The sequence below is a fragment of the Rathayibacter sp. VKM Ac-2879 genome (assembly GCF_015351245.1).
Taxonomy (GTDB): Bacteria; Actinomycetota; Actinomycetes; order Actinomycetales; family Microbacteriaceae; genus Rathayibacter.
On record NZ_JADKSO010000005.1, the window covers coordinates 171588 to 220051 of the forward strand.

Sequence of the window (48464 nt, forward strand, 5' to 3'; positions counted from 1 at the left end):
CCACGGCCTACACCGACACCGAGCTGGCGTGGCGGTCCGCCTACATCGGCTACCAGGAGCTGCTGCCCTTCACCTCGTGGTTCCAGGGCGGAGCCTGGTGGGGCACGTGGTGGTTCGGCACCCCTTCGCTGGGGATCACGATCGTGATCGCGCTCGTGCTGGCCTTCCTCGGCATCCTCGCGGCGCCCTGGACGCGTCGCCTCGACCTCTTCAGTCGTGCGTGGGTCGCCGGCTACGCCGTCTACCTCTTCGCTTTCTTCTTCCCGCAGTCGAGCACGTTCCGCCTCCTCAGCCCGATGTTCCCGCTGGCCGGAGCGCTCGCCGTCCCGCGCTCGCTGCTGTTCCGGATCGTGATGGTCGCGCTCGGGATCGCCGGCCAGGTCGTGTGGATCTCGATCTGCTGGGCCGTGGTCGGCTCCGACTGGACACCCCCGTGATCGGGCCAGAGATGCCGCGCGAATCCCGCGCGGCGGGTCAGATGTGCCTCCGCCTCGCCGCTATGCTCATCGGAATGTCTCTCCTCGCTGTAGCCGGTGAGCCGCGACGTCTTCCGTCGCACCTCGCGTGGCCTTCCCGACCACACAGATCGACGATCGATTCCGGATCTCCCGCGCTCCATGCCGGATCCGCGTCATGACCGCCGAGATGACGATGCCCGCGACCGCGGAGGCCTCCGCGCCCTCGCGATCGAGCTGGCGCCGACTCTTCCCCTGGTGGCTCCAAGTCCTCGCCGTGTTCGTGGTAACGCGAGTCGTGACGACGGCGATCATGCTGCGCCTGGCCGTGGTCCACCAGGGAGTGCCGTGGACCGGTCTGCGGGACACCTACGTCCACTTCGCGACGACCTGGGACGGTGGCTGGTACCAGACGATCGGCATGACCGGCTACCCGTCGGTGCTGCCGCTCTCACCCACCGGGCTCGTCGAGCAGAACCCGTGGGCGTTCATGCCTGTGTATCCCTTCACGGTCCGCGCGCTGATGACCGTGACGGGCCTCGACTGGGCGAACGCCGCCGTGCTCGTCGCTCTGCTGTGCAGTGCCGCAGCCTGCCTCGTGCTCTATCGCCTTTTCCGGGTGTCGCTGAGCGAAGGTCAGTCGCTCATGGCGGTCGTGTTCTTCTGCGTCGCACCCACGTCGCCCATCCTGCAGATCGGCTACGCCGAATCCGCGGCAATCCTCCTCACCGCGACGATGCTCCTCCTCCTCGTGCGGAAGCGTTGGGGCTGGGTCTTCCCCATCATCCTGGTGCTCGGTCTCCTCCGCCCCAGCGGCCTCGCGATCGCCGCCATGATGGGGTTGTACTTCCTCTTCCGGATCTGGCAGAGGGTTCGCTCCGGCGTCGCCTTCCCGCGGTCAGAGGTGATCCTCACGATCGCCCTCGGGGCGTGGGGCCTGTTCGTCGGATTCGCCTGGCTCCTCATCGCGTGGGCGGTCACGGGCTCGTTCTCGGCCTACACCGACACCGAGCTCGCGTGGAGGTCCGTGTTCATCGGCGAGCACGAGCTCGTCCCGTTCACCTCGTGGTTCGCGGGCGGGGGGTGGTGGGGCCAGCTGTGGTTCTCCTCGCCGATGGTCGGCATGGGCATCGTCGTGGTGATCGTCCTCGGGTTCCTTGCGCTGTTCTTCTCGGCGTCGGCCCGTCGGCTCGATGTCTTCAGCCGCACGTGGATCGGCGGCTACGCCATCTACCTCTTCGCCTTCTTCTACCCGCAGTCCAGCACCTTCCGCATTCTGATGCCCATGTTCCCGCTCTTCGGCGCGCTCGCGGTACCCCGGTCGCCGCTGTTCCGCGTCTTCCTGGTGGCGGCGTCGTTGATGGGTCAGGTCGTCTGGCTGCTGCTGTGCTGGGTCTTCACTCCGGGCGACTGGTCGCCGCCGTGATCGGGCCGCACCCGAGTTGGGGGCGCGCGGTTATCCGAGGCTCCGCGGATGCGCGATAATAGAGGGATACGTCACGAAAGGGGAACTCTATGGCGGCCATGAAGCCGAGGACCGGAGACGGACCGATGGAGGCTGTTAAGGAGGGGCGACTCATCGTCGTGCGTGTTCCGCTCGAAGGAGGCGGACGCCTCGTCGTCTCGGTCAACGATGCAGAGGCGAAAGAGCTGCACGACGCGCTTGCGTCGGTGGTGGCTCCGGCCTGACACCTACACGACCGAGAACGCCCGTCGCACCTGGTGCGGCGGGCGTTCCCTCGTTGAGGTCGACGTCTCGGCGGGGGCGCGGCGGGCTACGCCCGGCGCTTGTTGGCCTGCAGCAGGCCGTCGCCGATGGGCGAGAGCACGCTGACGACGGCGGGGGAGGCGCAGACCTCGGCGACCAACAGACGGAACGTCGACGCGATCTCGTCGCGCTGGGCCGGATTCGAGACCCGGCCGCGCCAGAGCGCGTGCGGGACCAACACGGTGCCGCCGGGTCGCACCAGGCGGAGGGCGTGCTCGACGTTCTCGATGACCTGGAGCGGATCGCCGTCGACGAAGACGATGTCGTAGGAGTTCTCGTTCATCCTCGGCAACACCTCCAGCGCGCGACCCGGGATGAGCCGGAGCCTGTTGGGCGAGATGCCCGCCTCGTGGAACTGCGCACGTGCATGTTGCTGATGCACCGCCTCCGAGTCGATGGAGGTGAGCATCGCCTCGGGCGCACCGTCGAGCAGCCAGAGGCCGCTCACGCCGGTGCCCGTGCCGATCTCGATGATCGACGTGGCGCGCGCCGCCGCCGCGACCAGGGCGGACTGCGCTCCGATCGAGGGGGAGACGGCGTCGATGCCCAGCTCGACCGAGAGCCGGCGGGCGGAGGCGATGGCCTCCGACTCGACGATCGCGTCCTCGGCGTACTTCCAGTTGGCATCCTTGTCGGACACGGGCGAGCTCCTCTAGTCGATGCGGTGGGCGGATCGCGCTCCCCGCACGGTCAGGCTACGGTGGCGCGAGCGTGCGGCCGGGGAGGCGCGGCGGGTTAGGGTTGTCCTCGTGTTCGGTTTGACGTTCGACAAGCTCCTCATCATCGGAGTCATCGCCGTCTTCGTGCTGGGTCCCGACCGCCTTCCCCACTACGCCGCGCAGCTGGGACAGCTCGTGCGCAAGGTGCGCGGGTTCGCGACGCAGGCGCGCGAACGCGTCAAGGACGAGATGGGCGAGGAGTTCAACGAGGTCGATTGGCGCAAGCTCGATCCGCGCCAGTACGACCCGCGGCGCATCATCCGCGACGCCCTCCTCGAAGACGACACCTCGGCTCCTACCGTGAAGCCCCCGTCGGCGGTCGCCGCCCCCGTCGTCACGGGCGGCTCGACGTCGTCGCAGGACAGCTATTACACGACCATGCAGCGCTCGGTGAGCGCGGGCATGCTCTCGAGCATCGCACCGCCCCCGATCGATTCAGAGGCCACCTGAGCCGATCGCGCTCAGTCGATCGCGAGGGGCAGCCGACGACCGGTCAGGCCCCTCGGACGATCCGAGAGCCTTCGCGCGAGGGCGATGATGGCCTGGGCCGCGGAGTCGTCTGGTGCGCCGACGACGACCGGGACACCGTCATCGCCGCCCGAGCGGAGGGCGACACTGATCGGCAAGGACGCCAGCAGGAGCACCGGCTCGCCGTCCGCGCCAAGGCGACGCGCGACTTCGGCGCCCCCTCCGCTCCCGAAGAGCTCGAGCACCGAACCGTCGGGCTGGGGCAGCCCCGCCATGTTCTCGACCACCCCCACGATCCGTTGACCGGACTGACGGGCGAGGGCGCCGCTGCGCTCGGCGACGTCGGCCGCAGCCGGCTGCGGCGTCGTCACGATCAGTACCTCCGCATGCGGGAGGAGCTGACCGATCGAGATCGCCACGTCGCCCGTGCCCGGCGGAAGATCGAGCAACAGCACGTCGAGGTCGCCGAAGTAGACGTCGGTGAGGAACTGCGAGATCGTGCGGTGCAGCATCGGTCCGCGCCACGACACGGCGGCGCCGCGCGTGTCGCCCTCGAGGAACATGCCGATCGAGATGACCTTCACGCCGTAGGCGACCGGAGGCAGCATCAGCTCGCCGACTCGGGTCGGCCCGGCGACACGTCCCTCGTGCATCAGGCCCAGGAGCCCGGGGATCGAGAATCCGTGCACGTCCGCATCGACGAGCCCCACCGCGAGGCCCTGCTGCGCGAGAGCCACCGCGAGGTTCGCCGTCACGGTCGACTTGCCCACCCCTCCCTTGCCGCTCGTCACCGCGTAGACGCGGGTGAGTGAATCAGGGCCGAACGGCATGGCGCGCTTCGAGCCGCGGAGGCGCTCGGTGAGCGCGGTGCGCTGTGCGGGGGTCATCACGCCGACGGTGATCGCGACCGAGGCGACACCGGGCACGGCGGAGGCGGCCGCGACGACGTCGCGCTCGATCGCGGACGCGGCCGGGCAGCCGACGATCGTGAGGCGGATCGCCACGTGCACCGCTCCGTCGGGATCGGCCTGGACCGACTCCACCATGTCGAGCTCGGTGATCGGGCGGCGGATCTCGGGATCGAGGACGCCGGCCAGCGCCGCGAGGACGGCGCGATCGAGGTCAGGCATCGCGGCGCTCGGCGGAGGCGGGCTCCGCCCTGTCCTTCTCGAGCTCCTCCACGAGACTGCGGAGTTCCGAGCGGATGAAGTCCTTGCTCGCCATGTCGCGGATGGCGAGCCGCAGGGCGACGACCTCGCGAGCGAGGTACTCGGTGTCGGCGAGAGTGCGCTCGGCGCGCTGACGGTCCTGTTCGATCTGCACCCGGTCGCGGTCGTCCTGGCGGTTCTGGGCGAGCAGGAGGAGGGGAGCGGCGTAAGAGGCCTGCAGCGACAGGATGAGCGTCAGCACCGTGAAGCCGAGCGCCTGCGAGTCGAAGCGCGCATCCTCCGGTCCGTAGGTGTTGAACCCGAGCCAGAACACGCAGAAGACGGTCATGCCCACGAGGAACCACGGGGTGCCCATGGCCCGGGCGAACGACTCCGTCAGGCGGCCGAAGCGGTCGCTGCTCTGGCGATTGCGGCGGGGCAGCACACGGCTGCGGAGCCCCTTGGGGTTCTCGAGCCGTTGATCCTGCTTGACGTCTCTAGCCACGTGAGCCCCTCCGTCCCCGTCGTCCCGTCTTCGCCCGGCTCGCCGGCGCCACGACCGGCACGCTACGCGTCGCCGACGTCACCGGCGCCCTCGGTTCGTCGTCGCCGTGGCTGCGCCAGTCGTCCGGGAGGAGGTAGTCGAGCACGTCGTCGATCGTCACCACCCCGACGAGCCGGTGCGACTCGTCGACCACGGGCACCGAGACGAGGTTGTAGCTCGCCAGGATCCTGGCCACCTCGGCCGCGGAGGTGTCGGGGGTGATCGGATCCATTCCCTGGTCGAGGAGGGTGCCGAGACGCTCGTGCGGCGGGTAGCGAAGCATCCGCTGGAAGTGGACCATGCCGAGGAACCGCCCCGTCGGCGGCTCGTAGGGCGGAAGTGTCACGCAGACCGCGGCTCCGAGCGCCGGAGCGAGCTCGTGACGGCGGATGAGCGCGAGCCCCTCGGCGACGGTCGCCTCCGCCGACACGATGATCGGCTCGGTCGTCATGAGGCCGCCGGCGGACTCGGGAGCGTAGCTGAGGAGCATGCGGACGTCGTCCGCCTCCTCCGGCTCCATCAGCTCGAGCAGGGCCTCGCCGCGCTCATCCGAGAGCTGCGCGATGAGATCGGCCGCGTCGTCGGGCTGCATCTGGTCGAGGACGTCGGCGGCGCGGTCGTCGTCGAGCTGGCCGAGGATCTCGACCTGTTCGCTCTCGGGCATCTCTTCGAGGACGTCGGCGAGGCGGTCGTCCGAGAGCTCGCCCGCGACCTCGAGCATCCGCTGCTGTGGCAGGTCGAGCAGTGTGCTCGCGAGGTCGGCCGGCTTGAGCTCGGACAGGCTTGCCACGTACTGCTCGGCGGATTGCGCCTCCGTCGAGACGCTCTCGCGTACTTCGCGCCAGCCGGCGAAGGCAGTCGCGCCCTTGGCGAAGGGGGAGGGGCTCGTCTTGGGCCGGCGGACGAAGAGCTGGGCGAGCTGCCACTCGCCGGGCCCGACCTCCTCGATCGCCACATCCTCGACGGTGGCGTCCCCCGATCCGTCGACGAAGCTGACGCGGCGGCCAAGCAGCTCCGCGATCACGCGCACCTCGCCTCCGCGCTGCTCGAAGCGGCGCACGTTGATGAGCCCGGTAGTGATGATCTGCCCGCTGCCGATGCTCGTGACCCTGCCGATCGAGACGAAGACGCGGCGGCGGCCGGGGATCTCGACGACCAGCCCGACGACACGGGGCGCATCGAGTCGGCGATAGACCAGAAGCACGTCCCGGACCTTGCCGACGCGATCGCCGGCCGGGTCGAAGACGCTGCATCCGGCCAAGCGCGCGACGAAGACTCTGGCGGAACTCACGGCTACCAACCTAGACCCGCGCGACTCGACGGACGCCGAGCGTTCATGGCGGGCTTTCGGGGTGCTCTCTCTCCGCGCCCAGAAGCCTCCAAGAGTGCTGTGCGAGGCTGAGAGGGTGACTCAGCAGACGCCGTTCACCGGCCGCGGGCCGGCGTTCCCCACCATCCCCCGGGGCGAGATCCTCGCCACCTTCGAGAGCTACGAGGAGGCGCAGGCTGCGGTCGACGTCCTCGCTCGCGCCGACTTCCCCGTGCGCCAGCTCGCGATCATCGGCACCGAGCTCAAGAGCGTCGAACGCGTCACCGGCAAACTGACCTGGGGTCGCGTCGCGATCGCGGGAGCCGCCTCCGGCGCGTGGCTGGGTGTGTTCCTCGGGCTATTGCTCATCATCTTCTCGCCGTCGACGAATGTCTCGTTCCTGGTGGCGGCCGTGCTGCTCGGAGCCGGGTTCGGGATGCTCTTCGGCCTCGCCTCCTACGCCGTCAACCGTCGCCGCCGCGACTTCACCTCGACGATGCAGGTCGTCGCGACGAGCTACTCCGTGCTCGTCGATCCCGAGGTGCTCAACCGGGCCCGCACGCTGCTCGACGGGCGCGGCGGAGTCGCCGAAGCGCCCGCCACCGCCTGGGCGCCGCCTCCCGCAGGCGCCGAGCCGCAGCCCGTGCGGCCCGAGGACGAGCAGCGCTGAGGCCGCGCACAGACGAGCGGGGTCGGTCGACCGCTCCGAGATCTCAGGGTGAGTTCAGGCGGACCCCACGGGCGGCAGCACGATCTCGACCACGAGTCCGTGCGGCGCACGATTCGACAGAGTGACCGTTCCGCCCGCCGAGAGCACCGTCGTGTGGACGAGCGCGAGACCCAGCCCGCTGCCCCCCGACGCGAGCGCACGCGAGTCGTCGGGGCGCGAGAAGCGGTCGAACGCCACGGGGATGAACTCCGGCGGCATGCCCGGTCCGTCGTCGGAGACGCTGAGCAGCAGCAGACCGTCCTGCTGGCCCAGCGAGGCGACCACCATCCCGCCGCCGTGTAGCGCCTGGATGGCGTTGCGGAGGAGGTTGTCGACGACGCGGCCGAGATCCTGGGCGGCGACGGCATAGAGGCGGGCGGGCTCGCGCTCGTCGATCTCGTAGTCGATCTCCACTCCCGACTGCGCTGCGAGGAGTCGGGTGCGGTCGACGGCTCCGACCAGCTCGTCGACGAGCTCGCCGAAGGGCGCGGTCGGACGGATCGTCTGGCTCTCGATGCGGGAGATGTCGAGGAGGGCGGAGGCGAGACGTACGAGGCGGTCGACGCTCTTCTGCGCGTCGAGGATCACGCGGTCGACTGCCGCGGCGTCGTCGACGCGGTGGTGCGCGATCTCGAGCTGGGCCGAGAGTGCGGCGAGGGGAGTCCGCAGCTCGTGGCTCGCATCCGACACCATCTGCTTCTCGCGCGCCAGGGAGGCCGTCTGCTTGGTCAGGAAGGCGTTGAGCGTCGTCGCCAGCTCGTCGATCTCGTCGCGTGTGCCCACCACGGGGAGCTGGTCGCCCTGGCCTGGGTCGGCGGCGATCTGGTCGGCCCGTGCCCGCATCCGGCGCACGGGGGCGAGCGCGGCGCCCGTGAGGATCCAGGAGGCGAGGCCGAAGGTCACGACGAGGAAGATCGCGGCGTAGACGAGCACGTGCGCGAAGTCGTCCAGGACGAGCTGCGACGCCGCCTGGTCGCGCGCCGACGCGATCTCCCAGGTGCCCGCGTCTGTCTCGACCGCGGTGATGCGCACGAGGTAGCTGCTGGTCCCCGTGGTGACCTTGACGTAGCGCGGTGTGGTGTCGGCGCCGGATTCGTCGAGGTCGTCGAGGACGGCGGCGCGAAGAGCCGAGGGCATCGTCGTCGCGCTGTGGTCGCCTGTCGGCGTGACGGCCAGATAGAGCTGACCCGTTGAGGAGCCCTGGGGGCGAGGCACGTTGCCCGCCGAGATGTCGCGGCGCACCTCGTCGTCGATCGACATGAGGATGGTGCGCTCGCTCCGGTCGACGATGCCGGTGACGACCTGGTAGAAGAGCAGCGCCGAGAGCGCGAACAGCACGGAGGCGACCGCGACCGTGCCGATCGTGATCCGAGCGCGGATCGAGAGCGCGTTCGTGCGTCGCCGCGTCGTACGTCCTGTTTGCGTAGCGCGCACGGCCTACTCGACCGGGCGGAGGAAGTAGCCCTTGCCGCGGACGGTGACGATGCTCACGCCCGTCTCCTCGGTCGGAAGCTTCTTGCGCAGGTAGCTGACGTACTGGTCGACGATGTTGTTGTCGACGACCTCGCCGCCTCCCCAGATCTCGGCGAGGATCCGCTGTCGGGTCACGACGGACCCGACCGGGGTGATGAGGAGCTTGAGCAGTTCGAGCTCCTTGGGGCTGACGTGGATGCGCGTGCCGTCGGCGGTGCGGCGGATGCTCGACCCGTCGACCGTGATCGTGCCCACCTCGATCGAGGTCGACATGAGGGAGGGGCTGCGTCGGAGCAGTGCCCGCAGTCGCGCGTTGAGCTCGGTGAAGGCGAAGGGCTTGGTGAGGTAGTCGTCGGCACCGGCGTCGAGGCCGAACACGCGATCCTCGACGGAGTCGCGTGCGGTCAGCAGCATGATCGGCGTCGACCGGCCGAGCTCGCGGATGCGTCGGCAGATCTCGAAGCCCGACATCGCGGGCAGCATGACGTCGACGATGGCCGCCGAGAAGTCGGAGGTGGTGAACGCCACCAGGGCATCGACGCCGTTGGTGGTCAGCTCGGCCTCGTAGCCGGCGTCTTCGAGGCCGCCCACGAGCGCTTCGCCCATGGCTGGATCGTCTTCCACGACAAGGATTTTCACGCGCTCACCCTACGGCGCGGCTCTCAGGAAAGCGGGATTTCTGAGAGCGTTTCGAGCGAGGTCGAGGGGTCTCGCACGGGCCGGAGGCGCGGCGGCACGCCCTTCAGCCCTACTCGGGTGACGTCGCGCGGTGGATCACTCGTAGTAGAGGAAGGTCTCGGCGCATCCCTGGGAGCAGAAAGGCGAGTGGCGTCGCGCGCGCCGACGTCCGCAGGCCTCGCACAGGCGTGTGCCGAGGTGGAGAAGCTGGGCGCCTCGCGGGTGAGGCATGTGTTCAGGGAGCATCGTCGATCCAGGGTGCGTGTCCGCCGTGGGTCCATCGGGGGCGAGCGAGGTGTCGGGTCTGCGCTCGGGAGGCGGATGTCGGGATACTACGTCTCCTTGACATGAAATGACACTCATTCGGGTGCCATTGACAGGACGACGCTGAGGGAGATAAGTGCCGACTGGTAGCTATTCCGTGCCACACCCCTCACGCGGCTTCTCACCTTCCTAGGGTCGATGCAGTGCTGTCGACGATCTGAGGAAGGACGGCCGATGCTCCTTCGCCTGTGGACCACGGTCACCCGACCCCGCCGCTGCGAGGCCTGCGGCCTCCCCGCGCAGAAGCGCTCCCCGTTCTGCTCCGACTCCTGCGCACGCACCAACTACCTGTACGCCTGATCGCTCGCTCGAGCGCCCCGATCCCCACCTGCTGACCCAGCGGTACCTCCCCGACGGGGGGATCCTGCCCGACCGGGTTGTGTTCCGCCCGCGCCGCCAGCAGTCATATCCTTCTGGCGACCAGCGCCGCACGAGCGACTCCGTCGCGGCGGCGCGGCTCCGCCGAGAGTGCCGGGGGTCGTCCACGACTCCCGTCGTCCTCTGCGGCCGCGACTGTCAGAGGGAGAAGCGTTTCGTGGAGGCTGTGCGCAGCGAGGTGGTCCGGCCCGCTCGGGCCGCCGACCGGTCCGAGGCCGAGAGACGCCTCCCATGACGCCGCCGCGGAGCAGATCGGCGGCGCTCGACGCCGTTCGTGTCCTGGGCCTCATCGCCGTCGTCGCCTGCCATGTCTGGTCGGCGCCGCTGTGGGCGCGTGAGCTGTTCTTCACGTGGAACGTGCCGGTGTTCTTCTTCCTGAGCGGCTACCTGTGGACCGAGCGTCGTCCCTTCCGGGTGGAGCTGGGCAAGCGCACCTCCACGCTCGCCGTGCCTCTGCTCGCGTGGTTGGCGATCCTGTTCCCGATCTGGCTCGTGCAACAGGGAATCGTCGGGGGGCTGACGCTTTCGAGCGCCTGGCGTCCCCTCGCCGGCGGCAACTACATCGGGCGGCCGTTCTCGACGTTCTGGTTCGTCTCGGCACTCTTCTTCGTCGCGCTCGCCTACCGGCTGCTGCAACGATTCCCCCTGATCGTCCATGTGGTTGTCGCTCTCGTCCTGCTCGCACTGGTCGCCGTGTCACCCGAGGCGTTCGCGCTCCTGCCGCTGGGGATCGGCACCGGGCTGGCCAGCCTCGTCTTCGTGGTCGCGGGAGTCCTCGCCCAGCGGTACCGCTCGCGGGTGAGGCGCGACGTGCTCGTCGCGGTCGTGCTGCTCGTCGTGTCGACCGTCCTGGTCGTGACGCGAGTGTCGGCTCCGCTCGACCTCAAGCGCGCCGACGCGGGCACCCCGTTCCTCAGCGCCTTCGTCGCGATCGCGATCTCGTTCGCCCTCGTGCTTCTCGCGGAGCGCTACGTTCCGCTCCTGGGCGAGCGCGTCGGACGGAGCATCGTCTTCCTGTCGAGCGGAGGACTGTTCGTCGTCTTCGCGCACCCGATCATGCTCTGGATCCTCAACAGCCGGGAGGACGGCACGTTGCTCGACTTCGCGTTCGCACTTCTCGTGCCGTGGATCGTCGCGAGCCTCGTGCGTTTCACACCACTGTCTGCCGCTCTGACCGGAGTGCCGCGAGCGACGCGCGAACCAGCCCTGGTCGGGCGCTGACCATCGGCGGTCGGAAGAAGCCCGGAAGAAGTGCCCCCAGTAGGATTCGAACCTACGCCCCTGCCTCCGGAGGGCAGTGCTCTATCCCCTGAGCTATGGGGGCCAGGAGTGCCTGACAACACTAGCACCAGGCCTGTGCGGCACTCGCGCGGGAGCGCGCGCGAGGCGTGCCACGATGGGGGCATGCTGCGCACCGTCTCCGCCTCGATGGACCTGCGTCTGACCGGGCCGACCGACATGATCTTCCTGGTCGCCGCGACCCCCACGGGGGACCGTTTCGACGACTCCTTCACAGTGCACCTCGAGGGGGAGCCGGTGCCCGTCCGGGAGTTCCCGGCACGTCACGGCGCTCGCATCCACCGCGTCGCCGGCACTGCGGGGGAGATGCGCGTCGAATACCGGGCACGGATCGAAGGACACGGGGCCCCTGACGAGCCGAGCGAGCTCGAACTCGTCGAATACCTGCGCCCGAGCCGGTACGCCGAGGCGGACATCCTCGGCGGGATCGCCCGCCGCGAGTTCGGGCGGGCGCGCGGCTTCGAGGCGCTCGCCGCGGTCGAGGAGTGGGTTCACGGCCACCTCTCGTACGTCTACGGGTCGACCGTCGGCACCGGAGGTGCGGCGCAGGTCATCGAGAGCGGCCAGGGTGTGTGCCGCGATTTCGCGCACACCGTCGCCGGACTGCTCCGCGCGCTGGACATCCCGGCGCGTGTGACCGCGGTGTATGCGCCGGGGCTCGTGCCCCCCGACTTCCACGCCGTGACGGAGGCGTGGGTCGGCGGCGCGTGGCACGTCGTCGACGCGACGCGCTTGGCTCCGCGCGGCACGATGCTGCGCATCTCCTCCGGCCGCGACACGGCCGACACCGCCTTCCTCAGCAACTACCTCAGCGACCTGCATCTGACGGCGATGAACGTCGAGACCACCGCCGACCCCATCGAGGCCGACGACCACAGTGCTCCGGTGCGTCTGGGCTGACGGCTCAGCCCGCGAGCGCGGTGAGCGCCGAGCGCATCAGGGGCTCCGGGTCGCCGGGCTCGACGAACGCGACGCTCGACGCCTCTATCCAGTACTCGCCGACGAAGGCGTCGGCGACGCCGCGGCCGTCGGCCACCCGGTAGTAGCCCTCGATCGTCGGCGGCTTGCCGTAGCTCGGGACGGCCTTACTCGTCGTGTAGAACTCGTTCTTCAGCGCCTCGATCACCGCCGGCTCGAGATGCGCCACCGCGAGCTGCACATCGGCCCCCGATGCGGTGCTCCAGCCGCAGACGGTGCCGTTGTAGCCCGCGATCTCGCGCGAGACCGCGGTCGGCTCGACCTCCGTGGACGGGGAGTACCCGGCCCACATGCCGCTCAAGACCGACGACGGCACCAGCTGCTCGCACGACAGCGGAAGAGGGGTCCCGGAGACCGCGTCGCTAGCGCTGGGAGCAGGCTCGGCGCTCGTCGCGCAAGCGGTGAGGGAAGCGACGGCCAAGGCGGCGAGAAGGAGCACGGCAGGACGACGCATGCGAGGCACCCTAGCAACGGCGCGCCGCGACCCGGCCGGTAGAATCGCTCCCCGTGACTCCCGAACAGCTCGCCGCCTCGCTGCACGCCCTCGTCCTCGACGCCGTGGAGCGACGAGGGAGCGACGCGGAGGTGGCGCTCGCCGAGGTGGTGCTCGAGCGGCCGAAGAACCGCGATCACGGCGACTGGGCCTCGAACATCGCGATGAAGCTCGCGAAGAGGCTCGGAATGAACCCGCGCGAGTTCGCGACCGAGCTCGCGACGGGGCTCGGCGCCGTCGACGGAGTCGCCTCCGTCGAGGTCGCAGGGCCCGGATTTCTCAACGTGCGCCTCGAGGCGGCCGCGGCTGGGGCGCTCGCGGGCGCGATCGTCGAGGCGGGCGACTCCTTCGGCACCGGCACCGTCTACGCCGGGGTGCGGATGAACCTCGAGTTCGTCTCGGCGAACCCCACCGGCCCCATCCACATCGGAGGCACCCGCTGGGCGGCCGTCGGTGACAGCCTCGCGCGCATCCTGATCTCGCAGGGCGCCGACGTCACCCGCGAGTACTACTTCAACGACCACGGCGCGCAGATCGACCGCTTCACCCGGAGCCTGCTCGCGGCGCACCGCGGCGAGCCCACCCCGGAGGACGGCTACGGCGGCGCCTACATCGGCGACATCGCCGAACGGGTCGCCGCCGCCTACCCCGGTGACCTCTCGGTGCTGCCCGAGGAGGAGCTCGCCGAGACCTTCCGTTCGATCGGAGTCGAGCTGATGTTCGGCGAGATCAAGCAGAGCCTCCACGAGTTCGGAGTCGACTTCGACGTCTACTTCCATGAGAACTCGCTGCACGAGTCTCGCGCCGTCGACCGGGCGATCGAACGACTGCGCGAGCTCGGCCACATCTTCGAGGCCGACGGCGCCACCTGGCTGCGCACCACCGACTTCGGCGACGACCGCGACCGCGTCATCGTCAAGAGCGACGGGGAGGCCGCCTACATCGCCGGCGATCTCGCCTACTACCTCGACAAGCGTGAGCGCGGCTTCGACCGCGCGATCATCATGCTCGGCGCCGATCACCACGGCTACATCGGCCGGATGATGGCCATGTGCGCGGCCTTCGGCGACACCCCCGGGGTCAACCTCGAGATCCTGATCGGCCAGCTCGTCAACCTGCTCCGCGACGGCGAAGCCGTGCGCATGTCGAAGCGGGCCGGCACCGTCGTGACGATGGAGGACCTCGTGGAGGCCGTGGGAGTGGACGCGGCGAGGTACTCGCTCGTGCGCTCCTCCGCCGACTCGACTCTCGACATCGACCTCGATCTGCTCACGAAGCGGAGCAACGACAATCCCGTCTACTACGTGCAGTATGCGCACGCGCGCACCCGACAGGTCGCGGCGAGGGCGGAGGCGTCCGGTGTCCCGCGCGAGCCCTTCGCTCCCGAGACGCTTGTGCATCCGACCGAGTCGGCGCTGCTCGGCGGTCTGCAGGAGTTCCCGCGCATCGCCGCGTTCGCCGCCGAGCTGCGTGAGCCGCACCGCGTCGCCCGCTACCTCGAGGAGATCGCCGGCCTCTACCACCGCTGGTACGACAGCTGCCGTGTGGTGCCGCAGGGCGAGGACCCGATCGAGGCGGTGCACTCGACGCGGCTCCGGCTCAACGCGGCGACCGGGCAGGTGCTCCGCAACGGGCTCGAGCTGCTGGGCGTGACGGCCCCGGATCGGATGTGACGGTGGCCCGGCGGGGGCGACAGCTCGCGATCGTCACAGCGGTCGTGCTGGTGCTGCTCGTGGCGGCGGCCGTCGTGGGAGACTCGCTCGCCCGTCGCGCCGTCGCGGACCGGGCAGCGGCGAGTCTCCGGGAGGCACTCGCGCTGCCCGCCGACCACGCCGTCGATGTCCGGGTCGGAGGCTGGGCTGTGCTCCCACAGTTACTCGCCGGCCGGCTCGACAGCCTCGAGCTCCGTAGCGACGACATCGCCTTCGGGCAGCTGACGGGCGACCTGGCCGCGACCCTCAGCGGTGTGCCGGCCAGCGGCTCCGGTCCGATCGACTCCGGCATCGCGACGGTGGCACTCGACCCCGCGTCGGTCAGCACGCTCGTCGCTCAGCGCAGTCCTGTGCCCGTCGACGGCGTGACGCTCGACGCGCCGCGGGTGCGCTTCGGCACGTCGATCGAGGTTCTCGGCCGCACGCTCTCGGCCGGAGTCGCCGTCGAACCCGCCGCCGTAGACGGCGCCCTGCAGCTCACCCCCGCAGACGTGACGGTGGGAGGCGCCACCTTTACCGCGGCGCAGATCAAGGACCGTTTCGGCGCCGTCGCCGACGACCTGCTCGGCCCGCGCTCGGTCTGCATCGCCGACTCCGTCCCGCGTGGGCTGACGCTCTCGGGCGTGACGGTCGCGCAGCAGTCGCTGGACGCCTCCTTCGCGCTCGCCCCGACCTTCCTCAGTGACCCGGAGGAGCAGCAGACCGGCACCTGTCCGTGATCCGGCTCGGGCGACGGGCGCTCGACCGGTAAGATCGGAGCCCTGTGCCGGCGTCTCCCGCGGGCCGAACACTGAAATCGCTGGCTTCAGGGGTCAATCCGGACTCGCTCGCCACGCAGTGACACTCCCACTCTCTCCCGTGAGGTCTCACCCGTGGACGACGACGACGCACGCGCCGCTGCCCCCCGCCACCCGCTCGCGCCCTCCTGGCTGCCGACGCCCGACGAGGCCGACTCGCTCGTCGACGGTGTGTGGCCGAGCGGCACACGACGCTCCTCCGACGGCGTGGTCACGGTCGCCGGAGTCGCCGCGACCGAGCTCGCCGAACGCTTCGGCACCCCGCTCTACGTCGTCGACGAGGCCGCGGTGCGATCTCGCGCCGTCGAGGTGCGCGAGGTCTTCGAGCGCGAACTCGCTCGCATCGGCACGGGCGTCACCGTCTACTACGCCGGCAAGGCGTTCCTCTCGACCGAGGTCGCGCGGTGGATGCGCGACGAGGGCCTGAACATCGACCTCTCGAGTGGAGGCGAGCTCGCCGTCGCCCTCGCGGCCGGCATCGATCCCTCCCGGCTCGGCCTGCACGGCAACAACAAGTCGCCGGCCGAGATCGAGCGCGCCGTCGAGGTCGGGGTCGGCACCATCGTGCTCGACAGCCTGGTCGAGATCGAGCGCGTCGCCGATGCCGCTCATCGGCGGGGCGTGGTGCAGGCGGTGCGGCTGCGGGTCAACAGCGGGGTGCACGCGCACACCCACGAGTTCCTCGCGACCGCGCACGAAGACCAGAAGTTCGGGCTCGCGCTCGCCGACTGCCCCGCGGCGATCGCCCGCATCCGTTCGCACGGGAGCCTGCGCCTGCTCGGCCTGCACTGCCACATCGGCTCACAGATCTTCGGCGCGGCGGGGTTCGCGGAGTCGGCCTCGCGCCTGCTCGACGTGCACGCGGCGCTGCTCGCGGACGGCCCGGTCCCCGAGCTCAACCTCGGCGGCGGCTTCGGCATCGCGTACACGAGCGTCGACGACCCCACCCCGATCGGCGAGATCGCCGCAGCGATCGCCGACGCGGTCGCCGAGCAGTGCGCGAGCAGGGGCATCCCGGTGCCCCATATCGCGATCGAGCCGGGTCGATGGGTGGTGGGGCCCGCGGGCATCACCCTCTACGAGGTCGGCACCATCAAGGACGTCGTGGTCGGGGGCGCGCAGTCGACGTCCGTCCGTAGATACGTGAGCGTCGACGGCGGGATGAGCGACAACGCGCGTCCTGCCCTCTATGGAGCCGACTACACGGCGAGGATCGCGAACCGTTCCTCCTCCGCCCGCCCCGCCCTGGTGCGCGTTGCGGGCAAGCATTGCGAATCGGGCGACATCGTGGTCCACGACGACTTCCTCCCCGCCGATGTCGAGCCCGGCGACCTGCTCGCGGTCGCTGCGACGGGCGCCTACTGCTGGTCGCTGGCGAGCAACTACAACTATCTCGGCCGCCCTCCCGTCGTCGCCGTGCGCGACGGCAGTGCACGCGTCATCGTGCGAGGCGAGACCGAGGAGGACCTCCTCCGCCGCGATGCCGGCATCGAACGAAAGGCGACCCTCCGATGATCGAGTACCGCAGCCTTCGGGTCGCGCTCCTGGGCGCAGGCTCGGTGGGAGCGCAGGTCGTGCGCCTCCTGCTCGACCACGGCGACGAGCTCGCGCAGCGTGTCGGAGCCCGGCTAGAACTCGCGGGAGTCGCGGTGCGCGATCTCGACGCTCCGCGCACGACCGACATCCCGCGCCACTACCTCACGACCGACGCCGAAGAGCTCATCCTCGGCGCCGACATCGTCGTCGAGCTGATCGGTGGTCTCGAGCCCGCGCGCAGCTACGTGCTCCAGGCGATCGCGTCTGGCGCCGACGTCATCACGGCCAACAAGGCGCTTCTCGCGGAGCATGGCAACGAGCTCTTCGAGGCGGCCGACCAGGTCGGTGCCCAGCTCAATTTCGAGGCGGCGGTCGCCGGAGCGATCCCGATCGTCCGGCCGCTGCGCGACAGCCTCGCCGGCGACCGGGTGCACCGCATCCTCGGCATCGTGAACGGCACCACCAACTTCATCCTCGACAGGATGGACACCGAGCACTCGAGCCTCGAGGACGCCCTCGCCCTCGCGACCGAGCTCGGCTACGCGGAGGCGGACCCGACCGCGGACATCGAGGGCTACGACGCCGCGCAGAAGGCCGCGATCCTCGCACGCCTCGCCTTCCACACCGATGTGCCGGTGACGCTCGTGCATCGTGAGGGCATCAGCGGCATCACGAAGGCGCAGGTCGACCAGGCGCGCGAGTCCGGTTACGTGATCAAGCTGCTCGCGATCTGCGAGCGCCTCACCGACACGAAGACGGGGGAGGAGGGCGTCTCGGCCCGGGTCTATCCCGCGCTCGTGCACCGCTCGCATCCGCTCGCCGCTGTGCACGGCGCGAACAACGCCGTGTTCGTCGAGGCGGAGGCGGCCGGCAGCCTGATGTTCTACGGCGCGGGCGCCGGAGGGATCGAGACCGCGTCGGCCGTGCTCGGAGACGTGGTGTCGGCCGCGCGCCGCCATGTGGTCGGCGGACCAGGCCTGGTCACGAGCGCGAGCTCGGGCCTCGCGGTGCTGCCGATCGGCCGCGTCACCACCCGCTACCAGGCGACCCTCGAGGTCCTCGACCGCCCGGGAGTCCTCGCCCAGATCGCGGGGGTCTTCGCCGACCACGGAGTCTCGGTCGAGACCCTTGTGCAGACTCCGCCGACCGCCGAGCCGGTGCCCGGTGCGCCTGGTGCGGTCCGACGCGAGCCGACCGCTACCCTGGTCATCGGCACGCACGCCGCCGCGGAGTCCGATCTGGCGGCCACCGTCACTGCCCTGCATTCCCATGGATTCGTCAGCGCCGTGACGTCCGTTTTACGAGTTGAAGGAGCCTGAGATGGCCAAGCAGTGGCGTGGAGTCCTCCACGAGTACGCGGACCGCCTCGATGTCACCGAGGCGACCCCGGTCATCACCCTCGGCGAGGGCGGCACCCCGCTCCTGCCGGCTCCGGCGCTCTCGGCGCGCACGGGCGCGAAGGTGTGGGTCAAGTACGAGGGCATGAACCCGACGGGGTCCTTCAAGGACCGCGGCATGACCATGGCGATCTCGAAGGCCGTCGAGCACGGCGCGAAGGCCGTCATCTGCGCCTCCACGGGCAACACCTCGGCATCGGCCGCGGCCTACGCGACCCACGCCGGCATCACCGCCGCCGTCCTCGTGCCCGAGGGCAAGATCGCCCTCGGCAAGCTGAGCCAGGCCATCGCGCACAACGCCCAGCTCCTGCAGGTGCAGGGCAACTTCGACGACTGCCTCGACATCGCGCGCGATCTCGCGGCGAACTACCCCGTCCACCTCGTGAACTCGGTCAACCCCGACCGCATCGAGGGCCAGAAGACGGCCGCCTTCGAGGTCGTCGAGGTGCTCGACGACGCCCCCGACTTCCACATCGTGCCGGTGGGCAACGCGGGCAACTACACCGCCTACTTCCGCGGCTACTCGGAGGAGCTGGAGCGCGGCGCGACGACCCGTCTCCCGCGCATGTTCGGCTTCCAGGCCGAGGGCTCCGCCCCGATCGTCCACGGCGCGCCCGTCCGCCATCCCGAGACGATCGCGAGCGCGATCCGCATCGGCAACCCCGCCTCGTGGGAGCTCGCGCTCCATGCCCGCAGCGTCAGCGACGGCTACTTCGGTGCGATCAGCGACGAGAAGATTCTCGAGGCGTACCGCATCCTGGCGGGCGAGGTGGGCATCTTCGTCGAGCCCGCGTCGGCCATCAGCGTCGCGGGCCTGCTCGAGCGCTCGGAGGCGGGAGAGATCCCCCGGGGCGCCACGGTCGTGCTCACGGTCACCGGGCACGGCCTGAAGGACCCGCAGTGGGCGCTGCGCACCGCGGACGGAGCCGACATCACCCCGACCGTCGTCCCCGTCGACACTGCCGCCATCGCGGGCGTGCTGGGGCTGGCCGGCGCATGACGTCGGCGGTTCCCGTCGGCCGCACCGTCCACGTCAAGGTCCCCGCCACCTCGGCCAACCTCGGGCCCGGCTTCGACACGCTGGGCCTCGCGCTCGCGTTCTACGACGAGCTCGACGTGACGGCCGTCTCCGCGACGGGCGCGCGGGTCACGGTGCACGGAGTGGGGGAGGGCGAGGTCGCGACCGACGAGACGAACCTCGTCGTGCAGGCGATCGCCTATACCTTCGCCGACCAGGGCCACGAGATGCCGGGCATCGAGGTGATCGCGCGCAACATCATCCCGCACGGTCGCGGAATGGGCTCCTCCGGCGCCGCGATCGTCTCGGGGATCATGGCGGCGAAAGGCCTGCTCGAGGGGATCGTCGAGCTCGACGCCGACGAGCTCCTCCGCATCGCCACCGAGCTCGAGGGACATCCCGACAACGTCGCGCCCGCCCTCTTCGGCGGCCTCACGATCGCGTGGGTCGAGCCCGACGCCTCCGGGGCCGACGAGTCGCCGTTGCGCCCCCGCTCGAAGAAGCTCATGGTGCACCGAGGAGTCTCGCCCGTCGTGTTCGTGCCCGAGCACACGATGTCGACCCGTCTCGCCCGCTCGCTGCAGCCGCAGAGCGTGCCGCACGAGGATGCGGTCTTCAACGTCTCGCGGTCGTCTCTGCTGATCGCGGCGCTCATCCAGAGCCCGGAGCTGCTCTTCGCGGCTACCGAGGACAAGCTGCACCAGAACTATCGCGCCGCCGCGATGCCGCAGACCTCCGCTCTGATCGCGCTACTGCGCTCGCACGGCTATGCGGCGGTCGTGTCGGGTGCGGGCCCGAGCGTGCTCGTGCTCTGCAGCGACCCCGCGCAGCGCCTCGCGGCGGCCGAGCTGGTCGAGAAGGAGGCGCCCACGCCGTGGCGGGCGCACATGCTGGCCGTCGACTTCAAGGGTGCTACAGTGGGGACCGCATCCCGAGGAACCGCGTAACGAGCGGAATCTGTCCGACGGATCGTCCCGACAACCACGGCCATCAGATCGTGTGAAGGGCGCCCCTGCTCCTCTTCTGCAGATCGGCGCCTGGTCTCCGTGCCTCCTCTGCGCTCTGCCGCGGCGGGTGGCGGCGGCCGAGCATCGCGTGGATCAGAACACGCGATGGCACCGCACGGTCGATGAGCTCTCCCGGTGAGCAGTCGTTCCCGGGGGGAAGGAACCCTCTCCAGTGACAGATGTCAACACTCACGGCTCGACCGTGAACCTCAGCGCCGATCTCTCGGCGCTCCGCGTCGCCGAGCTCCAGGCGCTCGCGACGAGCCTCGGCCTCGGCGGCGCCTCGAAGCTCCGCAAGGGCGAGCTCGTGCAGGCGATCTCAGACCTCCGCGCCGGTGCGGCGGCCGAGGCTGCCGTCGACGCGTCCAGCACCGAGGCCGAGCCGGCCGATGTCGCCGAGCAGGCGACTCCGGAGCCCGAGGTCACGGAGCCCGCCGACGTGTCGGGCACCGAGGCCGAGCCGGTCGACGTGGTCGAGCAGGCGACTCCCGCGGTCGAGGAGGCGGCGGATCCCGTCGCCGAGTCGGCCCCCGTCGACGTCGAGCTGCCCGTCGTGGCCGAGCCGGTCGCCGAGTCGGCCGAGCGCACCCCGCGCCGTCGCAGCTCGCGACGCGCCTCCAGCGGCACCGTCGCCGCCGGCGAGCACGTCAACATCCCCGGAGGCAGCGGCGTCGAATCGCTCATTCCGGATCTGCCGGTGATCGAGCCGAGCACCGATGCGGAGCAGCCCGCCAAGCCGGTCATCGACATCGAGCTGCCCAACGGCCCGGAGTCGGATGACTCCTCGCGTGAGAACAGCCAGCGTGACCGTCGCGGTCGCCGTCGCAGCCGTGGCGGCTCAGCAGAGCAGAACGAGCAGCAGTTCGACGAGACCACCCCGCAGGACGACGTCGAGTCGTCCGAGTCCGGCGATCAGCAGGACCAGCAGCAGGGCGGCGACCAGCAGGGCACCGGCCGCGGTCGCAATCGCCGCAACCGCAACCGCAATCGGGGCGACGACCGTCAGAACGACGGGGGCGCCCAGAATGGCGGAGCGCAGAACGGCGGCCAGGCCGCGCAGAACCAGGGCGGCCAGGCTGCACAGAACGGCAACGGCCAGAACGGCAACGGCCAGAACACGAACGGCCAGAACGGCAATGGCCAGAACAACGGCGGCTCCGCGCAGAACGGCAACGGCCCGCAGCAGAGCGCCGAGGGCGAGGACGGTCGCCGTAGCCGCTACCGTGACCGCAAGCGTCGGGGGGGAGCGGTCGGTGACGACATCGAGCCCGAGATCGGCGAGGACGACGTCCTCATCCCCGTCGCCGGCATCCTCGACGTTCTCGACAACTACGCGTTCGTGCGCACCACGGGCTACCTGCCCGGCGTCAGCGACGTCTACGTCTCGCTCGGCCAGGTCAAGAAATACAACCTGCGCAAGGGCGACGCGGTCGTCGGTGCCATCCGTCAGCCCCGCGAGGGCGAGGGCGGCGGCCGCCAGAAGTACAACGCGATCGTCAAGGTCGACTCGATCAACGGCCAGACCGTCGAGGAGGCGGCCGCGCGCGTCGAGTTCCAGAAGCTCACCCCGCTCTACCCGACCGAGCGCCTCCGTCTCGAGACCGAGCCGGGCAAGCTGACCCAGCGGATCATCGATCTGGTCGCCCCGATCGGCAAGGGCCAGCGCGGACTCATCGTCGCGCCGCCCAAGGCGGGCAAGACGATCGTGCTGCAGCAGATCGCCAACGCGATCGTGCAGAACAACCCCGAGGTGCACCTCATGGTGGTCCTGGTCGACGAGCGTCCGGAGGAGGTCACCGACATGCAGCGCACCGTGCGCGGCGAAGTCGTCGCCTCCACCTTCGACCGTCCCGCCGAAGACCACACGACCGTCGCCGAGCTCGCCATCGAGCGTGCGAAGCGCCTGGTCGAGCTGGGCCACGACGTCGTCGTGCTGCTCGACTCCATCACCCGCCTCGGCCGCGCCTACAACGTGACCGCTCCCGCCTCGGGCCGTGTGCTCTCGGGCGGAGTGGACGCCTCCGCTCTCTACCCGCCGAAGAAGTTCTTCGGCGCGGCCCGCAACATCGAGAACGGCGGCTCGCTCACCATCCTCGCCACGGCGCTCATCGAGACCGGATCGAAGATGGACGAGGTGATCTTCGAGGAGTTCAAGGGCACCGGCAACATGGAGCTGCGCCTCTCGCGTCACCTGGCGGACAAGCGGATCTTCCCCGCCGTCGACGTGAACGCCTCCGGTACCCGCCGCGAGGAGATGCTGCTGAGCGCCGACGAGGTCAAGATCACCTGGAAGCTGCGCCGGGCCCTCGCCGGGCTCGACCAGCAGCAGGCCCTCGAGATCATCCTGTCGCGCCTCAAGGAGACCTCGTCGAACGTCGAGTTCCTGATGCAGGTGTCGAAGTCGGCCGTCGGCCCGGCCACCGCGACGCACGGCACGACCCACCACTAGCGCCCTCACGTCCGCGATCGCCTCTGCACTGCAGGGGTGGTCGCGGACGTTTGGCGTTCCCGGGCGTCGCGCCCCACCCACCACGATCCTTCGGAAACCAGGACCCCATGTTCGAATCCGTCAGCGTCCTCCTCGCCGAGCACGAAGAGTTGCAGACGCAGCTCTCCGATCCTGCCCTGCACGCCGATCCGGCGCGGGCAAAGAAGGTCAACCGGCGGTACGCCGAGCTCAGCCAGATCAAGGCGGCGCACTCGGCGTGGCTCCAGGCCGGCGAGGACCTCGAGGCCGCGCGCGAGCTCGCCCGCGACGACGAGGCCTTCGCCGAGGAGGTTCCCGAGCTCGAGGAGTCGCTGCGCGTCGCGCAGGAGAAGCTGCGCCGCCTCCTCATCCCGCGCGATCCCGACGACGGTCGCGACGTGATCATGGAGATCAAGGGCGGAGAAGGCGGGGCCGAGAGCGCCCTGTTCGCGGCCGACCTGTTGCGGATGTACTTGCACTACGCCGAGGCCAAGGGGTGGAAGACCGAGATCCTCGACCGGGACGAGTCCGACCTCGGCGGCTACAAGAACGTGCAGGTCGCCATCAAGAGCAACGCCACCGACCCCTCGCAGGGCGTCTGGGCGCACCTCAAGTACGAGGGAGGCGTGCACCGCGTGCAGCGCGTCCCCGTCACCGAGTCGCAGGGCCGCATCCACACCTCGACGACCGGCGTGCTGGTGTTCCCGGAGGTCGACGCGCCCGAGGAGGTCGCGATCAACCAGAACGACCTCAAGATCGACGTCTACCGCTCCTCAGGGCCTGGCGGCCAGTCCGTCAACACGACCGACTCCGCGGTGCGCATCACGCACCTCCCGACGGGGATCGTCGTCTCGATGCAGAACGAGAAGAGCCAGCTGCAGAACCGCGAGGCGGGCATGCGTGTGCTGCGCGCCCGCATCCTTGCGCGACAGCAGGAGGAGATCGCGGCGGCAGCTTCCGACGCCCGTAAGACCCAGATCCGCACGATGGATCGGTCCGAGCGAATCCGCACCTACAACTTCCCCGAGAACCGCATCGCCGACCACCGCACCGGCTACAAGGCGTACAACCTCGACGGCGTGATGAACGGAGCCCTCGATCCCGTCATCGAGAGCGCGATCCAGGCCGACGAGGAGGCGCGGCTCGCCGACATCGGCTCCGACGAGTCGTGATCACCGTGACCCGTGACGTCCGCGCACTGCTCGCCGAGGCGGTGGGAAGGCTGGCCGCCGCCCGCGTGCCCACTCCCGATGTCGACGCCGAGCTGCTGCTCGGGCACCTGCTCGGTCTGGGCCGCGGAGAGCTCCAGGCGCGGCTGATCACCGGCCTCAGCGTCGACGACGCGGTGGGGGAGGCGTTCGACCGCGCGATCGAGCGCCGCTCGGCACGTGAGCCGCTGCAGCACATCACCGGCGTTGCCCCGTTCCGCTCGCTCGAGCTGGCGGTGGGGCCGGGAGTGTTCGTGCCGCGCCCCGAGACGGAGCAGGTCGCGCAAATCGCGATCGACGCCCTGCGTGCCGTCGCCGATCCCTCCCCCCTCGCTGTCGATCTCGGCACCGGGAGCGGCGCCCTTGCCCTCGCACTCGCTCACGAGGTCCCGCATGCGCGCGTCATCGGCGTCGAGAACGCGACCGAGGCGTTCATCTGGGCGCGCGGCAACCGCGAACGTCTCGGTCTCGAGAACGCCCGCATCGTCTTCGACGACCTGGCTCGGGCGCTGCCGGACCTGGATGGCACTGTCGCCGTCGTCGTGTCGAACCCGCCCTATATCCCCGCCGCGGCGGTCCCGCGCGATCCCGAGGTGCGCCTCTACGATCCGCCGTCGGCGCTGTACGGAGGCGAGGACGGACTCGATGTCGTCCGCGCGCTCTCGGTGACCGCGCGGCGCCTCCTGCGCCCCGGGGGAGTGCTCGTGATCGAGCACGGAGAGCTGCAGGGACGCGAGCTGCGCGAGCTGCTGGCCGCCGACGGCTGGCGGGGCGCGACGACCCAGCGCGATCTGACCGGGCGGGACCGGGCGACGGTGGCGGTGCGCTGAGGGGGCGAGGTGGGGAGTCGTCACCGCAGAATGCGTCGAAAAGAGAATTCAGCGGGGACACCTCTCTGCACCCTCATTCAGGAAAAGCGTGACTCGGCGTGACGGGCCACTCGATGTGCGGCGAAGAGGCTGCTTATCGCTCGCCATCATTGTGGGGAAAGAGTTCTTCGTCTCCTCGACGGCTGTCGCGGCGAGTGGCCGACCACATCCCCACCGCCTCCGGAATCGACGATCACGGTGACGCTGTCTCCTCCACCCGATCGCCCTCTCGGGGAACGCTGACAAGCCCGGTCGGGGAACCCTGTCAGGCGACGCATGCCTTCCGGGGACGTGATCGAGCGTGGCGGAGGGACCTCGCCGCACGAGGTCGTGGTCTGCGCCGCCCGGCTGGGTGCCGAAAGACCCTTTCTCGGGGGTCATTCGTGAGAAGAATGAAGCGTCTTTGCCCTCTGATCCCCGGGTCTTCGGGATGGGGTGCAGTGATGTTTCGGTCGTGACGCCGTCGCGAAATAGTCTACTCTTGGCACGTCCCAGTGGACGTCCCCCACCGAAGAACGTGCCGTCCTTCGACGTCGGAAAGTAGATGTTTGTGAGCCGAGAAATCTTCATCCGCGGTACCGGTCAAGAAGACAACATCGGGGACGTGGTCCTCCGTCGCGAGATGTTCGCCCGCCTCCGGCCGGCGGGACGCCTGCATCTCTTCCTGGGCGAGGCGTCCGGCGACTTTATCGCGGCGCTGGAGCTCGCCCCGAGCGACATCGTCTACTCGGACATGGGGGAGTGGAAGCGCGCCGCCCTCCGTGCCGCCCTGCGCCGTCGGGCATGGTTCGTCGACAAGCCGGGCGAGATCATGGTCACGCGAGACGTCTATCGCGGTCAACGCAGCCTCCTCCCGCTGATTCTCGCCGTGCGCGCCAGCGGTGGTCGAGTCCTTCGCCTCGGGATCGGACAGCGTTCGGTCAACACGGAGGTGGTGCCCGCCTTCCGCCGTCTCTACAGCCTCTCGTCCCTCGTCGCGTGGCGCGACATCGAGAGCGCGGCGGCGTTCCGCATCGGAGAGGTCATGCCCGACTGGGGGTTCGCTCCGGCGAGCACCGCCGAGGGGATGCCCCGGAAGACCCTCGTCCTGTCGTACCGCGGCGACCGGGACATCCTCAGCTCGGCCACCCTCGACGGCGTGAGGCACTTTGCCGAGAAGAAAGAGCTCTCGATCGTCGTGGTCACGCAGGTGGGCCGTGACGAGACCCGGACGCGCGAGCTCGCCGAGGCGCTGGGCGGCGTCGCTGCGGGATGGCCAGAGGGGATCACCCATGCGGTGCAGGAGGAGCGCCTCCGCGAGATCTATCGGGGCGCTGCTGCCGTCTTCAGCGACCGCTTGCACGTCCTGATCGTCGCAGCGACCGAAGGAGCCGTTCCTGTCAACGTGGTCGATGAGCCGGACCGCAAGGTCGCGCGTCATTTCGACGCGATCGGGTACCGGAACATCACTGTGTTGGGCTCTGGGCGAGCGGCCGGTGAGATTGCTGACGTCCTCGACGCACAACTCGTCAGGCGCGGGGAGCTCCTCGCCGCACTGGCTGCCGCCGGCGTCGCCCTTGACGACCTCACTCGGCGTGCGCTCGGACGAGCCGCCCGGTGAGCGCCTCTCTCGGAGGGCGTGCGCTGGGCGGCGTCAGCGCCACCCTGCTGTGGCAGGGAGTTCGGATCGGGCTCCTCGGACTGTCGATCGTCATCCTCGCCCGGCTTCTCAGCCCTTCCGACTACGGCCTTCTCGCCATGGTGACGGCAGTGATCGGCGTGGGAGAACTCCTGCGCGACCTCGGCCTCTCCGTTGCGGCGGTACAGGCCAAGACGCTGTCGCCGGGTGAGAAGACGAATCTCTTTTGGATCAACACCGCCGCGGGATTCGTGCTGAGCGTCATCGTCTTTCTTTCGTCATGGGGTCTTGCGGCGCTCTACGACGAGCCCCGACTCGTTCTCATCACCCAAGTGCTTGCGTTGACCTTCCTTGTCAACGGAATCGCGACCCAGTTCAAGGCCCAGATAAATCGAGATCTTAGATTCATGGCGCTCGGATTGTCCGAGGCTGTTCCTCAAGCGATCGGCCTAGTTCTGGCGATCATCGCCGCAGTGGCCGGAGCGGGCTATTGGGCTCTCGTCGTGCAAGCGATCTCAGTCACCGTGATCTCGTTGGTGCTGAACGTCCTGTTCGCCGCATGGTTCCCAGGCCTGCCGAAGCGCGGCGAGTCCATCACTCGATTCCTGCGATTCGGTGGTGCTCTCGCAGGAACACAGGGCATGAGCTACGTCTCCAAGAACATCGATAACGTCATGCTGGGTATCTTCTACGACTCGGCCGTCCTAGGCTTCTACAGTCGGGCTTATCAGCTGATCGTGCTTCCTCTGACCCAGCTCACGGCGCCCCTCTCGCGGGTGGCCATTCCCATTCTTGCTCGTCTTCAGGACGATCTTCCGCAATTCCTCCGGTACTTGCGCACAGGGCAGTTCTTCACCGTCGCCCTTGCGTCGCTCTTCTACGCGAGCATGGTGGGGCTCGCCGCGCCCCTCACGCTGATACTTCTCGGAGACAAGTGGCTACCCGTCGTCCCCATCTTGCAGGCGCTCGCGGTGTCGGGAATCTTCCGCGCTATGGGCCAGGTTCCCTACTGGATCTTCGTCGCTCTCGGCCTGACGGGCAAACAGCTCCGTCTCTACCTCGTGACGCAGCCCATCATCATCATCGCGATCCTCGTCGGAGTACCGTGGGGAGGAGTAGGCGTAGCGATCGGCAGCTCGGTCGGCTATCTCCTCTTCTGGTTCCTGCAGATGTGGTGGGCAGGACGTAGTTCTCCGATCTCGACGGGACCCTTGATCCTGTCCGGACTGGGACTCGTCGGAATTCTGGCCGTGCCGACCATGGGGATCGGTCTCCTGGTTTCTGCGTTCGTTACGGAGCCCTTCACGGCTGTCGCGATCGGAGTCGGAGCCACCGCGCTCTATGCCGCCGCGATCGTCGCCGCGATTCCGCCCTATCGAGGGATGGTTGCCACCATCGGGTCGATCCTTGCGCGTCGTCGATCGCGAGCGACAGCCTGATCGCCACCGAGAGTTCATCACCTTCGCGGCGGCACGGCGCAGGCGGAGAAAACTTCCGCGAAACATCAGAGCGCTATAGTCGGCCGAATCGCATGCTTGCCTCAAGGCTCGGAAAGGTGAGGAACTGAATGTCGGACTTGTCCGTGAGCGCTCACGCTCGTATTTTGTTTGATGGAAATTGGTGGGTCCGTGGACCCATCTCGAACAAGAGTGTTCAGCGGGAATTCATCTTCGCCTGGGCGCGACGTTTTCCGCACGATCGTCTCTTCGTGGCCGTTCCGCGAGGTGATGTCGCGTCCGCTCGAGCCGAACTTGGTGACGCGGTGCAGGTCGTTCCGACTCGTCTCTCGCCGCAGGGCATTAGCTCAATGATCGAACTCCCACTGATCGCGCATCGCCATAAAGTAGACGTCACACTGACGCACAACTTCACGCCGCTCGTCGGAGCGTCGGCCGTGTTCATCCACGACTTCCTTTTCCTCTCTGATCCGGACTGGTTCACGCGCAAAGAGCGTCTGTATTTCTCTTTGATGCGAGCCTCTCTCGGCCGCGCCGACGTCGTGTTCTCCTCGACATCCTCCGAAGCTCGACGGATCGCTCGCTACGCGCCGCGATCTACGGTCCCGGTCGCCGTAGGAATGGGACTCAGTCCCGCAGTGGAGGGGAATTCGTCCCCCGTGCCGGGGCTGCAGGCCGGCCGCTTCGTCCTCACCGTGGGGCGGTTGAACGCCCGGAAGAACCTCGCTGCCGCGACGGAGGCGGCCCTTCAGTCGGGCGCCGTCTCTCCCGACTTCCCCCTCGTCGTGGTCGGCGAGGCTTCAGGAAAGTCGGCTGAATTGCCGCCAGGAGTGGCGGCAGCCGTCGTCTCCGGTGCGATCGTCTTTCTCGGCAGGGTCGACGATCAGTCACTTCGGTGGCTGTACCGAAACACGGCTCTTTTCCTTTTCCTCTCCCTCGACGAAGGGTTCGGCATGCCGACTCTCGAAGCACTCCATGCAGGCGCCCCCCTCCTGGTGAGCGACATTCCTGTCTTCCGCGAGATCCTCGGGACCAATGCGGCCTTCGTGGATCCGAGACGCGTTGACGCGATCAGTGAAGCCCTCGTCGCGGCGCTTGCCTCGCCACCCTCGGCGCCGGACCGGCGTGCGGTCCTCGACCGATATACCTGGGAGGACTCGGTCTCTGCCATGCGCTCCGCGCTCGAACCCCTGCTTTCGGGTGGCGAGGCCCGATGAACGGCTCGTCGCGGCCCGTTGTCTCGGTCGTTATCGTCACCTACAACAGCGACGCCGTCGTTCACGAATGTCTCAACCTCCTCGGAGCGGATGAGCGTATCGAAGTCCTTGTGATAGACAATCTCTCGTCGGATGGCACCGTCGGAGCTGTCCGGACCCGTCATCCGCACGTGACCCTCATTGAAAACGAAGAAAACGCAGGTTTCGCCAAGGCCGTCAATAAGGCTGCTGCCGCCGCCGCAGGTCGCCACATCCTTCTTCTCAATCCCGATGCGCTCATTGACTCTGAATCGGTCCTCGCACTCGCAGCGAGGCTGGATGACGATCCCGGTCTGGGAGCGATCTCCCCGCTCGTCGGACATGAAGGAACCGACGTCCGAGTGATCGCGGCAGGTCACGCCCCAACGATCTGGAGAATGCTTCTTCATCAGACCGGTCTGTCCCGCCTCGGCTCTCGGGTGCCCCTCCTCGAAGGGCACTATCTTTTTCGCGAATCGTTCGGCACCTCTCTTCGGGAGGTTGATTGGGTGAGCGGAGGATGCGTCATGGTTCCGCAGACCGTATGGCGTAGCGCGGGCGCCCTGACGGAGCGCTGGTTCATGTACGCCGAGGACGTGGAATTCTGTCTGCGGCTCCGCTCCCTCGGATGGCGAATCGCCGTCGATCCGCGAGTGACGGCTCATCACGAGATCGGTGGCTCGTCGGCGGGCGTTGACGGCAGGGTCACGACGGCGTGGATCGAGAATCTCTTCGACCTCTACTCCTGGCGGATGGCGCGATGGTCGATCCAGGTTGCGCTCTGGAAAGGAACGGTTCTCCTCGGTTTCGGAGCACGGCGACTGTTCCTCGGTGCCCGCGCGCTGCTCCCCGGAGCGATCGGAGAGCGGAGTCGTGCAGGGGCGCATCGCTTCCGCGTGTATGCGCGGGGTCTGCAAAGTGCTCGGCCCTCGCGAGTGCGGGAGCCCTTCACCCGAAGCAGTAACGAACGTCGACTCGCTGGAGGAGCCCGATGAGAACCGTCTCCGTCGTCATTCCCACCATTGGTCGTCACGAGCTGCACGCGGCCGTCACGTCGGCTCTCGCTCAGCTGCATCCAGTACACGAAGTCCTCGTCGTCGCCGATACTCTCGACGAGATCGATATTCCCGACGATGAGCGCGTCTGCCTCGTTCGTGTCGGTCCTGGGGCGGGCGGCAACGTCGCTCGACAGACGGGGATCGAGCTGGCGACCGGCGACTTCATCGCTCTGCTCGACGACGATGACATATGGTTCCCGGAGAAGCTGGCGAAGCAGTTCGAGGCGGTCGACGCCGCCGAGGGGGCTGCTGAGACGTGGATCGCAAGTTGTCGTGTCTCGGTCGCCGGTCACGAGCGGGGAGCCCTCGTATGGCCCGACCGCCTGATCCAGCCCAGTGAGTCTCTCGTCGAGTATCTCTTCCTCAAGCGGAAAGTGCGGGGAGGAACCGGGTTCATCCAGGCCTCGTGCCTTCTCTTTCCTCGAGCGCTGGCGTTGACGACGCCGTTCGATCGGTCTCTGCGTTTCCACCAGGACGTCAGCTGGCTCGTCGATGTCGCACATGCCCACCCGAACCTCACCGTCGTGCAGTCGCCGGATGCTCTCGGTGTCTATTTGGTGACCCCGGGCTCGGGATCCGTCTCGCAGAGCATCAAAGCAGACGCCTCGGTCGAATGGGCGCTCGAGAGGCTGGCGCCCGACGGGCGGAGGGTTCTCGGCGATTTCATCTTGACGCAGAGCCTCCTCCTCGCTCGACGCGCAGGATCTCCCCGAGCAGTGCTGCGGATTATGGTCAGAGGGATGTCGGTCGGTCGGCCGGGTCTCCCGGCCGTCGCCTACGGATGTGTCTCGCTCGCCAAGGTCGTGCTTGCTCGGGTCCTCGGTCGTCGCGTCGTCGGCTGACGGGCGGCCGGGTCCTCGACGATCGAGGATCCGAGCGTCACTGTTTGGCGAATGACTGTGTCGTCGAGATCGGCTCGCCTTCCGTCGGGGTCAGAGTGACCTTCGCGACGTAGCTCCCCACCGGCGAGACACTACCGTCATATCTTCTCCCGTCCCAGAGCACCGACGATTCCCCGGCATCGAAGTAGCTCTGATTGACGATCGTTCGGATGACGACGCCGCTTGGTGTGAGAATCTGGACCGTCATGCGATGCCTATCGCCCCCTATCCAGCTGATCTCGGTGGCAGCGCCCGATCCGGCCGCGGGGGCGGACACCGACATCGGTGAAGCCACGAATGTCGGAAGCGCTCCCAAGTCGACATCAATGAGACCGCCCGTCGCGGGAGCGGAAGTCGTGCCGTCGGCATTCGTGACGGACGCCTCCGATCCCGTCACGGGGAGACTTGTCTGGACGTCGTCGGCCGTATAGACCGCCTGCGTGCTTCCTTCGTTGTTCAGAAGAACCGTTCCGTGGATGTTGACGCCATAGTCGGCGGTGATGTCGTCGATCATGATGGTTCCACTGGTGATGCCTGACGTTCCTTTGTAGGCGAACACGTCCGTCAGCTTCATCGGGTAGTCCCACACTCCGTCGTTGTCGCCGCCGGCATGCGTGTAATTTCCGTTCATGCCATCTGAATAGAGGGTCATCTTCTTCCAGCCCGGCACTCCCGAGTTGCCCACCAGCGCTTGGAACCGTTCGCCGGTCGCGTCGAGGAGTTTCAGGTAGATAGGGCTCATACTTCCGTCGCCGTACACCCAGACCGAGACGGCGGTCGGCTCTCCGGGTAGCAGCTGATTGGTGGAGATCTGGCCTCCCTTGGACGTCCCGCTGTAGCTGTAATCGAGGCGGAATCCGCCGGCGCCGCTGTGCCGCGAGGTCGTGACCGAAAGCCGCGCCGAACCGCCGGAAATGCCTGCAGACGTGAATCCGCTCGTCGAGGCCAGGTCGTTCACACGAACAGACGAGTCTAAGGCTGTAGCTGCGGCCGGTCCTGAGGACTCCGCACCGTCGAACGCGGCTCCGATGTCCTTCAGAACGTCGTACGCAGGCTTCTTCCTCCCGTCTTTCGTCGTCAAAGCGAAAGTATCCAGGCGTGCTTGCGGGTTGTCGCCGCCGACGAGGTTGTACCAAGTGATTCCCGCGATGCCTCGTGCCGCAGCGTCGAGATAGGTCTGGGACAGGTACGTGGCCTGGTCGGCTTCGCTCGTCGCTCCATCGCAGTCTGTGCACGTGGGCCACCCGACTTCGGTGATCCATAGAGAGCGTCCGGGCGCCGTCCGTCCCAGGTAACTCGCGGCAGCGTCCAGCCAGGTCTCCGTCTGGCCTGATGTCGGTGCGCCCTTGGAATAGGAGTGGATCGCAAGGCCGTCATAGGACGAGCCTGCGTTCGCGCTTTCGATCCCTCTCATGAAGGACAGGTCGAAGCCTGCCAGTCCTCCGACGAGTACCGTCGCAGAAGGATCGCTGGCTTTGATCGCTGCGTATGTCGCTTTGAGCAGCTGTCCATAGGCCTGCCCGTCTGGGCCCGGCTTCCAATACAACGCGGTATTGGGCTCGTTCCAGACTTCCCAGACATGAACTTTTCCCTTGTAGCGGTCGACGACCGCCGAGGCGTAGTCCGTGAAATCTGAGATGTTGGTGGGCGGATAGTATTCGATGTCGGAGGCCGGTGTGCCGGCGGGTGCCGACGAGGCCCAGGGCGCCGTGTAGACGAGCTTTCCAATCATCTCGACGTTCCGCGCGTCCGTTATCGCTACGGCCTGATCGAACTTAGCCCAGTCGAAGAAGCCTTTCCGTGGCTCCACGCGCTTCCACTCGAACTCCTCTCGGTCGTACCTGAGGGAAGCCTCCTCCATGAGCGCTGCTTGCCGATCGGCTTTGGCTGGGTCGTCGAGCGAGGTCAAGAATGCGTTCACGCCGGCGATCGACCGCGGCTCGTTCGCTGATGCACGAGCTGTCACTCCGGTCGTGTAAGGGTTCGAGGCGACGACATCCGCACTTGAGAGAACTCCATCAGGAGAGGTGTCGTAGGCGAGTTGTGCTTTCACCGATCCCGCCATCGGTTCACCTGAACCATCGGTGCCATCGAAACCTACGGTGATCGGGCCGGCGGCGGACGCCGTTCCCGTGAAGGTTTTCGTGTGGCCCGAGAGGTCGGACAGCGTGAGAGCGTAATCGCCCGGGGCTCCCGCGGTGAAGGATACGGTGGTCGTCTCGCCTGCGGCTGACGAGAATCGCGAATCCGCCGCTGCAGGGATGCTCCATCCCTCGGACTTGACCCGCAGGTTGTCGACGAGCACGGACCCCGTCGCTGGCGCTGTCCCGTTTCGTGCGATGTTGAGACCGAGAAGAGTGAGCGGGTAGTCGAGGACGCCATCGCTGTTTCCGTGGCGACTGATGGCGGGCGGTCGTGTGAGATCGACTGTCGTCGTCGCCCAACGCGACAACCGAAGGGCGTCGGTCAGATAGAGGAAGTTCTCTCCCGTGGCGTCCTCGAGTACGACATAGACGGAGTTGTACGAGCTGTCCCCCTTGAGATCGATCATGAGGGAGGAGATGGGCGCCGTGGCGATCGTCTCCGGCGTACTGTTCGTCTCCAGCGATGCATTCCCTGCGCTGACGTCGTATGCAAGCGACAGCGAGCCGGGTCCCTCCGTCCGATCGGTGGAGGTCGATGTCACGACGCTTCCGGTTCCCGTGCTTACCCATCGACCGTCGTTCGTGTCGAAAGGGTCGACGAGTGTGCTCGCCGAATCCGAGGCTGCGACGGTCACGACGAAGGGGAGTCCGCTCTGGGTGCTCCCGGCGGACGACACCGATCCATCGGGCATCGTGTCGTGAAGGAAGATGCCCGATACCTCGCCCGACATCGCCTGACCGCTATCCGAGCTGCCATCCCAGGTCAGAGTCTGCGGTCCGGCTTGGGTCACCGTCCCGGCTAAGGTTCGAAGGAGCCCGTCAGACGTGCGCAGCTGTAGCGAATAGTCTCCGGGCGTCGCTGCGTCGAAAGAGAGGGCAAGCGGATTGCCGGCCCGGGGGGTGAAGAAACTCGTGGCGGCGGTCGGGGTGGTCCAGCCTGTGGTGATCGCGCGAATGTTGTCGAAAATGACGGACCCGGTCGCAGGCTGGCTGCCGTTTCGAACGACGCTGACGCTTCGTAGAGTCAGAGGCAGGTCGAGAACCTTGTCCTGATCTCCTCCAGAACTTGCGGTGGGAGCCTTCGTCAAGTCCATCGTGGCGGTCGACCACGTCGTAGTCCTCATCGCATCGGCGCGGTAGACAAAGTCTTCGCCCGAGGCATCACGAAGCTTCATGTACACCGTGTTGTACGACGCGTCGCCCTTGAGATCGACTTTCAACGCGGTGATCGGGCTGCTCGTGACAGCCTGCGCCGGCGTCCGCGACACCTCCACGTTCGACGTCCTGATGTCGTAGTCGATCCGCAGGGCGGAGCTTCCCTCCGTCTTGTTAGAGAGGGAGGGCGAGATGGTGGCGGTTCCGCTTGTGGTCGACCACGGTCCCGCACCGGACTCAAACCCGTCGACCAGTGATGTGACGGCGCCCGCGGGGTCGCTGTCCGCGACTGTCGTCATAAGCGGGATGCCCGTTTGGGTGCGGAGCGCGTCGAGGGTGCCGTCCGCCGTGGAGTCATGCTGGAAGACGGCCTTGATGTTTCCTCTCATCAAGGACCCGTTGTCGTCGAGTCCGTCCCAGGGGACCGCCACAGCGTCGCCCGATGTCGATCCGGTGAGGGTACGGACCCGGCCCTCTCCGTCCCGAAGGGCGATCGAGTAGTCGCCCGCGCCTCCGGGCGTGAACGCCAGGGTCGTCGACTCGCCCTTCGAGGGAGCGAAGTACGGTGATTGAGCGGCGGGCAGGCCCCAGCCGCTGGGAGTCTCTCGCAGGTTGTCGAGTGTGACGTTTCCTCGTGCGGGCTGGCTGCCGTTGCGCACCACAAGAACGCGGGAAAAAACAAACGGTGCATCGAGCACGCCGTCGGCATTCCCGCCGGAAGAGCCTGCGGCCGGCTTTCGCAGATCGATCGTGACGGGGTACAGGCTCGATGAGCGCATGGCGTCGACGCGGTACATGAAGAACTCGCCCGTCGCATCGCGAAGCTTCAGATATACCGTGTTGTATGAACCGTCGCCCTTGAGGTCGATCGTGAGAGAAGTCGACGGTGCCGTGAGCACGGGAGAGTTTGAGACGGTGCGCTCGACCTCGGCAGTCCCGCCCGAAAGGTCGTAGTCCAGAGAGAATGAGGACGCGCCCTCCGTGAGAGCTGGTGCTCGTGTGACAGTCGGCGCACCGGCGACGCGGGTCCACTGGCCGCTGTCTCCTTCGAATCCCTCGAGAAGGTTCGGCGTCGGCGCCCCTATTGCCGCACTGGGGAACGCGGCCAGTGACGTGACACTGAGGGCCGCGATCAGAATCGCCACGTTCCACGGTCGCCCGATACGTCTCATAACGTCTCCCAGGGTGCGCGTCATCGCCGATATTGACTATGACATCGGCGCGGACTTTCTCTGATGGGTATATTTCATGCCGTACCGAATGACTGTGCTCGTTCAGGTTCTTCGAAGGTTCCGCATCGCGGCGCCTTCGGTTTCTTTTGTATCTTTTGCGCTGGGTGTCACGCGCTCGTGATGCCAGTTCTTCGAATCCTGTCGGTGCGTGCCTCGAATGCGGCACAGTGCAAGCGTGTCATGGCCCCCCTCCTTGGGGATGGCGAGGTTGTCCCCCAGTCGAGGTACGTAGGACGGCGAGGAACGTCGCGTTTGCGCTCGGGCCGCCAACGAGTCGTTCGTCGCCGAGGGCGGACAGGGTGATCACTCCCCGCCGGGGAGATGCTTCGGTACGTCCGCGGGACACGCGGACCGCTGGTGCCGCTGCGGCGCGATCTCGACGCTCTTGTCGTGCGACTCGAGTGTCAGCGCTCGACGGTCGCCACGCCCGCAGCCGGCTGCTCGTCGGGGTCGCTGGGACGGTGATCGTCGGTGTCGGTGTCGGTGTCGGTGTCGGTGTCGGAGGCGTCAGGCTCGGGCGGCCGGGTGGCGGCCGTCACGATCCCCAGGCCGACCAGATGTTCGAGAAACGCTTCGACGTCCCTCGAGATGGCGACCTCATCTACCCCGTACTGCTCCGCGAGGTCAGAGATCAGATCGGCCAACCGCAATGGTCGCCAAAGAGCAGACCAGACATTCGCTGCCGACGAGGACAAAACGAGCGGGTTCGCGCGCGATCGCGCCAAATCGAGAAGGACCACCCGGTCGTCGTGCTCGACCTCCGCGACCGCGGGTGCTTGGCGATACAGGGAGTCCGAGAAGGCCGGCGACACCGGACTAGCCTTCCCGACGAGCTGTTCATCTTCTTGGGGTGACGTCGAGAATTCGAAGGGTGCCGGTGACGAAAAGACGGGCGGCCGTCGGTTGCCGCGAGAGTCTTCCCGAGAGGAGGGGTCGATCGTGAGCTGCCTCAGCGCCCGACGTTCTTCGATAATCGTCTCGAGTGCGACAGGAAAAGCCCGCGCGCCGTCTATCAGGCGCGCGACTCGGCCGAAAAAGAGGCCCCGTGGCGTTGGCGACGTATCGGGGTGGTCCGTGAGGAAATCGGACGTCGACGGAAAGATCGCCTGCCTGAGAATACGAGGAGCGGCCGACGGAGATGCATTCAGCAGTGTTCGTATCCACTGTGCCGACCGATTGAGCTGGCGCGCGTTCTGCCGCCATTCGAAGTACTCTCGCGTCGAGGGCGCGTCCTCGGTCTCGATGTGGCCCAATTCTGCCAAAAACGGGCCGAGCGTATGGCGCGCCTCCGTCGTTGAGGCAAGCGCCACGATCTCGTCGGTGATCTGTTCCGAGTCATGTCGAGAAAGCACCGCCGATACCGCATCACTGAGTTCTTTCTGATGCCGCTCGATAAAGGGAGAGCGAAGTGAATGGAGAGCGGCAATGACGACGCTGCCTACGAAATCCGGAGCATTGACGTTCTTTCCGGCTAGATTGAGCGCCTCTCGCCTGGCCCACAGCGCCTCGAAGACCACGTCGGCGTCGGCAAGAAAACCTGGATAGGACACATGCAGATCTATGTCGCATGGCCATTCCTCGTGAAGGAGAGTTATCGAATGCGTGACAAACGCGCTATGCGCAAAGGACTCCGGTCGGCTCACCCATCCTCGGCTGCTGAGGCTCCGGAGGAGTGCTTGCGTCTCGGAAGCAGGGACGAGAACGTCTATGTCGGCAGATACCCGTGGAGGTCGGACTCCGCGCGCGTCGGCCACCGGGCCTTTGATGAATAACACTCGTATATCATCGGCGTCGGCGACATACTGAACGAGCGCATGACCGAGCTCCACCGCATCGCCGAGGGAGAGCGGCGACGTGACGGAGTCATCGACGTACGTCGTCATGCTCCTCCTCGTACGGCCCCGAGCGGGTTGGATGCTTTTTCACGTTGCCGGCTGACCTGAGCCGATCCCTTTAGCTTAGAGCGCCCGCTTCGACAGCCAAGTCCTGCTCTCTCCGCCACGGGCTTCGCCCGCTCGACGCAGGGACCTTGATTCGCCTCACTTCATCGATGGACGAGCGAGGATCGGTATCCACCGCGGCGGCGGCGCACATCGCGTCGTCGTGAGCATCTTGAGGTAGCCGGCGGTCTGATAGGCGTACTCGAAGATCCACCCTCCGAGGTCTGCCGGCTCGGCCGATGCCCTCATCCATGTACGGCCGTCCCAACATCGGGCGAGGATGAGTCGCGCGCGTTCCAGGTGCGGCGTCTGTGTGATCACGATCACGTCTTTCCAGCCGTTCCGTTGAGCCAACTGGGCGAGTACCTCTCCCTCTCCGCTGGTGGTCTCGGGTACAGCAACAAAGCAGATCACCACGATGGTGGGGTCGTCGCAGACCGAGACATCTCGCTCTCCGACAGGCGCGATATAGTCCGCCCACCAGACCGAGACGACGAGGGTCTTGGCGATTCCCGCGACGACCATCCGCCGGGCAAGCTCGGTCCTTGCGTGAGTCGCAGGCCCGAGGACGAGGACCGCATCTGCGTGCTCCGGCACGTCGTCCTCCCGCGGGAAGACGTACACCCAGGTCATCCCGGCAAGAAGCGCTGCCACCACGGCGGTCAAAATACGTATCGGCGTCTTGAGCCGAGACCGCCTGGTGGGTGACGTGGCGTCAACGATGGTTGCTTCCCCAATCGGTCCTCGGAGGGAGACGTTGTCGCAGCACACGAGAAAGGGATGCCGCGCGCCCCATCTATGGTGTCGTCGACGAGGCAGGACGCGAATACTCCTGCACCAAGCGATCCGACACTGCGCCCAACCACCCGAGACCGCGTGTGATGTGGCACGTGTCCTTCAGGCGGAGGCCTTTGCCCACAAGGAGAGCGGCCGCCGTTCGCAGCACACCGTACGCGATGTTCCCTATTCCCTTGGCGGCCAGCACCGGCCGCGAGGTCGTCGAGAGGAGCAGCCGACCCGAGACGTTATCGAGTCGAATGTAGCGACGCATCACCCATCTGAAGGTCAAGCGATCTGCGGGAACCCGTTCCGAGACTCGAGCGGAAGGCGACCACGCGACCCGGGCGCCCTGCTTGAGCAGCGGAGTGAAGAAGGCGGTGTCGCTCCCGCCGGTGCGAGAGAAGGCCTCGTCGAAGCGGGGATCGCCGGCAGATCGGAGAAACTCCGTGCGGACAAGCGTGTTGTTGGTCGCGGGCATCCGCGCCGTGATCCCCTCCTCTTCGTCGGGGCGCTGGATGTATCCTCCGCGCTCGATCCAGGCGGGGCTTCCTGCGGGAAAGAGAGAATCCACCGGCCCGCAGACGATGTCGGCGTTCAGCTGGGTCTCGACGCGCAACAGATGCCCGAGCCACCCGCTCGACACGACCTCGTCGTCATCGACGAACACGATGTGAGTCGCGGAGCTTGGCACGCGGTCGAGGGCGGCGTTTCGAGCTGCGGCGATACCAGGCTTCGGCTCGATCGCGTATACGAGGGGTACAGAGGCGGCGTCCGCGATGGCCTTTCCCGATCCGTTCGCGTCGTTGTCGATCACGATGACGCTGAACGGCGTACGAGAATATTCCTCCTCAAGAGAATCGAGTAGTTCTTGAAGCAGACCGGGCCGCTTATACGTCGCTACTGTGACGACGACGTCGTGGTTCACCGTCGTGCCGTCACGAACGATCGACCAGCGCTGGCCTCGATCGAGGCGTGTCTCCTGTTCGCCGGAGGGTGAGATCGCCCCACGAGGACAGCTCCGTCTCCTGTGACGATGGGCGCTGTGGTCTTCGTCATGAGGCTCTCGACTTTCTTGGCGGAAGGAAAGTGCTCGCGCGCGCTGGTGCGGGCTACTCGAAGTAGTCGACCTCATCGTACTCAGTCCGCTCGGGCCGGCAGGGCGCGGCTACTCCTCGATACTGTCCCCACTCGGGGGGCTTCAGCCGTTCGAGGCCGGTCCGTGAGGTGACGGTGCCACCGTCAGGGGGGTGTGGTCGGGAAGGTTTCCTCAGCCGAACCCTGGATCCCCTAGGGCGCCCTACGGTCCGGTTATGCGTAGGGCACGAGAGTGACGGAGACGAGGCGCGCCAGCGGGGCTGCTGTCGCGATCGGCTCGGCGCGGGTGGGCAGGAGAATGATGTCTGGTTTCCGTTTCTCGTCGCTTGTCGTTGGCGCAGTGGTGAGCGTTTTTCTTGTCGGGATGGTGAGCCCGGTCAGTGCGGCGTCGGCCGCCCCGACGGACACGGTCGTCGAGAACTTTGATGACGGCGCGGTTTCATGGACGACGGCCTCGGGCAGTGGCACGCTCTCGACGGAGGCCACCGCACCGTCGGAGGGCACGGCTGCCCTTTCGCTCGCCTACGACGTCAGTGCGCGCGCCTTCGAGATCGGACGGACGCAGACCCCGTCGGACTTTCCGGCATCTGCTTTCAGCGCCATGAAGCTCGATTTCCGTGGCGACGGAACCTACAACACGCTCTACATGCGTCTCCGCGATGCAACAGGAGAAATCTTCTATTATCGGGTCGGCACTCTGGACAAGACTAGTTGGACGACGAAGACCGTCGATCTCACGACCGCGCCCACATCTGCAACAGGCGGTAACGCCAACGGTATTCTCGATGCGCCCCTCTCGCTCTTTCGATTCACTGTCGTCCGTAATGGCACCCAGCCTGCGACCGGATCGGTCAGCGTCGACAACCTGCGGGCGGTTGACGGCGGCGCGGCGGGACCGACAGCGACTCCACGGCTCTTCCCGGCAGGATCGAGCACTACGCTCTCGTTCGTCGTCGGAGCCGCCTGCGACTGGCGCCTGCGACTGACTGACTCGTCCGGCGCTCAACGCGTCCTCTCGGGGACAGCCAGCTCTGCGGGAAAGAAGAGTGTCACGTGGGACGGGCTCTCCGACTCCGGGACGAGCCTTTCCGGCGCCGTCTCGGGATCCCTCTCTCTCACGGATGTCGGTTCGAGCCGTCCCGTCGTGACGGGGGTGCCCTACCTGGCGGGTATCTCTGCTCGCCCGGCCTCGGCCACGCGCCAGGCGATACTGGGCGCAAACACGGCGATGTCGTCCTACGAGGGGTTGGCCACAGCCGACGCTGAGGCGAAGCGGTTGGAGGATTCGGCCGCCGGCTATGCGCGCGAGGAGTTCGAGTGGAATCGCATCGAGCCGCGGAAGGGATATTACGACTGGGCGAAATTCGATCAGATGGTGTCGGTCGCCGAGGCCCGCAACATCAAGATAGTCGGAAAACTCGTCTATTCTGCCGATTGGGCATCAAGCGCTCCGGCTGGGACGCCGGCTGCCTCTGTGCGGTATTACCCGCCAGCGCAGATGAGTGACTGGCAGGACTACGTGAGTCATACGGTCGCGAGATACGCGGGGAGGGTGTCGGCCTGGGAGGTGTGGAACGAGCCCAACCTGGACAAGTATTGGGCGCCTTCTCCGGACCCTGTCAAGTACGCCGCCATGCTCACGACCAGCTATTCGGTGATCAAGTCCCTTGATCCCGCCGCGGTCGTTCTCGTCGGCGGACTCGCTGGAGGCTTTTCCGAGGGCTTCATGTCGGCCGTGAAGGCGAACGGCGCCGGTAACTCCTATGACGCGATTGCGCTTCACATGTACGTGGTGGGACCGCCGGAGAGCAGCGCAATCGATGGCTGGTTCAGCAGTGCGCAAACATGGATTGCCCGGAACGCCCCCGGCCGTCGTATATGGATCACAGAATTCGGCTGGACGACCTGCGACGGCTGCGCCAACAAGGCGACGGAAGACCAGCAGGCGCAATACCTCTCCCGCTTTGCGATCAAGGCCGCCGCAGAAGGGGTAGTGAGCGCGCTGTGGTACAACCTTCGCGAGAACGGTACATCGGGCAGCTCGATCGACAGCTATGGGCTCATCGAGCGCGGCGGGCGACTGAAGCCCGCCTACGGCGCGTTCCAACGTTTCGGCCAGGCGACAGCGGGCTCGACGGCGATCGGTGCGGCGAACCCCAGCCCGAGTGGCTCGACCACCGTGGTCGAGGACTTCGCGTCGACCGCAGGGATCTCCCGATCCTCGCTGGGCACGAATGGCTCGACCGGTCTGAGCGTCACGTCGAGCAGGCTGGCTGGAGCGGGTGCTCTCGCCGTCGACTACAACTACTCGTCGGCCGGCGCCACGGGCAGCCTCATCAGCCTCAATAGACCTGTGCCGGGTAAGCCTACTGCGTTATCCCTCTGGGTGTATGGAGACTCGAGTAATCATTCCGTATTTCTCAAGTTCAAAGACTCTACGGGTGAGTCCTTCGAGTCTAAGATCGGAAGTGTCGGAACGGCGAAGTGGAAGCGAATGGTCTACTATCTCGACGGCGGGAACCCCACGCAGTCCCATTCAGGGGGGAATAACGATGGAGTGGTCGACTATCCCATTGTGGTAACGGCGATCAGCGTCTATAAATCCACGTCCGGAGTGACAGCCGGCCGATTCATCCTCGATGATCTGAGCGCGCACGAAGGAGGCGCGACCCGGGGGACGGTGTTCCTCGGAGACTCGAAGATCACCCAGGCGGTCTACATGCTCACTTCCGCGGACGCGTCACTGGCTGTCCCGGGTACGAGCGCTCAACTGAGCGGCCCGGCGGGCGTCTCGACCCCGGCGGTCGTCGACTCTCGAATCACTGCTGCTCTCTCGCCCGTTCCGGTCTTTGTGGCATCGCCACCTGACGCGAAGACGACGTCCGGGAAGGCTCCAGTGGTGCTTCGGCTCGTGCTCGGCGACCGTTCGAGCCTTACCATCAAGGTGATATCGGCGAGCGGTACCGTCTTGAAGACGCTCGCGAGCGTTCAGAGCTATTCGTCCGGTCCGCGGAACATCTCCTGGGACGGTCTTCGCTCCGACGGTGCAGTTGCTGCACCCGGCGCTTACCTCTTCCGCGTCTCCGTAGCCGATGCTGGTGCGACATCGAGTATCGACGTGCCGTTCGTGCTGTCATGACCGCCACGTGCTCGTCGGCCTCTCGGGACATGCCGCCTCCGCCCGTCAAGCGACGTTCATTGCGCTGAAGTCGTCCGCGAGGTCAGCACCTGCGTTGCGGTCTCGACGTAGTAAGGAGCGCGCAATTCGGAGGGAACGACGACCTCGGCGCTTGCCGCGCCGCGGATCACGTTGCCCTGCATGTACAGATCCTCGCCCGCCGATTCGATCAGGATGCCGTGAGGCATGACGGAATTCGATGCGGAGCTCGAGATGACGTTGCTCGAGATGCTGAGGTGCGAGGGCGGTCCTCCAGTGGTGGCCGTCGCGACGATGCCTCCGCGCCAGCTCGGCTTGGCATCGGAGCGGGTACCTGGATCGCTGACGACATTGGCGGTGACGGTGAGCTCTGAGACGCCTTCGATCTGGATGCCTGTCTTACCTGACGTGATGACCTGGTTGGTGGAGACCGTCGCATCCACGGGGCGGGCATCGCTGTCGAAGACATGAATGCCGAAGTCTTTCGCAGAGCTAATTCGGTTCCCGCTCACACGTACGCCGTTCGCTCCGCTGCCGACGAAGATTCCGACGAGAGTGGTGGAGAGCACATTCTCTGAGACCGACACGTTCTTCGCCGTCTCGCCGGCGACCATCACGCCGGTATCGATCGAACTCTCGACGATGTTCCCGACGACGCTCACGTCGGCTGCCGAGATGGAAAACGCTGCCGGGCTCGGCGCCGACACCTTCTGTACGTCCGTCACAGTGTTGTCTCGGATCGTCACCGAGTCGCAACCGTCGCTGACTCTGACAGCGAAGTCGTTCATCTTCGAGAAGGAATTCCGGGCGATCGTCACGTTCGATCCCGTGGCGGTGCCCGCGCCATAGGTGTGGATCGCGGGAGCCATGCGTTCGAACGCACACTCCTCGACCACGACGTCCGAGCAGCCTTGGATCTGAAGAGCGACCTCTCCAGGTTTTTGCGCACCGCCGTCGAAGCGTATTCCGTGGACGGTGACCGACGAGATCTCCTGCAGAAGGACGAACGGGCCGTTCGCCCCGTCGGCGAGGCGTATCGTGCTTTGCAAGAAATCGGCGCCTACCAAGGTGATTCCCGAGCGCATCCGTAGTCGGCTGGCGATGAGCAGCACTCCGGGTGGGAGAGTGATGACGGTGCCCTCCGCCGCGGAGGCGACGAGATCGTTGAGCAGCTGAGCGTTGTCGGTGGCACCGTCCGCGATGAGCCCCGAGGCGGCCGTCGCCAGCGGCCGACCCTGGTCCAGGTCGTACTCGTCCAGTCCAAACAGCTTCTCGCGTCCCGCGGCCGCTCCAGCGAGGGCGCCTGCCGCGCCCCCTCCGAGGACGGCGACGAGCAACGTTCGTCGAGTCGTGAGCGACATCTTCGGGCGCGGGGGGCGTACCGGCGCCTTGCCGTTCTCGGCCGGCTCCTCTGGCTCACGCTGCTCAGGCATTCGTCGCCCGCCGCGGTAAGGCGCGATTTGTGGAACCGCATCGATCGAGGAGCATGAGTTCTCGGTTTCTCTCGGGGGTTGCCGTGCACGACGTCGAGGCCACGTTAGGTGCGGTGCATGGAGAAGAGCCCAGAGAGGGCCGCCAGCGGAAGCGGATGGAAAATTGCCGAATCGCGCTGCGAAGCCGTCACTCGCCGCGGGCCTGGCCGCTTCTCGGCGGGCGTGACGAGCCCGTACTATAGGACTCACCACTCGCAAAAGGAGCGCTCTGATGATCTGCCCGACCATCACGTCTCGACCTCCGGTCGCCGCGCTTCTGGCGAGCACGTGCGCATGACGCGGTGGTCTCTCGCGCGACGGGTGGCGGCGACCGTTGGGTCCCTGTTGGTCGTCGCGGTGGTCATTCTCGTCGCAGGCCCCGAGTTCACTCTCCTCGGTGCGATCGGTCTCGCGCTCGTGCTCATCCTCGTTCGTCGTCCTGTGCTGGGGCTTCACCTCCTCGTGCTCCTCGTTCCGTTCAATGGGCTCATCACGCAGATCACCGCGGGTGGCGCCATCGCGACGATCTATGGAGCCAGCAAGGACTTCCTCCTCCTCGGCCTCCTCCTCGTCGCGCTCGTGTCGGGTCGGCTCAGAAGAGTTCCCCGCTGGCTGGTGGGCCTGGTGGTCCTGATGGTGACTGTTCCTCTCATCGCCGGCGTCTTCACCCCCTCTGTCGCCCAGGCGAGCTACGGCTGGCGCAATGATTACGAGCCGCTCCTCCTCCTCATCGTGGTTCCCGCCCTTCTCGATCGCCGGTCCGTAGGACGACTCCTGGCGGTGTTCGTGGGGGCGATGGAGGTGGCTGCGGCCACGGCGCTGGTGACGTGGTCGATCGGGCTCCAGTGGCTTCTCGACATCCAGATCCTGCCCGTCGCGCGGCAGGAGGACTTCCCCACGTCTTTGTTCAGCTCGGGAAGTCTGCGACCCCGTGCATTCAGTCCTTTCGTGGGCCCGAACGAGATGGCGGTCGTCATGGCGGCTACGCTCGCCGTGATCTGGCTCCTTCCACGTCTCCGCGCGTCTCACCGCCTGCTGCTCTCGGCTCTACCCGTTGCGGCGATCATGCTCTCCGAGTCCCGCAGCGGCATTCTCGGAATGGCCGTCGTTCTCAGCGTCCTCGCGGCACATGGCATTCATCGGCGGTCCCCTCTTCTTACGGGGGGTTTCATCATCGCGGCTGTCGCGACGGTGGCGGGAGGCGCTTTCCTCTATATAACGAACAAGCTGGGAGAGGACGGTGACCCGTCGGTGGGTGGCCATTCACTCAGCCTCGAAGCCGGCATACAGACGATGTTCGAGCATCCATTCGGTCTCGGTCTCGGCGTCGTCGGTCCGCGGGCCGAACAGTACGCGGATTCGTATCGTGTCGAGAGCTTCTTGCTGCTTCTCGCGCTCGAGTCCGGTATCGCCGTGCTCCTTATTTTCTTGTTCCTCCTCGTCCGTATCTGTCGAATCTCGGTGAAGGCTCACGGAGGCCTGGGCTTCCTCCCCGTCGCCGTGCTGAGCGCGACGGCGGTCAGTCAGATCGTTCTACCCACCTTCCAGGAGGGGGCGGTGAGCTTCCTCATCTGGCTGCTCGTGGGGGCGGGTCTCGTGATGATCTTCACCTCCGACTCCGCAGAGGGGGCGGAAGCACTCGCCACCACGGCCGACACGGGACGGATCGGACGCGGCACTCCGTCCGCGCGAGGCGGCATGCCCAGATCCGCTCGGGTGAGGCCTCCTGTGGGCGCACCCCGCCGTCGATGATGAAGACCTCGACCTAGGGCGTGTTTGCTCAAGGTCTCTGCTGCGCGCGTGATTCATGGCGACAGCTGGACAGTAGGCGGCGCGGCATGGGGCAGAGGACGGAATTCGACGGGTCGGGAAACATGCCTACCCGGCCATCGTGTCGGGGGTCGCCGAGGCTGGTGAGATCATGATGCGTCAACGTGCGGCTGACGTCACCGAGACTCAGGCGCACCACGATTGTGACTTCCCGCCACTCGCCCAGGGCCTTGAAGCGCTGCGCGACGAGTCGGCTGAAGCCCAGACGTCGTCAGAGATCTCAGCGCGGGACACACGTCGCCCTGGACCCGGGAATCAGCTTTCAGCAACACGTTCTCGCGTTGCCGCATGCTGTGGGCGTCACGATGGGCGCCTCGCGTCGAGAGATACGCGGCATGCCCTCGGCGACACAGTTCAGCGCCGGACAGGCTCCCGGATGAGCGTCAGCAGTGCATCCTCGTAACGGTCGCAGACGGACTGCCAGGAGTAGTCGGATATGGCCCGCTCTTGCACGGCTGTCGCAAAGCGTTCTTGGAGAACAGGATCGGCCATGAGGGCGTCGACATTCGCGGCGATCGCCTCAGGGTTCGGAGAAGTGAAGACCGCGTTGCTCCCGAGGACTTCGCGATTGTAGACGGTGTCCCGGGCGACAATCGGAATCCCGCAGGCCATCGCCTGGACCAGTGCAGGGTTCGTTCCTCCGACACTATGGCCGTGGAAGTACACCCCCGCGTGACGCCAGAGAGACAAAAGCAGGCGATCGTCACTAACGTGCCCGAGCCAGTGGATGTTTGGCGACGAGTCGGACAGGGCTTTCGCTCGGTCGTCTAATTCTCCGCCGTACCCGGTCGATCCGACGATGACGATGGGCCAGCGTGCGCTCAGCGTCTCTGTTGCATCCATGAACTCGCCGATGGAGTTCTCGGGCACGAAGCGGGCGACGACAAGGATATATCCCCGATGGGTGAGGCCTTCTTTCACGGGCAGCTCCGGCGGCACGTCGCCACCGTATGGCACGAAGACCCCGTCGCGCCCGAAGTCTCGACGCCACCTCTCCCCGATGGCCTCCGCATCGAAGAGCAGCTCGTCACCGACCATCGCAGTCATCTTCGCACCGGCGCGGAACATCGCCTTCGCGGCCCGACCCCACTTCGCGCGGTCCCATTCGATCCCATCGACGTTCACGAGAGTCGGGATGCCTCGAGCTTTGAGGAGGGGAAGCCAAAAGCCATTGGCGACGTTCATGACAAGTGCCACGTCCGGTTTCCGGCGAGCCGCGTCGAGGCAAGCGGTGAGGCCGTAGCTCAAGGTGCTGAGCGATTTCGATTCAATGCCGCGCGTCTGCCGGCTCACCACCCGCGGGTCCAACCCAGGGTCGTCCGTCTTGGTGGAGCCAGGGCGTCCATAGACTGTGACGTCCCACCCGTGTTCCGCGAGGTGCGGCGCGATTCTCCGGACCGCGGTCTCGAAGCCGCCGTAGTAGCTCGGATAGCCGCGTGTACCGATAATGGCTACTGATCTGGTCACGCATCTACTCCGGTCTGCGCCGCGTACTTCTCCTCGGTCGCCGCCTTCTGCGGACGCCACCACGACTCGTTCTCGCGGTACCACTCGACGGTCGCGGCCAGGCCGGACTCGAAGTCGGTGTACCGGGGCTCCCAGCCGAGCTCTGTCCGGAGGCGAGTGGAGTCGATGGCGTAGCGGAGGTCGTGTCCGGGGCGATCGGTCACGTGGTCGAAGGAGTCCTCGGCCTGGCCGAACTCGGCGAGGATCAGCTTCACGACCTCGAGGTTGTTCTTCTCGCCGTCGGCACCGATGAGGTAGGTCTCGCCGATCTCGCCGCGTTCGATGATCGCCCACACACCGCTGTTGTGGTCGTCGACATGGATCCAGTCGCGCACGTTCTCGCCCGCTCCGTAGAGCTTGGGGCGGATGCCGTCGATGACGTTCGTGATCTGCCGAGGGATGAACTTCTCGACGTGCTGGTAGGGGCCGTAGTTGTTCGAGCAGTTCGAGATCGTGGCCTTCACGCCGAAGGAGCGGACCCAGGCGCGTACGAGCAGATCGCTGCCGGCCTTGGTCGAGGAATAGGGGCTCGAGGGGTTGTAGGGGGTCTGCTCGGTGAACTTCGCCGGATCGTCGAGCTCGAGGTCGCCATAGACCTCGTCGGTCGAGATGTGGTGGTAGCGCACGTCGTGCGTTCGGACCGCCTGCAGAAGGGTGAAGGTTCCGATGATGTTCGTCTCGAGGAACGGGGCCGGGTTCTCGAGTGAGTTGTCGTTGTGCGACTCCGCGGCGAAGTGCACGACCAGCTCGCTTTCGGAGACGAGCCGGTCGACGAGCTCGGCGTCGGCGATGTCGCCCTCGACGAAGGTGACGCGGTCGGCCACCGGTGCGAGGGAGTCGCGGTTGCCGGCGTAGGTGAGCTTGTCGAGCACGGTGATTCGCGCGTCTGGGCGCTCGCGAAGAGTGAGATGGACGAAGTTGCTGCCGATGAAGCCGGCGCCGCCGGTGACCAGGATCCGCACGAGTGCTCCTACAGGTTCGAGAAGGAAGAAGGGGGAGTGGAGGGCAGGGCGAAGGCTCTCGTGAGTGACGCTAGCGCACGCCCACAGCGGGACTCAGGACGGCGAGGCCGCGCGTCCGAGTTCGGGGAGTCGTTGGAGGTAGGTGCCGTAGCCGCTTTTCACGAGGGGCGCGGCGAGAGCAGCGAGCT

38 protein-coding genes and 1 tRNA gene (1 of these 39 only partly in view) are annotated in these 48464 nt (G+C 67.0%); 24 read left to right on the top strand and 15 right to left on the bottom strand.

The window, feature by feature from the left end; genetic code table 11:
* From ITJ45_RS13250 to ITJ45_RS13260, 3 genes are all read left to right on the top strand, one after another.
* Positions 1-437: the final stretch of a hypothetical protein gene (locus ITJ45_RS13250; RefSeq protein ID WP_323743033.1), read on the top strand. It extends 805 nt beyond the left edge of the window; only the last 437 of its 1242 coding nucleotides appear in the window; its start codon lies beyond the left edge, outside the window; its stop codon occupies positions 435-437.
* Positions 438-633: 196 nt separating this feature from the next.
* Positions 634-1881, top strand: a complete 1248-nt coding sequence (locus tag ITJ45_RS13255) for a hypothetical protein (RefSeq protein WP_194610589.1) — start codon at positions 634-636, stop codon at positions 1879-1881.
* A gap of 89 nt (positions 1882-1970) precedes the next feature.
* A complete protein-coding gene (locus tag ITJ45_RS13260; protein ID WP_159856411.1) occupies positions 1971-2144 on the top strand; it encodes a DUF3117 domain-containing protein in 174 nt (57 codons plus the stop codon).
* 86 nt (positions 2145-2230) lie between these two features.
* Here ITJ45_RS13260 and ITJ45_RS13265 read toward each other — a convergent pair whose 3' ends face one another.
* The gene (locus ITJ45_RS13265; protein ID WP_194610587.1) at positions 2231-2863 is read right to left on the bottom strand and encodes an O-methyltransferase; all 633 of its coding nucleotides are present in this window, start codon (positions 2861-2863) and stop codon (positions 2231-2233) included.
* Between the two features lie 109 nt (positions 2864-2972).
* On the opposite strand from ITJ45_RS13265, the gene ITJ45_RS13270 reads away from it, so the two are divergent.
* Complete coding sequence (locus ITJ45_RS13270) at positions 2973-3392, top strand: twin-arginine translocase TatA/TatE family subunit (protein ID WP_323743030.1); 420 nt, start codon at positions 2973-2975, stop codon at positions 3390-3392.
* Between the two features lie 11 nt (positions 3393-3403).
* Here ITJ45_RS13270 and ITJ45_RS13275 read toward each other — a convergent pair whose 3' ends face one another.
* The 3 genes from ITJ45_RS13275 to ITJ45_RS13285 are packed head-to-tail and all read right to left on the bottom strand — an operon-like array spanning position 3404 to position 6393.
* Entirely contained in the window at positions 3404-4540 is a 1137-nt protein-coding gene (locus tag ITJ45_RS13275) for an Mrp/NBP35 family ATP-binding protein (RefSeq protein ID WP_194610582.1), read from the bottom strand.
* Positions 4533-5063, bottom strand: coding sequence for a DUF1003 domain-containing protein (locus tag ITJ45_RS13280; RefSeq protein ID WP_194610580.1), 531 nt, complete (start codon positions 5061-5063; stop codon positions 4533-4535). Before ITJ45_RS13280 ends, ITJ45_RS13275 begins: the two co-directional genes overlap by 8 nt.
* Positions 5056-6393 carry a magnesium transporter MgtE N-terminal domain-containing protein gene (locus ITJ45_RS13285; protein ID WP_194610578.1) on the bottom strand — a complete coding sequence of 446 codons (1338 nt, stop codon included), beginning with the start codon at positions 6391-6393 and terminating at the stop codon, positions 5056-5058. The genes ITJ45_RS13280 and ITJ45_RS13285 overlap by 8 nt, the downstream gene beginning before the upstream one ends.
* Before the next feature lie 115 nt (positions 6394-6508).
* Between ITJ45_RS13285 and ITJ45_RS13290 the strand changes: the two genes are divergently transcribed.
* Positions 6509-7081 carry a general stress protein gene (locus tag ITJ45_RS13290; RefSeq protein ID WP_194610576.1) on the top strand — a complete coding sequence of 191 codons (573 nt, stop codon included), beginning with the start codon at positions 6509-6511 and terminating at the stop codon, positions 7079-7081.
* A 54-nt stretch (positions 7082-7135) separates the two neighbouring features.
* Here the strand turns inward: ITJ45_RS13290 and ITJ45_RS13295 are convergent, their stop codons facing one another.
* Together ITJ45_RS13295 and ITJ45_RS14360 are read right to left on the bottom strand one after the other, a co-directional pair.
* Positions 7136-8554, bottom strand: a complete 1419-nt coding sequence (locus ITJ45_RS13295; RefSeq protein WP_194610573.1) for a sensor histidine kinase — start codon at positions 8552-8554, stop codon at positions 7136-7138.
* A gap of 3 nt (positions 8555-8557) precedes the next feature.
* Entirely contained in the window at positions 8558-9217 is a 660-nt protein-coding gene (locus tag ITJ45_RS14360) for a response regulator transcription factor (protein WP_323743029.1), read from the bottom strand.
* A 552-nt stretch (positions 9218-9769) separates the two neighbouring features.
* On the opposite strand from ITJ45_RS14360, the gene ITJ45_RS14245 reads away from it, so the two are divergent.
* Both ITJ45_RS14245 and ITJ45_RS13305 read left to right on the top strand, forming a co-directional pair.
* A complete protein-coding gene (locus ITJ45_RS14245; protein ID WP_267238169.1) occupies positions 9770-9895 on the top strand; it encodes a hypothetical protein in 126 nt (41 codons plus the stop codon).
* 309 nt (positions 9896-10204) lie between these two features.
* Complete coding sequence (locus ITJ45_RS13305) at positions 10205-11194, top strand: acyltransferase family protein (protein ID WP_194610571.1); 990 nt, start codon at positions 10205-10207, stop codon at positions 11192-11194.
* A gap of 31 nt (positions 11195-11225) precedes the next feature.
* Here ITJ45_RS13305 and ITJ45_RS13310 read toward each other — a convergent pair.
* Positions 11226-11297 (bottom strand) — tRNA-Arg (locus ITJ45_RS13310).
* Positions 11298-11377: 80 nt separating this feature from the next.
* On the opposite strand from ITJ45_RS13310, the gene ITJ45_RS13315 reads away from it, so the two are divergent.
* Positions 11378-12172: a transglutaminase-like domain-containing protein gene (locus tag ITJ45_RS13315; protein ID WP_194610569.1), complete on the top strand. Its 795-nt coding sequence runs from the start codon at positions 11378-11380 to the stop codon at positions 12170-12172.
* Between the two features lie 4 nt (positions 12173-12176).
* On the opposite strand, the gene ITJ45_RS13320 is transcribed toward ITJ45_RS13315, so the two are convergent.
* The gene (locus ITJ45_RS13320; protein WP_194610567.1) at positions 12177-12704 is read right to left on the bottom strand and encodes a hypothetical protein; all 528 of its coding nucleotides are present in this window, start codon (positions 12702-12704) and stop codon (positions 12177-12179) included.
* Between the two features lie 53 nt (positions 12705-12757).
* Between ITJ45_RS13320 and argS the strand changes: the two genes are divergently transcribed.
* The 14 genes from argS (at position 12758) to ITJ45_RS13390 (ending at position 30964) form a co-directional block, all read left to right on the top strand.
* Positions 12758-14416, top strand: coding sequence for an arginine--tRNA ligase (gene argS, locus ITJ45_RS13325; protein ID WP_194610565.1), 1659 nt, complete (start codon positions 12758-12760; stop codon positions 14414-14416).
* Between the two features lie 2 nt (positions 14417-14418).
* The gene (locus ITJ45_RS13330; protein ID WP_194610563.1) at positions 14419-15174 is read left to right on the top strand and encodes a DUF2993 domain-containing protein; all 756 of its coding nucleotides are present in this window, start codon (positions 14419-14421) and stop codon (positions 15172-15174) included.
* 153 nt (positions 15175-15327) lie between these two features.
* Positions 15328-16767 carry a diaminopimelate decarboxylase gene (gene lysA / locus ITJ45_RS13335; RefSeq protein ID WP_194610561.1) on the top strand — a complete coding sequence of 480 codons (1440 nt, stop codon included), beginning with the start codon at positions 15328-15330 and terminating at the stop codon, positions 16765-16767.
* The gene (locus ITJ45_RS13340) at positions 16764-18107 is read left to right on the top strand and encodes a homoserine dehydrogenase (protein ID WP_194610559.1); all 1344 of its coding nucleotides are present in this window, start codon (positions 16764-16766) and stop codon (positions 18105-18107) included. The genes lysA and ITJ45_RS13340 overlap by 4 nt, the downstream gene beginning before the upstream one ends.
* A 1-nt stretch (position 18108) precedes the next feature.
* A complete protein-coding gene (gene thrC / locus ITJ45_RS13345) occupies positions 18109-19185 on the top strand; it encodes a threonine synthase (protein ID WP_194610557.1) in 1077 nt (358 codons plus the stop codon).
* A complete protein-coding gene (gene thrB / locus ITJ45_RS13350) occupies positions 19182-20150 on the top strand; it encodes a homoserine kinase (protein ID WP_194610555.1) in 969 nt (322 codons plus the stop codon). Before thrC ends, thrB begins: the two co-directional genes overlap by 4 nt.
* 232 nt (positions 20151-20382) lie before the next feature.
* The gene (gene rho, locus ITJ45_RS13355) at positions 20383-22659 is read left to right on the top strand and encodes a transcription termination factor Rho (protein ID WP_194610552.1); all 2277 of its coding nucleotides are present in this window, start codon (positions 20383-20385) and stop codon (positions 22657-22659) included.
* A 107-nt stretch (positions 22660-22766) separates the two neighbouring features.
* Positions 22767-23849, top strand: a complete 1083-nt coding sequence (gene prfA, locus ITJ45_RS13360) for a peptide chain release factor 1 (RefSeq protein WP_194610550.1) — start codon at positions 22767-22769, stop codon at positions 23847-23849.
* A gap of 5 nt (positions 23850-23854) precedes the next feature.
* Complete coding sequence (prmC, locus tag ITJ45_RS13365) at positions 23855-24715, top strand: peptide chain release factor N(5)-glutamine methyltransferase (RefSeq protein ID WP_194610548.1); 861 nt, start codon at positions 23855-23857, stop codon at positions 24713-24715.
* A 589-nt stretch (positions 24716-25304) separates the two neighbouring features.
* Positions 25305-26354, top strand: a complete 1050-nt coding sequence (locus ITJ45_RS13370; RefSeq protein WP_194610546.1) for a polysaccharide pyruvyl transferase family protein — start codon at positions 25305-25307, stop codon at positions 26352-26354.
* Positions 26351-27811: a lipopolysaccharide biosynthesis protein gene (locus tag ITJ45_RS13375; protein WP_194610544.1), complete on the top strand. Its 1461-nt coding sequence runs from the start codon at positions 26351-26353 to the stop codon at positions 27809-27811. Before ITJ45_RS13370 ends, ITJ45_RS13375 begins: the two co-directional genes overlap by 4 nt.
* Before the next feature lie 128 nt (positions 27812-27939).
* Complete coding sequence (locus ITJ45_RS13380) at positions 27940-29046, top strand: glycosyltransferase family 4 protein (protein WP_194610542.1); 1107 nt, start codon at positions 27940-27942, stop codon at positions 29044-29046.
* A complete protein-coding gene (locus ITJ45_RS13385; RefSeq protein WP_194610540.1) occupies positions 29043-30059 on the top strand; it encodes a glycosyltransferase family 2 protein in 1017 nt (338 codons plus the stop codon). Before ITJ45_RS13380 ends, ITJ45_RS13385 begins: the two co-directional genes overlap by 4 nt.
* On the top strand, positions 30056-30964 hold the full coding sequence (locus ITJ45_RS13390) for a glycosyltransferase family 2 protein (RefSeq protein ID WP_194610538.1): 909 nt from the start codon (positions 30056-30058) through the stop codon (positions 30962-30964). Before ITJ45_RS13385 ends, ITJ45_RS13390 begins: the two co-directional genes overlap by 4 nt.
* A gap of 37 nt (positions 30965-31001) precedes the next feature.
* Here the strand turns inward: ITJ45_RS13390 and ITJ45_RS13395 are convergent, their stop codons facing one another.
* From ITJ45_RS13395 to ITJ45_RS13410, 4 genes are all read right to left on the bottom strand, one after another.
* Complete coding sequence (locus ITJ45_RS13395; protein WP_194610536.1) at positions 31002-35498, bottom strand: endo-1,4-beta-xylanase; 4497 nt, start codon at positions 35496-35498, stop codon at positions 31002-31004.
* A 440-nt stretch (positions 35499-35938) separates the two neighbouring features.
* Complete coding sequence (locus tag ITJ45_RS13400; RefSeq protein ID WP_194610534.1) at positions 35939-37417, bottom strand: PqqD family peptide modification chaperone; 1479 nt, start codon at positions 37415-37417, stop codon at positions 35939-35941.
* A gap of 156 nt (positions 37418-37573) precedes the next feature.
* On the bottom strand, positions 37574-38245 hold the full coding sequence (locus ITJ45_RS13405; protein WP_228500807.1) for a hypothetical protein: 672 nt from the start codon (positions 38243-38245) through the stop codon (positions 37574-37576).
* A 25-nt stretch (positions 38246-38270) separates the two neighbouring features.
* The gene (locus tag ITJ45_RS13410) at positions 38271-39179 is read right to left on the bottom strand and encodes a glycosyltransferase family 2 protein (protein ID WP_194610530.1); all 909 of its coding nucleotides are present in this window, start codon (positions 39177-39179) and stop codon (positions 38271-38273) included.
* Between the two features lie 402 nt (positions 39180-39581).
* Between ITJ45_RS13410 and ITJ45_RS13415 the strand changes: the two genes are divergently transcribed.
* Positions 39582-42488 (top strand): FlgD immunoglobulin-like domain containing protein, encoded by a 2907-nt coding sequence (locus ITJ45_RS13415; protein WP_194610528.1) that lies wholly within the window; start codon positions 39582-39584, stop codon positions 42486-42488.
* Positions 42489-42544: 56 nt separating this feature from the next.
* Here the strand turns inward: ITJ45_RS13415 and ITJ45_RS13420 are convergent, their stop codons facing one another.
* Positions 42545-44227 carry a right-handed parallel beta-helix repeat-containing protein gene (locus tag ITJ45_RS13420; protein WP_194610526.1) on the bottom strand — a complete coding sequence of 561 codons (1683 nt, stop codon included), beginning with the start codon at positions 44225-44227 and terminating at the stop codon, positions 42545-42547.
* Between the two features lie 45 nt (positions 44228-44272).
* Here ITJ45_RS13420 and ITJ45_RS13425 point away from each other — a divergent pair, with 45 nt between their 5' ends.
* A complete protein-coding gene (locus ITJ45_RS13425; protein WP_194610524.1) occupies positions 44273-45730 on the top strand; it encodes a hypothetical protein in 1458 nt (485 codons plus the stop codon).
* A 432-nt stretch (positions 45731-46162) separates the two neighbouring features.
* On the opposite strand, the gene ITJ45_RS14365 is transcribed toward ITJ45_RS13425, so the two are convergent.
* A complete protein-coding gene (locus ITJ45_RS14365) occupies positions 46163-47275 on the bottom strand; it encodes a glycosyltransferase (protein WP_194610522.1) in 1113 nt (370 codons plus the stop codon).
* Complete coding sequence (gene rfbB / locus ITJ45_RS13435) at positions 47272-48276, bottom strand: dTDP-glucose 4,6-dehydratase (RefSeq protein WP_194610520.1); 1005 nt, start codon at positions 48274-48276, stop codon at positions 47272-47274. Before rfbB ends, ITJ45_RS14365 begins: the two co-directional genes overlap by 4 nt.
* Between the last annotated feature and the right edge of the window lie 188 nt (positions 48277-48464).

Excerpts from the sequence above, each read along its gene's own strand:
- ITJ45_RS13255 (WP_194610589.1), top strand. The coding sequence starts at position 634 with ATGACCGCCGAGATGACGATGCCCGCGACCGCGGAGGCCTCCGCGCCC.
- ITJ45_RS13260 (WP_159856411.1), top strand. The coding sequence starts at position 1,971 with ATGGCGGCCATGAAGCCGAGGACCGGAGACGGACCGATGGAGGCTGTT.
- ITJ45_RS13275 (WP_194610582.1), bottom strand. The coding sequence starts at position 4,540 with ATGCCTGACCTCGATCGCGCCGTCCTCGCGGCGCTGGCCGGCGTCCTC.
- ITJ45_RS14245 (WP_267238169.1), top strand. The coding sequence starts at position 9,770 with ATGCTCCTTCGCCTGTGGACCACGGTCACCCGACCCCGCCGCTGCGAG.
- ITJ45_RS13305 (WP_194610571.1), top strand. The coding sequence starts at position 10,205 with ATGACGCCGCCGCGGAGCAGATCGGCGGCGCTCGACGCCGTTCGTGTC.
- ITJ45_RS13315 (WP_194610569.1), top strand. The coding sequence starts at position 11,378 with ATGCTGCGCACCGTCTCCGCCTCGATGGACCTGCGTCTGACCGGGCCG.
- ITJ45_RS13320 (WP_194610567.1), bottom strand. The coding sequence starts at position 12,704 with ATGCGTCGTCCTGCCGTGCTCCTTCTCGCCGCCTTGGCCGTCGCTTCC.
- ITJ45_RS13340 (WP_194610559.1), top strand. The coding sequence starts at position 16,764 with ATGATCGAGTACCGCAGCCTTCGGGTCGCGCTCCTGGGCGCAGGCTCG.
- thrC (WP_194610557.1), top strand. The coding sequence starts at position 18,109 with ATGGCCAAGCAGTGGCGTGGAGTCCTCCACGAGTACGCGGACCGCCTC.
- thrB (WP_194610555.1), top strand. The coding sequence starts at position 19,182 with ATGACGTCGGCGGTTCCCGTCGGCCGCACCGTCCACGTCAAGGTCCCC.
- prfA (WP_194610550.1), top strand. The coding sequence starts at position 22,767 with ATGTTCGAATCCGTCAGCGTCCTCCTCGCCGAGCACGAAGAGTTGCAG.
- ITJ45_RS13380 (WP_194610542.1), top strand. The coding sequence starts at position 27,940 with ATGTCGGACTTGTCCGTGAGCGCTCACGCTCGTATTTTGTTTGATGGA.
- ITJ45_RS13385 (WP_194610540.1), top strand. The coding sequence starts at position 29,043 with ATGAACGGCTCGTCGCGGCCCGTTGTCTCGGTCGTTATCGTCACCTAC.
- ITJ45_RS13390 (WP_194610538.1), top strand. The coding sequence starts at position 30,056 with ATGAGAACCGTCTCCGTCGTCATTCCCACCATTGGTCGTCACGAGCTG.
- ITJ45_RS13395 (WP_194610536.1), bottom strand. The coding sequence starts at position 35,498 with ATGACGCGCACCCTGGGAGACGTTATGAGACGTATCGGGCGACCGTGG.
- ITJ45_RS13400 (WP_194610534.1), bottom strand. The coding sequence starts at position 37,417 with ATGACGACGTACGTCGATGACTCCGTCACGTCGCCGCTCTCCCTCGGC.
- ITJ45_RS13420 (WP_194610526.1), bottom strand. The coding sequence starts at position 44,227 with ATGGTCGGGCAGATCATCAGAGCGCTCCTTTTGCGAGTGGTGAGTCCT.
- ITJ45_RS13425 (WP_194610524.1), top strand. The coding sequence starts at position 44,273 with ATGACGCGGTGGTCTCTCGCGCGACGGGTGGCGGCGACCGTTGGGTCC.